Annotated in this window: 43 protein-coding genes, 1 tRNA gene and 2 pseudogenes (1 of these 46 running past the window's edge); 32 read left to right on the forward strand and 14 right to left on the reverse strand. The window is 56.7% G+C overall.

From position 1 onward, the window contains the following. Positions 1–75 precede the first annotated feature (75 nt). A tRNA-Met gene (locus GOX45_RS19995) sits at positions 76–152 on the forward strand. An 83-nt stretch (positions 153–235) separates the two neighbouring features. On the opposite strand, the gene GOX45_RS20000 is transcribed toward GOX45_RS19995, so the two are convergent. Then, positions 236–559: a hypothetical protein gene (locus GOX45_RS20000; RefSeq protein ID WP_171103418.1), complete on the reverse strand. Its 324-nt coding sequence runs from the start codon at positions 557–559 to the stop codon at positions 236–238. A 248-nt stretch (positions 560–807) separates the two neighbouring features. On the opposite strand from GOX45_RS20000, the gene GOX45_RS20005 reads away from it, so the two are divergent. The 8 genes from GOX45_RS20005 to GOX45_RS20040 all read left to right on the forward strand — a co-directional run bounded on the left by GOX45_RS20005 (position 808) and on the right by GOX45_RS20040 (position 9,596). Continuing rightward, on the forward strand, positions 808–1,566 hold the full coding sequence (locus GOX45_RS20005) for a DUF695 domain-containing protein (RefSeq protein WP_171103420.1): 759 nt from the start codon (positions 808–810) through the stop codon (positions 1,564–1,566). A gap of 563 nt (positions 1,567–2,129) precedes the next feature. Then, a complete protein-coding gene (locus GOX45_RS20010; protein ID WP_171103424.1) occupies positions 2,130–3,251 on the forward strand; it encodes an SRPBCC family protein in 1,122 nt (373 codons plus the stop codon). Continuing rightward, positions 3,248–4,783, forward strand: a complete 1,536-nt coding sequence (gene betC / locus GOX45_RS20015) for a choline-sulfatase (protein WP_171103425.1) — start codon at positions 3,248–3,250, stop codon at positions 4,781–4,783. Before GOX45_RS20010 ends, betC begins: the two co-directional genes overlap by 4 nt. Then, positions 4,780–5,571, forward strand: coding sequence for an SDR family NAD(P)-dependent oxidoreductase (locus tag GOX45_RS20020; protein WP_171103427.1), 792 nt, complete (start codon positions 4,780–4,782; stop codon positions 5,569–5,571). Before betC ends, GOX45_RS20020 begins: the two co-directional genes overlap by 4 nt. Next, positions 5,571–6,503 carry a 3-keto-5-aminohexanoate cleavage protein gene (locus tag GOX45_RS20025; protein WP_171103430.1) on the forward strand — a complete coding sequence of 311 codons (933 nt, stop codon included), beginning with the start codon at positions 5,571–5,573 and terminating at the stop codon, positions 6,501–6,503. The genes GOX45_RS20020 and GOX45_RS20025 overlap by 1 nt, the downstream gene beginning before the upstream one ends. An 11-nt stretch (positions 6,504–6,514) precedes the next feature. Continuing rightward, positions 6,515–7,933, forward strand: coding sequence for an aminobutyraldehyde dehydrogenase (locus GOX45_RS20030; RefSeq protein WP_171103431.1), 1,419 nt, complete (start codon positions 6,515–6,517; stop codon positions 7,931–7,933). Next, positions 7,933–8,664 carry an SDR family NAD(P)-dependent oxidoreductase gene (locus GOX45_RS20035; RefSeq protein WP_171103433.1) on the forward strand — a complete coding sequence of 244 codons (732 nt, stop codon included), beginning with the start codon at positions 7,933–7,935 and terminating at the stop codon, positions 8,662–8,664. The genes GOX45_RS20030 and GOX45_RS20035 overlap by 1 nt, the downstream gene beginning before the upstream one ends. Then, entirely contained in the window at positions 8,664–9,596 is a 933-nt protein-coding gene (locus tag GOX45_RS20040; protein ID WP_171103435.1) for a 3-hydroxyacyl-CoA dehydrogenase NAD-binding domain-containing protein, read from the forward strand. The genes GOX45_RS20035 and GOX45_RS20040 overlap by 1 nt, the downstream gene beginning before the upstream one ends. Here GOX45_RS20040 and GOX45_RS20045 read toward each other — a convergent pair. After that, positions 9,556–10,605 carry a GlxA family transcriptional regulator gene (locus tag GOX45_RS20045; RefSeq protein WP_254446114.1) on the reverse strand — a complete coding sequence of 350 codons (1,050 nt, stop codon included), beginning with the start codon at positions 10,603–10,605 and terminating at the stop codon, positions 9,556–9,558. The genes GOX45_RS20040 and GOX45_RS20045 overlap by 41 nt on opposite strands. A 398-nt stretch (positions 10,606–11,003) precedes the next feature. Here GOX45_RS20045 and GOX45_RS20050 point away from each other — a divergent pair. After that, positions 11,004–11,633: pseudogene (locus tag GOX45_RS20050) on the forward strand (tyrosine-type recombinase/integrase); the annotation flags it as partial. 120 nt (positions 11,634–11,753) lie between these two features. Here GOX45_RS20050 and GOX45_RS20055 read toward each other — a convergent pair. After that, entirely contained in the window at positions 11,754–12,803 is a 1,050-nt protein-coding gene (locus tag GOX45_RS20055) for a LacI family DNA-binding transcriptional regulator (protein WP_171103437.1), read from the reverse strand. Positions 12,804–13,226: 423 nt separating this feature from the next. Between GOX45_RS20055 and GOX45_RS20060 the strand changes: the two genes are divergently transcribed. The 9 genes from GOX45_RS20060 (at position 13,227) to GOX45_RS20100 (ending at position 22,385) form a co-directional block, all read left to right on the forward strand. After that, entirely contained in the window at positions 13,227–14,114 is an 888-nt protein-coding gene (locus tag GOX45_RS20060; RefSeq protein ID WP_171103438.1) for an NAD(P)-dependent oxidoreductase, read from the forward strand. A 6-nt stretch (positions 14,115–14,120) separates the two neighbouring features. Then, positions 14,121–14,996, forward strand: coding sequence for a sugar phosphate isomerase/epimerase (locus tag GOX45_RS20065; protein WP_254446115.1), 876 nt, complete (start codon positions 14,121–14,123; stop codon positions 14,994–14,996). An 8-nt stretch (positions 14,997–15,004) separates the two neighbouring features. Next, positions 15,005–16,153 (forward strand): Gfo/Idh/MocA family protein, encoded by a 1,149-nt coding sequence (locus tag GOX45_RS20070; RefSeq protein WP_171103440.1) that lies wholly within the window; start codon positions 15,005–15,007, stop codon positions 16,151–16,153. A gap of 3 nt (positions 16,154–16,156) precedes the next feature. Continuing rightward, positions 16,157–16,816 carry a hypothetical protein gene (locus GOX45_RS20075; protein ID WP_171103442.1) on the forward strand — a complete coding sequence of 220 codons (660 nt, stop codon included), beginning with the start codon at positions 16,157–16,159 and terminating at the stop codon, positions 16,814–16,816. 3 nt (positions 16,817–16,819) lie between these two features. After that, on the forward strand, positions 16,820–18,004 hold the full coding sequence (locus tag GOX45_RS20080; RefSeq protein WP_171103444.1) for a Gfo/Idh/MocA family protein: 1,185 nt from the start codon (positions 16,820–16,822) through the stop codon (positions 18,002–18,004). 52 nt (positions 18,005–18,056) lie between these two features. Next, positions 18,057–18,230, forward strand: coding sequence for a Gfo/Idh/MocA family oxidoreductase (locus GOX45_RS22365; RefSeq protein WP_171103446.1), 174 nt, complete (start codon positions 18,057–18,059; stop codon positions 18,228–18,230). Next, positions 18,227–19,429 (forward strand): fatty acid desaturase, encoded by a 1,203-nt coding sequence (locus tag GOX45_RS20090; RefSeq protein ID WP_217350593.1) that lies wholly within the window; start codon positions 18,227–18,229, stop codon positions 19,427–19,429. Before GOX45_RS22365 ends, GOX45_RS20090 begins: the two co-directional genes overlap by 4 nt. Positions 19,430–19,457: 28 nt before the next feature. Next, entirely contained in the window at positions 19,458–20,288 is an 831-nt protein-coding gene (locus GOX45_RS20095) for a 3-methyl-2-oxobutanoate hydroxymethyltransferase (RefSeq protein ID WP_171103448.1), read from the forward strand. Positions 20,289–21,149: 861 nt separating this feature from the next. Next, a complete protein-coding gene (locus GOX45_RS20100; protein WP_171103450.1) occupies positions 21,150–22,385 on the forward strand; it encodes an adenylate/guanylate cyclase domain-containing protein in 1,236 nt (411 codons plus the stop codon). Positions 22,386–22,473: 88 nt separating this feature from the next. On the opposite strand, the gene GOX45_RS20105 is transcribed toward GOX45_RS20100, so the two are convergent. Next, entirely contained in the window at positions 22,474–23,313 is an 840-nt protein-coding gene (locus tag GOX45_RS20105; protein WP_171103451.1) for an SDR family oxidoreductase, read from the reverse strand. A 67-nt stretch (positions 23,314–23,380) separates the two neighbouring features. Beyond that, positions 23,381–24,282: pseudogene (locus GOX45_RS22370) on the reverse strand (SDR family NAD(P)-dependent oxidoreductase). A gap of 502 nt (positions 24,283–24,784) precedes the next feature. Between GOX45_RS22370 and GOX45_RS20120 the strand changes: the two are divergent. After that, positions 24,785–26,812: an adenylate/guanylate cyclase domain-containing protein gene (locus tag GOX45_RS20120; protein WP_217350594.1), complete on the forward strand. Its 2,028-nt coding sequence runs from the start codon at positions 24,785–24,787 to the stop codon at positions 26,810–26,812. A 173-nt stretch (positions 26,813–26,985) separates the two neighbouring features. On the opposite strand, the gene GOX45_RS20125 is transcribed toward GOX45_RS20120, so the two are convergent. Then, positions 26,986–27,423 (reverse strand): hypothetical protein, encoded by a 438-nt coding sequence (locus tag GOX45_RS20125; RefSeq protein WP_171103456.1) that lies wholly within the window; start codon positions 27,421–27,423, stop codon positions 26,986–26,988. Positions 27,424–28,050: 627 nt separating this feature from the next. Between GOX45_RS20125 and GOX45_RS20130 the strand changes: the two genes are divergently transcribed. Together GOX45_RS20130 and GOX45_RS20135 are read left to right on the forward strand one after the other, a co-directional pair. Further along, positions 28,051–29,529, forward strand: a complete 1,479-nt coding sequence (locus GOX45_RS20130) for a DNA polymerase Y family protein (RefSeq protein ID WP_171103522.1) — start codon at positions 28,051–28,053, stop codon at positions 29,527–29,529. Continuing rightward, a complete protein-coding gene (locus tag GOX45_RS20135; protein ID WP_171103458.1) occupies positions 29,526–32,861 on the forward strand; it encodes an error-prone DNA polymerase in 3,336 nt (1,111 codons plus the stop codon). The genes GOX45_RS20130 and GOX45_RS20135 overlap by 4 nt, the downstream gene beginning before the upstream one ends. Before the next feature lie 28 nt (positions 32,862–32,889). Here the strand turns inward: GOX45_RS20135 and GOX45_RS20140 are convergent, their stop codons facing one another. The 3 genes from GOX45_RS20140 to GOX45_RS20150 are packed head-to-tail and all read right to left on the reverse strand — an operon-like array spanning position 32,890 to position 37,765. Further along, complete coding sequence (locus GOX45_RS20140; protein ID WP_171103460.1) at positions 32,890–34,161, reverse strand: aspartate aminotransferase family protein; 1,272 nt, start codon at positions 34,159–34,161, stop codon at positions 32,890–32,892. A gap of 3 nt (positions 34,162–34,164) precedes the next feature. Continuing rightward, positions 34,165–35,268 carry a mandelate racemase/muconate lactonizing enzyme family protein gene (locus tag GOX45_RS20145; RefSeq protein ID WP_171103462.1) on the reverse strand — a complete coding sequence of 368 codons (1,104 nt, stop codon included), beginning with the start codon at positions 35,266–35,268 and terminating at the stop codon, positions 34,165–34,167. Positions 35,269–35,308: 40 nt separating this feature from the next. Then, the gene (locus GOX45_RS20150) at positions 35,309–37,765 is read right to left on the reverse strand and encodes an FAD-dependent oxidoreductase (protein ID WP_171103464.1); all 2,457 of its coding nucleotides are present in this window, start codon (positions 37,763–37,765) and stop codon (positions 35,309–35,311) included. A gap of 68 nt (positions 37,766–37,833) precedes the next feature. Between GOX45_RS20150 and GOX45_RS20155 the strand changes: the two genes are divergently transcribed. The 7 genes from GOX45_RS20155 to GOX45_RS20185 all read left to right on the forward strand — a co-directional run bounded on the left by GOX45_RS20155 (position 37,834) and on the right by GOX45_RS20185 (position 46,761). Next, positions 37,834–38,721 (forward strand): MurR/RpiR family transcriptional regulator, encoded by an 888-nt coding sequence (locus GOX45_RS20155; protein ID WP_171103467.1) that lies wholly within the window; start codon positions 37,834–37,836, stop codon positions 38,719–38,721. Then, entirely contained in the window at positions 38,718–39,809 is a 1,092-nt protein-coding gene (locus tag GOX45_RS20160) for an aromatic ring-hydroxylating dioxygenase subunit alpha (protein WP_171103468.1), read from the forward strand. The genes GOX45_RS20155 and GOX45_RS20160 overlap by 4 nt, the downstream gene beginning before the upstream one ends. 40 nt (positions 39,810–39,849) lie before the next feature. Continuing rightward, positions 39,850–40,236 (forward strand): carboxymuconolactone decarboxylase family protein, encoded by a 387-nt coding sequence (locus tag GOX45_RS20165; RefSeq protein ID WP_171103470.1) that lies wholly within the window; start codon positions 39,850–39,852, stop codon positions 40,234–40,236. A gap of 219 nt (positions 40,237–40,455) precedes the next feature. Then, complete coding sequence (locus tag GOX45_RS20170) at positions 40,456–41,535, forward strand: PLP-dependent cysteine synthase family protein (protein ID WP_171103472.1); 1,080 nt, start codon at positions 40,456–40,458, stop codon at positions 41,533–41,535. Positions 41,536–41,612: 77 nt separating this feature from the next. Next, positions 41,613–42,398 (forward strand): phosphonoacetaldehyde hydrolase, encoded by a 786-nt coding sequence (phnX, locus tag GOX45_RS20175; RefSeq protein ID WP_171103474.1) that lies wholly within the window; start codon positions 41,613–41,615, stop codon positions 42,396–42,398. Between the two features lie 197 nt (positions 42,399–42,595). Continuing rightward, positions 42,596–45,709 (forward strand): AAA family ATPase, encoded by a 3,114-nt coding sequence (locus tag GOX45_RS20180; RefSeq protein ID WP_171103475.1) that lies wholly within the window; start codon positions 42,596–42,598, stop codon positions 45,707–45,709. A 104-nt stretch (positions 45,710–45,813) separates the two neighbouring features. Continuing rightward, positions 45,814–46,761 carry a hypothetical protein gene (locus tag GOX45_RS20185; RefSeq protein ID WP_171103477.1) on the forward strand — a complete coding sequence of 316 codons (948 nt, stop codon included), beginning with the start codon at positions 45,814–45,816 and terminating at the stop codon, positions 46,759–46,761. 28 nt (positions 46,762–46,789) lie between these two features. On the opposite strand, the gene GOX45_RS20190 is transcribed toward GOX45_RS20185, so the two are convergent. Then, the gene (locus GOX45_RS20190; RefSeq protein WP_254446116.1) at positions 46,790–48,193 is read right to left on the reverse strand and encodes an MATE family efflux transporter; all 1,404 of its coding nucleotides are present in this window, start codon (positions 48,191–48,193) and stop codon (positions 46,790–46,792) included. A gap of 181 nt (positions 48,194–48,374) precedes the next feature. Here GOX45_RS20190 and GOX45_RS20195 point away from each other — a divergent pair, with 181 nt between their 5' ends. After that, positions 48,375–50,810 (forward strand): FAD-dependent oxidoreductase, encoded by a 2,436-nt coding sequence (locus GOX45_RS20195; protein WP_171103479.1) that lies wholly within the window; start codon positions 48,375–48,377, stop codon positions 50,808–50,810. Positions 50,811–50,856: 46 nt separating this feature from the next. Here GOX45_RS20195 and GOX45_RS20200 read toward each other — a convergent pair whose 3' ends face one another. The 3 genes from GOX45_RS20200 to GOX45_RS20210 form a co-directional block, all read right to left on the reverse strand. Then, entirely contained in the window at positions 50,857–52,122 is a 1,266-nt protein-coding gene (locus tag GOX45_RS20200) for an ABC transporter permease (protein ID WP_171103480.1), read from the reverse strand. Next, positions 52,119–52,925: a taurine ABC transporter ATP-binding protein gene (locus GOX45_RS20205; RefSeq protein ID WP_171103482.1), complete on the reverse strand. Its 807-nt coding sequence runs from the start codon at positions 52,923–52,925 to the stop codon at positions 52,119–52,121. Before GOX45_RS20205 ends, GOX45_RS20200 begins: the two co-directional genes overlap by 4 nt. A gap of 76 nt (positions 52,926–53,001) precedes the next feature. Further along, a complete protein-coding gene (locus GOX45_RS20210; RefSeq protein WP_171103484.1) occupies positions 53,002–53,997 on the reverse strand; it encodes an ABC transporter substrate-binding protein in 996 nt (331 codons plus the stop codon). 175 nt (positions 53,998–54,172) lie between these two features. Between GOX45_RS20210 and GOX45_RS20215 the strand changes: the two genes are divergently transcribed. Together GOX45_RS20215 and GOX45_RS20220 are read left to right on the forward strand one after the other, a co-directional pair. After that, positions 54,173–55,147: a LysR family transcriptional regulator gene (locus GOX45_RS20215; RefSeq protein ID WP_171103485.1), complete on the forward strand. Its 975-nt coding sequence runs from the start codon at positions 54,173–54,175 to the stop codon at positions 55,145–55,147. A gap of 155 nt (positions 55,148–55,302) precedes the next feature. After that, a complete protein-coding gene (locus GOX45_RS20220) occupies positions 55,303–56,574 on the forward strand; it encodes a glycerate kinase (RefSeq protein ID WP_171103487.1) in 1,272 nt (423 codons plus the stop codon). A 36-nt stretch (positions 56,575–56,610) separates the two neighbouring features. On the opposite strand, the gene GOX45_RS20225 is transcribed toward GOX45_RS20220, so the two are convergent. Beyond that, positions 56,611–57,671, reverse strand: the 3' portion of a protein-coding gene (locus GOX45_RS20225; RefSeq protein WP_171103489.1) for a cryptochrome/photolyase family protein. 484 nt of this gene lie beyond the right edge of the window; only the last 1,061 of its 1,545 coding nucleotides appear in the window; its start codon lies beyond the right edge, outside the window — the gene reads right to left on this strand; it ends in the stop codon at positions 56,611–56,613.

The raw sequence follows: 57,671 nt of genomic DNA on the forward strand, positions 1-57,671 counted from the left end.
CCGGGAGAGTAGGTCACCGCCAAACCTAGTAAAAGCCCAAACCTCTCTAATACGAGTAAACAAATCTGACACTGACGCGGGATGGAGCAGCCCGGTAGCTCGTCAGGCTCATAACCTGAAGGTCGTAGGTTCAAATCCTACTCCCGCAACCAGCGTCGGAATATCTCAAAAGCAGCCCGTTCAGACCAAAATTGATCCCCCGGATCAATTGCTTAACGTCTTCACCTCGTCAGGCTCATAACCTGAAGGTCAGAGGCTCAAATCCTACGCCCGCGACCAGCATGGTCGAACAAGCCGCCGAAAGGCGGCTTTTGTCGTTCTGCGCCAACCCAATCATCACCGACAGGGCACCTACAAGTCCGATTTGCACTTTATCCAACTCATGCTGGATCATGACAGGTTCGATCAGGCCACGGATGGCCTCCAGTGCTCTTGTACGGATCGACGGATCCGACAAATCTGTGACCTCGGAACGATGGAGTTCGGACAGATTTGGGTTTCGTTGCAATGGTGAGGGCGCAGGTTCGGAGGGTTTTGCATCTAGATTTGCAATCTGCATTTCGAGATATTCAAGCCAGGCCTTAAGACTTGGGGTTCGAATGGCTTCTGTAATCGCGTTATGAAATCCATTCAGTTTGCGCGCGGCTTTGTCACGTTCGGATTGCAGGCAAGTCCGGGCTGCCTGCACTGCGCCTGCTTCTGCGTTAGCAGCTTGCCCTGTCTGACGTCAGGAATGGCTCAAGCTCGTTGAAAATTCCTCTCTGACACTTACCGTAACGACGCCATTAGAAAGGAGCGTCTGAGACAATGTCACCAGACAGATCGGCCGACCGCTGGGATTTCTACTCCTGCGAGATTGAGGGCAATCCGCATTCGACAATGGTCAATCTCTCATTGTTTGATATTGCACCAATGCCGAAACTTAACATTTTTCACTTCTTAGAAATCACGTTGAAGCACCCTAGTCCCGAACATGGAATGACGACAAACCAAGAGTTTCAAACCGTAAGCAAAATGGAGGATTTGATAGAACGTTGTGAAACTGGGGACTTAAAGTACATCGCTCGTCAAACTGGTGGCGGGAAGCGCAAATTCTACTTTTATGCATCCCCAGTATTTGATTTCGTCTCAATTGCCGATGTCCTTGGCCAAGCTTTTCCAGCCTACGAAATGACCACATTCAAATTTGAGGACACCGACTGGCAAACCTATTTTGAGGACTTGTATCCAAATGCGATTGCATTGAACGAGATTTCAAACCGATCAGTATTTCTTCAGCTTGAGGCAAATGGCGACAATTTGGACATTCCGCGCAGAATTGACCACACGATTATCTTTAAAAACCGCGATCCGGCGAAGGAGTTTTCAATGATTGCTGAAGGAAGAGGCTTCACGGTTGAAATCAAATCAAGTGGTATCTTTAGCAAGACTTATGATCTTCTTGTCCAAAGGGTAGATCCGCCGTCTAGACTCGATCCAATCACGTATGAACTGAAAGAACTGGCGGCGGGCCTTGGCGGATCATATGACGGTTGGGGGTGCTTGGTGCAGAAATCGAGTGATTGATAGCAGACATTACTTCCCAATCCGGCAATGGCAGGATTGCCCGCTGCGCTCGCACCATCTCGACTGATCGATCAAGGGCAGCTTTCGGCCGCTAAATCTCAATAACTTCCGCAATTACCAATGCATTCTATAGCTCAACACCAAGATACCGGAAAGTGCTGTCCATCTTGGTGCGCCCAAGCGATAGTTGAACTGCGGTAGGTCGCGAAGGTTCTCGGCCAATTTGTGTCGCACCCGTATCTCCGGACATGGTTTGGTTCCAGTGGCCGTTTCTGACCAAGGATACGTCTTTTTTCGAGGCTGGACGAAGCGCGCGAATGGCCGGTAAGCTTGGAGTTTGCATGACTGATCCTCCGATCCGCCACGCCCTTCCACGACGACAACCCGGCGCTGACACAAAGACATTTTCACATTGTGTTTCGTAGCTTCGCTCGCTGAAACCGAACCTTTGAAGAGAAGTATCCAATTAGAAGAAGGCTTCTGAAAATGTTAAAGAAGTGGCCAATTTAGTTAAGCCAACTTGACCTACATTCATACTATCTCTCCAACGATGGGAGGACAAAATGAAAGATGACGCTACCATCTCTGTTGGCTACAACGATGATCCGGCCCGTTCATTTTCACTTAAGGCCGAGGCTTATACCGACGCGAAATGGTTCGATACGGATCTCAAAGCTGTCATTGCAAAGACTTGGCAATGGGTGTGCCACGTCGAAAAAACGCGTGATCCGGGGGCCTTTGTGACCGTCAGTATCGCGGGCCATTCAATTGCGGTTGTGCGCGATAAAGAAGGCACGTTGAGAGCGTTCTATAATGTCTGCAAGCATCGCGCTCATGAGCTTTTGTCTGGAGACGGCAGCACGACGCGGATCATGTGTCCCTATCATGCTTGGGTCTACAAGTTAGATGGTCAATTGGCCCGTGCGCCGCACACGGAGAACCTGGTCGATTTCGACCCGGCTGAGATTTGCCTGGATGAAGTACTTGTCGAAGAGTTCTGCGGATTTGTGTTCGTGAACCTTGATCGGGCTGCACGGCCTTTGGCAGAACAGTCCGGCGATCTTGAAACCGAGATCCGTCACTGGGCCCCGGACGTCGAACAACTGACTTTTGGGCACCGCTTGACCTACGACATCAAGTCCAATTGGAAGAACGTCGTAGATAACTTTCTTGAATGCTACCATTGCCCCACAGCGCACAAGGATTTCTGTGACCTTGTGGACATGGACACTTATAAGGTGACCACATACGGCATTTATTCCAGTCATATGGCAGACGCAGGTCAAAACGCCAACAGCGCTTATGACGTGTCCAATGCGACCGTAAAGACCCACGCGGTTTGGTGGCTGTATCCCACGACGTGCCTGATGCGCTACCCCGGGCGCTCCAGCATGATCGTGCTGAATATCATTCCCGTGGGCCCTGACAGAACGTTGGAAACCTACGATTTTTTCCTGGAGACGCCAGAGCCTGATGCGATGGAGCTGGATGCAATTCGTTATCTCGACGAGGTCCTGCAAGTGGAGGACATCAACTTGGTCGAAAGCGTTCAGCGTGGCATGAACACGCCCGCGTTTACCCAAGGCCGTATCGTGCACGATCCAGACGGTTCAGGGAAATCGGAGCATGCTGTGCACCATTTTCACGGGCTTGTTCTGGATGCCTATACCAAAGGTGCAATGTGACGCGGCCCAATATCCTGGTGATCATGGCGGACCAACTGGCTCCGCATTTCACTGGAACATACGGGCACAAAACCGCCAAGACACCACATCTGGATGCGCTTGCCGCGCGAGGCATGCGGTTTGACGCGGCGTATTGCAATTCGCCGCTTTGCGCACCGTCACGGTATGCATTCATGTCGGGTCAATACATCAGCCGGATTGCCGCGTACGACAATGCGTCCGAATTCAAGGCGTCGGTGCCGACCTTCGCTCATTACCTGAAATCCTTGGGCTACCGTACCTGTCTCTCCGGCAAGATGCATTTCGTAGGTCCCGATCAGATGCACGGCTTCGAGGACCGCGTGACCACTGATATTTACCCTGCGGATTTCGCCTGGACGCCGGACTGGGAAGCACCGGACGAACGGATCGACAAGTGGTATCACAACATGCAGACCGTGAAGGAAAGCGGTTTGGCCCATGCGACCTTTCAAATCGACTACGACGATGAAGTCGCCTTCGCTGCCAAGCGTTGGCTCTTTGATGCTGCGCGAGACAAGGCACAGGGCCAAGGGGCGCCTTTTGCGATGGTGGCCAGCTTCATCCACCCGCATGATCCCTATGTGGCGCGGCCTGAATGGTGGAACCTCTATTCAGATGATGACATCGAAATGCCAGCCTTTTTGCCAGCGCTAGAGGAACAGGACCCGTTTTCGCGGCGCTTGATGGATGGGATCGAAGCGTCGTATGTGCCGCTAACAGACGAAGAAGTGCGCCGTGCGCGCCGCGCCTATCTGGCCAATGTAAGCTATTTTGACAGCAAGATTGGTGAGCTTGTTCAAACGCTCGAAGAAACGGGCGAGTTGGACAATACTGTCGTCATCGTCACCGCAGATCATGGCGATATGCTGGGCGAGCGAGGCCTGTGGTACAAGATGAACTTCTTTGAACACTCCGCTCGCGTGCCTCTGGTGGTCGCAGGTCCCGATGTCGCCATTGGCACAGTCCAGAATGCCGTATCTCTGGTCGATCTGTTGCCTACGTTTATTGATTTGGCGGGCGGTGATGCGTCGATGTTGGGCGAGCCGATTGATGGGCGCAGTCTTGTCCCACTGATGCGGGGGGAAGACGACCCAATTGACGAAGCGATCGGCGAATACTGCGCTGAGATGACAGGATATCCGGTCATTATGATCCGCAGAGGGTCGCTCAAATACATTCACTGCGACAGCGATCCGCCGCAGCTCTACGATCTGAGCAATGATCCTATGGAAACGCGCAATTTTGCTGCGGCTCCGGACTATGCCGATGCAGCGTCGGACTTCGCCGCAGAGATCGCCGCGCGATGGGATGGCGCAGCGCTGCGCACTCAGATCATCGCGACCCAGAGGTCGCGGCGTGCCTTGCATGCCGCGATGGAGGCCGGGGTGAGTGAGCCTTGGGATTATAACCCGCCGAGCGATGCCAGCCGGCAGTATGTCCGTAACCATATGGATTGGACTGTGGCCGCGAAGCGCTACCGCTATCCCCCTTTGAAGGACGAAGTAGGATGAAACTTGAAGGAAAGATCGCTCTGGTCACGGGCGCACGCGGCGGGATTGGGCGCGCGATCGTCGCGCGGTTCGTCAAGGAAGGGGCTACTGTTTACGCAGCAGATCTCACGCCCGAAGGATCGCTCGACGCGCATGTTGACGATGGCGTCTTCGTGAAACTCGACGTCACCCAAGAAGCTGACGCTATTGCCGTGATGGACCAGGTTCGCGAAGCGAATGGCAAGCTTGATATTTTGGTCAATGCTGCAGGGATCGAGATTGAGAAAACGGTTGAAGACACAACGCTTGAGGAATGGAACCAGAGTTTTGCCGTGAATTCGACGGGCACGTTCCTCACCTCGAAATACGCGCTGCCGTTGATGCGTGAGGCCGCAACGTCGGGCAGCAGCGCGAGCCTGATCAACTTCGGGTCCTATGACGGCTTTATCGCCGACCCCGGTCTGGCGGCCTATTGTGCAACCAAAGGCGCGGTGCATGCTTTGACGCGCGCGATGGCCTGCGATCACGGGCCTGAAGGCATCCGCGTCAATGCGATCTGCCCCGGCTATATCGACACGCCGATGCTGCAAAGCTTTTTTAACGGCGATGGCTCGGGTGGCGGCGGAGGCAGTATTGAAACGCTGCAGAAAGCTGTACGCGACGTCCACCCGATGCGCACCTATGGCACGCCGGAAGACATTGCCAACCTGGTGAACTGGCTTGCCTCGGATGAGGCACGCTATGCCTCGGGTCAGCTTTGGGTGCTTGATGGCGGGCTCTCTGCGCAAGTTCAACAGATGAAACTCTGATGCCGAAGCCCGTCATCATAACGTGCGCTCCAACGGGTGGAATTCACACGCCGTCCATGTCGCCCCATCTGCCGATCACACCTGCAGAGATCGCAACGGCCAGCATTGAGGCAGCAGCAGCTGGCGCCTCAATCATCCATTTGCATGCGCGTCACCCAGAGACAGGAAAGCCCGATCCGCGGCCCGAGCTGTTCGGTCAATTCTTGCCGGTCATCAAGCAATCAACCGATGCCGTCATCAATGTCTCCACCGGAGGCGGGCTCGGCATGTCGATGGACGAACGGTTGTTGGCTGCCACGTCTGCCAGTCCAGAGATGGCCAGTCTGAACATGGGCTCGATGAACTTTGGCATATTCCCGATGTTACAGAAGTACACGGAGTTCCAGTTCGATTGGGAACGTCCCTTCCTTGAAATGACCGAAGACTTCATCTTTCCCAACACCTTCAAGACGATCCGCTACGCGATTGAAAAATTGGGGGGGGATCATGGCACGAAGTTCGAATTCGAGTGCTACGATCTGGGCCATCTCTACAACGTGAAATGGTTCGTGGATCAAGGGATCATCAAGCCACCTTTCTTCATCCAGATGGTCTTTGGCATTTTGGGCGGCGTAGGCGCCGATCCAGATCACCTCGTCCATATGCACAACACCGCGAACAAACTCTTTGGGCCTGACAACTTTGAATGGTCTGTGCTCGCTGCAGGACGACACCAGATGCCCTTCGCGACCCAAAGCGCGATGCGAGGCGGCAACCTGCGTGTCGGACTGGAAGACAGCCTGTTCATCGGCAAGGGCGAGCTTGCCACGTCCAACGCGCAGCAAGTCCATCGCATCCGCAGCATAATTGAAAATCTGGGCCTGACTATTGCCACGCCTGAGGAGGCGCGTGCGCGTCTGGCACTGAAGGGCGGTGATCAGGTCGGGTTCTGAGGGAGAAACACATGCAAACGAAAATGCTGATCAACGGGGAAATGGTCGAAGGCACAGGCGAGGTGCTGGATGTGTTGAACCCGGCGACGGGCGCAGTGATCGGAGCTGTGGCAGAGGCAGGCTCTGAGCAGATCGAGGCGGCAACACGCAGCGCCGCAGAGGCATTTGACAGCTTTGCCCGCACATCACCTGCCGAACGCTCCGCGATGCTGTTACAGATCGCTGACGTAATAGAGGCACACAGCCAAGAGCTCGCTGAGTTGGAAAGCCTTGATGTCGGCAAGCCTTGGCCTTCAGCCCATGATGATGAGATGCCGCTGACAATCGATGTCTTCCGTTTCTTCGCGGGCGCGGCACGTACGATGATGGGGTCTGCGGCCGGGGAATATGTTGCTGGCCACACATCAATGATCCGCCGCGACCCAGTCGGACCTGTGGCAGCCATCGCGCCGTGGAACTATCCGCTCATGATGGCGTCATGGAAGCTGGCCGCGCCAATCGCCGCAGGATGCTCTGTGGTTCTAAAACCCTCTGAAATCACACCTTTGTCGACATTGCGTCTTGCAGAGCTGCTGCAGCATGTGTTGCCCAAAGGCGTGTTGAACGTGATCCACGGACGCGGGCCAAGCGTTGGCGATGCTCTGATCAACAACCCTCAGATGGAGGCGATTACCGTCACCGGCTCGCCCGCTACCGGGATGGCGGCGATGCGGGCGGCGTCAGAACAAATCCGCCACGTGCATTTGGAGCTGGGTGGCAAGGCCCCGGTGATCGTGTTTGAGGATGCCGATGTCGATGCTGTGGCCGAAACGATCCGCTATGGCAGTTACTTCAACGCAGGTCAGGATTGTGCGCAACCCTGCCGCGTGATGGCGGCGGATGGTGTTTATGATAGACTTGTGAGTGCCATTCAAGAACAAGTCGGTCAGATACAAATCGGCGCGCCAAAAGCTGAAGGAACCGAAATGGGCCCATTGGTGTCGGAGGCGCAACGCGATCGCGTTGCTGGTTTCGTAGACCGTGCTCGCAGCGCTGCCGAAATTGTCTCAGGCGGAGCGGCAGGCGACGGTGATGGGTTCTTCTACGAACCCACAGTCATCGCCAATGTCGACAATGATGCAGAGGTTGCCTGCAATGAGGTCTTTGGTCCCGTTGTCTCGATATCGCGGTTCTCTGACGCGGATGAAGCCTTGAGGATCGCAAATTCAGGCAGCTACGGCTTGGCCTCATCGGTATGGACCCGCGATGTCGGACGCGCCATGCAGATGACTTCTAAACTGCGTTATGGTTTCACTTGGGTGAACACCCACGGGGTTGCGACGCCTGAAATGCCCTGGGCCGCTATGAAGGGGTCTGGCACGGGCAGCGACATGTCAGTTTACGCGCTCGACGCCTATACCGCGATCCGCCATGTCATGGTTGCGCACTGATGCGGTTGGCAGGCAAAAAAGCGTTTGTCACGGGTGGTAGACAAGGCATCGGCCGGGGGATCGTTGATGCGTTTTTGAACGAAGGCGCGACAGTGACGACCTGCGGGCGCGGCGCTCGGCCAAAGGGATTGCCAACCGAGGTCACTTGGCTCGCCTTGGATGTGTCTGATCCATCGGCTGTGAATGCGGTCGCCACTCCAACGGATATTCTGGTCAACAACGCTGGTGTTCAGGTCGAAAAAACCGTAGCTGACAGCACGGATGCCGACTGGGATCAAGTGATGGGCACCAACGCGCGCGGTGTGTTCAACTGTTGCCGTGCCTTTATTCCCGTGATGCCAAAGGGCGGCTCGATCATCAATATCGGTTCGATCTCGGGCAATGTCGCCGACCCGTCGATGGCGCTTTACAATGCGTCCAAGGCATTTGTGCACGGGTTGACGCGCTCTATCGCCGTGGATCACGGACCGGACATTCGTTGCAACGCGATCTGCCCAGGATGGATTGAAACCGGCATGTTGGACGCAGGTTTTGAACTGGCCAAAGACCCCAAGAAAGCAAAGCAGGATGCGCTCGTGCGTCACCCGGTCAGGAGGTTTGGCAAACCCGCTGATATCGCTGCGATGGCTGTCTGGCTGGCATCAGAAGAAGCCGGATTTGCCACGGGACAACTCTTTACTGTCGATGGCGGTATGACCGCGGCATCGCCTCTAAATCCCGGTTTGTTCTGATGGGCCAAATTGAACATATAGCAGTCTTGGGCGCTGGCGTCATAGGCGCGAGTTGGACCGCTCTGTTTCTTGCGTCCGGGCGCAGTGTCGCCGTGTTCGACCCTGATAAAGGCGCCGAAGCCGCCGTGCGCAAATACGTCGAGACGGCATGGCCTGCGTTGGAAGAGCTTGGCTTGACCGAGCGGGCGAAACCCGATGCCTTACGCTTTGAGACCAGCGCGGGCCATGCGGTTGATGGTGCGCAGTTCGTGCAGGAAAACGTACCAGAGAGACTGCCAATCAAACATCAAACCTATCAGGAAATCGAACCCCGGTTGGAGGTGGAAACGATCGTGTCCAGTTCAACCTCTGGTCTGACGTTGGAAGCCCTGCAGGAGGGCTGGAAAGATCCAAGCCCATTCATCCTTGGACACCCCTTCAACCCACCGCACTTGATCCCATTGGTCGAACTTACGGCCAACGCTGCAACAGGGGCGAGCGTCTTAGATCGAACCGAAGCCTTCTACCAAGACATCGGCAAAGTGACGATCCGCATCAAAAAAGGCATGCCCGGACATGTCGCAAATCGGCTGCAAGCGGCCATCTGGCGTGAGGCTGTGCATATGGCTGTCGAGGGCGTCGCCAGCGTCGAAGATATCGACAAGGCAATGTGGGCCGGGCCCGGGTTGCGATGGGCGGCGATGGGTCCGACAACCTTGTTTCATCTCGGGGCGGGGGAAGGTGGCCTCCAAGCCTTTTGCGACCATTTCAAGGATACATTCAACGGCTGGTGGGATGACCTTGGCGACCCGCGACTGGACGACAATAGTATCAAGCTGTTGGTCGATGGCATGGCGGCCGCATCTGAAGGAAAAAGCCCGGCAGAGCTGTCCGCGCAGCGGGACAAAATGCTTACGGCGATGCAGATGGCGACGCGTCCGCTCCGCTCCTGAGATCTGGTTTGTACATTGGCCAAGCGCGGAACTCGAATGGCACGCGCCCGTCGATCCGATCTGCGCTTGGTGATAAGCCAAACCGTTGATGATAGGCGCGGCTGAAATGAACTTGGCTGTTAAACCCAGATGCCGCTGCGATTTCGCTGAACTTTAATTCAGTTTGCGTGACGAGCCCACGCGCTCGGTCCAAACGAATATCGCGGTAATAGGCGACAGGTGATTTGCGCACGTATTGATGGAACAATCGGCTGAGCTGACGTTGCGAGACTTCCACTCTTTCGGCAATTTTGGGTATTGAGAGCGTTGTTTCCAGATGCGCTTCCATCAAGTCAATGGCGGCGCGGACAACGCCAGATGTGACATAGCCCATCGGCTCGACCACCTTGGGATTTTGAGACCGACCTTCGCCGCGTACCTCATGATGAAAAAGATATCGCGCCGTCGCGTTTGCAACGCTTTCTCCGGCCTCAGAATGCACGAACCGCAGTCCGGCATCAGTCGACGCTGTGCCGCCGCAACAGGTGAAAACACCTTCGTCCTGCACGAACATGTTCTCGGACACGGTTGTATCCGGAGCAATTTCGATGAAAGCGTCGATATGTTCGTAGTGTACTGTCGCTGTTTTGTTCTTCAACAATCCCGCCTTCGCAAGAATAATCCCGCCTGTGTCCAATCCACCAATGATCGCACCAGACCGCTGCCACCTTTGAAGCGCAGTGCAAAGCGCGCGCGACGCATAGCGCTCGGGTGTCCAGCTCGAACTTACGAGAACGAGCCAAGGCTTGCGTTCATAGTCGTCTCGCCATTGGGCGGTTTCAATTAACATCCCACTGCTGGTCTCAACCCCGCCGCCATGTTCCGAGACGAACTTCCACGAAAACCTGTTCGTCCCGGACAAGTAGTTAGCCACACGAAACGGATCAATGAACGATGTCGTTGCAGAGACATTAAAATGCGGTGTTACAATGGCGAGTATTTCATGTTGGATTGGCATCGGAATAGACATGGCTGATTTTGTGAAATCGTGTCTAAATTTGTCAATTAAAATTCGCTTATTTTGCGATCGCAGCGAGCGCCGCTTTTTGGGCGATCCACATCGCAACGTGGATGGCAAACGCTGGATGTGAGCAATGGGCCGTCCTTGATACGGCCAAACGCTGTGTGCTCGTCAATGCCGTGCTTCCTCCAAGGCCTGCACTGAGCCATCTGCGTAAGTTCGACTTTCTCGCTGCGCGCTCGCAGCACAGATTCTGCCCAGTCCGCATCGTCTTGAGCACCGTATTGTGGCGAAAAATGAGGCCCTTCGCGCCGGACACAGCGAGACTTTGTGAGATATATATTCACCCAATAAGCTCTGATCGTTATCGCGTTGCTGATTTCTGGGCATGGAGGATCGGAGGGCATATCAAGCCAAGAGTACAACTTCCCGCAGTTGCAAAAAACGCAGAGATTGGAAAAAGGGTCGGATCACCGGTCAGAAAAGACTTCTACTTCCAAAGCAAGTCTGGGCGATCCGTACTCGACTCGAACTCGCAGGTAACTTGCGCGATTTGACACTGTTCAATGTCGCCATCGACAGTAAATTGCGAGGCTGCGATTTGGGAAAACTTTCTGTAACCAATCTGGTCAAGAAACAGCGCGTCCGCGAACGGGTTTCAGTGATCCAGCGCAAAACCAAGCGTCCAGTTTCGTTCGAGCTGACCGAGATTACGCCGGGTACCGTTTCCGGCTGGGTTTGTTCGCCCGAAATGATTGGCTGTCCATTTATGTTTACTAGCCGGTTTAAAGACCGACCTCATATTTCAACGCCAACATGGCCGACGAGTTGGGGAATGGCTGACTGCGATTGGTCAGGAGCCAAGCGGATACGGCACCCATTCAACCCGCCGAACTAAGGCTGCGGAGATCTAGCGAAAGGCTGGAAATCTCTGAGCAGTACAGATCTTTCTTGGACACAACAACGTCGATGGCACTGTGCGTTGCTGTGGCGTCGAATTGGAAGATGCGCTGAACCTTGCTGAAAAAATCGACATCCAAACGGTATTGGCGGACGGTCGATGTTGTTTGTCAATCTGGACCAACCCTACGACAACGCTGCAGAAGTTGACCGAGCAGAGCACAGGAGAACGGGATATTTTTCGCTGGGTCTGATCATCACGCGAAGGTCGCGCCGGTGATGTTCTCGCGAGTGATTACGCCGGTCAGGATCGGGCTGGGTTTGAAGTCGCGCTTCTCGAGATACGAGACCAGCGCCTCGACGGTTTGCTCGGCGACAATGCGAACGTTCAGATGGATCACAATATCCATCGTGCCGTCCAGAAGATATGATTTCGTGCGCGATGTCAGGTTATGGCCAATGAAGACGACTTCATCCGCGGCGTCTTCGTCTTTCAGAGCACGTGCGACACCCTGATGCCCGCCACCAACATTGTAGATGCCGATAATGTCGTCTCTTTGGCTGATGGCTTTCCGGACTCCCTGATAGTTACCCTCGGCATCGTCTTGCCCGTTAACGACGATGGCCTCGCCGATATGGGGAAAGTCCTGCCGCAGGCAGGCGCGAAACCCGATCTCGCGGTCCTCATGCACGCGGTAGAGTTCACCTCCGGTGACAACCAGAACAGACCCAGATTGCCGTGTGAGACGCCCCATCAGGTACCCGGCAGTGCGACCGGCGGCGCGATTGTTGATGCCGATATAGCCGATCAGGGCTGGGTGCTCCAAACCGGACATGATGGTGAGCGCTGGGATGTTGAGCCGCGCGAGAGATTCAACTGCGTCGTGCACACGCGGATCGTCAAGCGCCTGAAACGCAACCGCGTCAACGCCTTGTCCGGCGCAGGCGTGAAGCTTTCTTGCCAGTGAAGCCGGTTCCAGTTTCTTGGTGAAAACACATTCGATGGTTGCGTTACCGCGTGCGCCATAATCCTGAAGACAGTCGGCCAAAAGATCAGTCGATGGACCGGCCTCTCCGGGCAGGAATACTTTCAAGCGCCAGGGCCGGGGGCGCGACCCAATCGCTGTGCCCGCCTCTATTGCGCGTTTGGCCTGAATAACACGCTGCCGGGTGGATTCACCCACATGCGCGCGATTGTTGAGCACGCGGTCGACTGTGGCGGTGCCGACTCCCGCAAGTTTGGCGATCGCTGAAATCGTCGCCCTTCTTGGTACATGTATGTCACCTGAATCAGACAAGTTTTCCATCAAATCACATCAAATTCGGCCGATCTGGCGAGTTTAGTACCTCAATCAACATCAATTCATCGACTTGATGCAAGTTCTTGTTGCCAACGAGAACGCCCGGTTAGGATCATCCACCGCAATCAACAAGCCGTTCACTGGGCACAGGGAGGCACACAAGAATACTGGCGAGCACAGCGGAGGTTGCTGTCCCCGCCGGGGGCGCGATGGCCCAGGACCAACTCAGGTTTCAGATACACTTCAACGCTGAATCCACGCCGGGACAGCTGATCCTGAAATTCGTGGAACAGTTAAAACCATGAAGTAATGGCCGACCGATGAAAAATTGCCCGAATTGGTCGCTTTGGCCAGGGGTGTCTTCCGGACCGGCCAGCGCAGGGAACTTTGCATGAAACCCCAAAACCGTAGCAGAAAGGAAGTGTTGCAATGCGCGTGGGTGTCATAGGATTGGGGGATATGGGATCGGGTCTGGCAAAGAACCTGATCGCGAACGGGCATGAGGTGATCGGGCGGGATCTGAGCGCGGACCGGATGGAGGCTTTTGCACGCATGGGAGGCACGCCCGCTGCAAACGTCGCCGAAATTGGCGAATATGCGGACGCGGTCTTTGTCATGGTCATGGATGGTAATCAGGCGAAATCCGTCATCCTCGGCAAGGATGGCTTGATCGGTTACATGCCGAAGGGCAGCGCCGTGATCTTGACTGCAACCATCAAGCCAGCCGAAGCCGTGAACATCGGTTCAGCAATGGAAGGGTCAGGAATTCATCTCATCGACAGCCCGGTATCTGGTGGGTTCGCCGGTGCGCAGGGCGGGACGCTGACCATGATGGCTGCGGGTGAAGAGGCTGTTCTGGACCGGTTTGAGCCGGTCATGCAAGCCGTCTCGGGCACCATCCACCGGGTTGGAGACGCCCCGGGACATGGGCAGACGGTCAAGGCTTGCCTGCAAAGTCTAATCGGCTCGGTATTCGCCGCGACTTTCGAGGCGGCGGCGTTCTGTGCCAAGGCTGGCCTGTCCGCTGATTCAGTCTGGAACGTGTTCTCGACATCCGGCGTCGGCTGCAACGTCACCAAAAGTGCTTTGGAGAACATCGTCGACGGTAAGTTTGAAGGCACGGGCAGCTCGATTACGACCATGCACAAGGACCTGACAATTTCGCTTAACCTTGCGGAACAGATCGGGATGCCGCTGCATATGGCGTCTACCGCGATGCAGATCTTCCACGCGGGAAAGACCAAGTATCCGGACGGCGATAACTGGGTTTGCACCCGCGTGATCGAGGAAATTATCGGTGCCGAATTGCGCCGCTGAGAAGGAATGAGTGAACAAATGAAACTGGGTGTCATTTGCGACGGCATCAGCCGTGATCTTGCCCATGCCGTTGACGTCATGGACGAATTCGATCTGGAATATGCCGAACTTCAGTTCGTGGGCGAACATGAGGTTGGCGACCATTCGGCGAGCGAAATCGCCGAAATCGACAAGCTGCTGAGGGACAGGGGCAAGCCGGTCTCTTGCTTGTCGCGCCATATCTTTGCGGGCATGACAACCGCAAACCGCCCAGGCGACGCACTTCACATCAAACACATGGACGCTCTGAAGAGGGTGATCGAGATGGCGCATATCGTCGGCTCACCGCTGGTGCGGATTATGACCCAGAAGAAGGAACAGATACTCTGGGGCAAGGGCGGCGCCGAGAAGTGGAATGTGGCGCATGGCGCGTGGGACACGATGCCCCCGCTGATCGCGCCAGCCTGTGATCTGGCCCGCGCGGAAGGCGTGACGCTGGTCGTTGAAACCGGCAACGGCACGATGGTGAATTCAAACTACACCGCGCGCCGTCTGATAGACGAACTTGACGCCAAAGACGTACTCAAGGTGCTTTGGGATCCGGCCAATAATTGCTGGTGCCACGAACGCGCCTATCCGGACGGCTATGATGAGGTCCGTGATGGGTATCTCGGCCACGTTCACATCAAGGACGTGCAGGTCGACACGCCCCGGGCCACGCTCGAGGTGCGCGAATTGGGCAAGGGACAGCTTGCCGATCAGTTTCGCCTGATCGCAGAGGCCCTGCGTGCGGATGGATATGATGGCGTCATCAGCTTTGAAAGCGTCTACCACCCTGGCAATGGCAATTTCGAGGACGGGTTTCGGCAGTGTATCGGCCTGTTCAAAGAGATCTTCGGGTGAGTGACGGTATGAATAGTTTTCGTGTCGGTTTGATCGGCACCGGGCGGATCAGTGATGTTTATCTCAGGAACTGTGCCGTGTTTGACGGGCTGGAAATTGTTGCCTGTGGTTCGCTGAACATGGACGAAAGCCGCGCGAAGGCGGCAGAATTCGACGTGCCCTGCGCAAAGGAACCGGCCGCGATCATCGCCGATCCCGAGATCGACGCGATCCTCAACCTGACCATTCCAGCGGCTCATGCCGACATCAGTGTCGCCGCGCTCGAGGCGGGCAAACATGTCTATTCGGAGAAACCTTTCGTCACGGATCTTGCGAATGGACGTCGCGTATTGGAGTTGGCGCGAGACAAGGGCCTGACCGTCGGCAATGCGCCAGATACGTTCCTGGGTGGGCGCTGGCAGACGGTGCGCAAACTGCTCGACAAGGGCGTGATCGGCGCGCCGACCGGTGTCGCCGCCTTCGTGCCCACACACGGTGTCGAACGCCATCATCCAAACCCAGACTTCTACTACGCCAAAGGTGGCGGTCCGCTTCTTGATCTGGGTCCTTACTACCTGACGGCGATGGTGTTCCTTTTGGGTCCAATTCGAGAAGTAGCGGCGATGGGAAAGAAAACCTTTGCAGAGCGGATGATCGAGAATGGGCCGCGCAATGGCGAGATGATGCCGGTCGAGGAAGACACCCACAGCCTGAACCTCATCGCCTTCGAAAATGGCGTTCTGGGCGAAATGATGGTCAGCTTCGATGTCTGGGAAAGCGAAACGCCGCGGTTCGAGATCTATGGCGAGGACGGCACCATATGCATTCCCGATCCCGACCCCGGCGATGGGGCCAATATCTTTCAAGGGCCGGTCTGGTATCGTACGCGAGCCGAGGCGCGTTGGACCGAACGGCCCCGACCTGACGCGCCGGCGGAGTGGTGCGTGGCAGAGAACACCCATGGCTTCAACTACGATGCGCGTGGCGTTGGCTTGTTGGAAATGGCGGACGCCGTCGCCAATGGCCGCAGCCCGCGCGCCAGCGGCGCGCTGGCTTATCACGTGACCGAGGCGATGGAGGCCATGCTGACCTCTGCACGTGAGGCCCGGTTTGTCGATGTTGCCAGCACCTGCGCGCGCCCCGAACTTCTGCCCGAAACCTTCCCGAAAGACCGCTGAAACATGCCGATCGAGACACTCGACATCGCCGAACCTTTTTTCACCATCAGGCTGATCACGGATGAGCGATCCTACCGGGTTGATGACAAGGTCATCCTTCTGAACCTCTCTGAAAACCCAGTGCGCATCCGCAAGCAATCCCTGGGTGCGCTGCAATCGGCTGTGCTGGCCGATACGGTGGCCAAGGATGTGACCCACGCCGCTGTGATCGAACGTTTCGCGGATTATGATGACGAGGATGCGTTGATGGCGCGGGTGCGTGACACCTGGCCATCCGCCTTCGATGTCCGGCGAGAAGAGCGTCTGCGCGGCATCGGACATTACATGTCGCCAAAGACCTGGGTCGGGCAATTCGGCTTTACCCTATACCATTCCTCGACCGTGCCGTTGAATGTTGGCCTTCATCAAGAGCACGCCTTTTGTCCGGTGCCGGGCTTTCGCGAGGTGCACACGCAGATCATGGGCTTCGGCAAGATGCAGCAATGCCGTGAAAAGGATCTGGCCACGCTCTATCTGGAAGAACTTATGGCGCCAGGCACAACGCATCGCCCGATGTATGATGACGAGGGTAATTTTCCCTGGCATCAGTTTGAAACCATCACGCCCTCGATCTTCATGGCGGTCGAAATGCTGCCCGAAGGCGCCACCCCTCCGGAGCTTTGATCCATGCCTATCCTGCCAGAAAACATAGACTTTACAGGTCCTTTCCCCAAACAATCCCGCCGCTTGCGTCTTGGCGTGATAGGCGGCGGGCGGATTTCGCAGACGCAGGCCATGGCGGCGCGGCTGACGGACCGCTGGGAAGTCGTGGCCGGGGCGTTGTCTTCTGACCCCGCCCGTGCCAAGGCTGCCGCAGCAGATTGGCACCTGCCCAAGGAGCGCTGTTATACCTCGTTCACCGAGATGGCTGAGGCCGAAGCCGGACGTGCCGACGGCGTCGATGCGGTGATGATCACCACGCCCAACCACCTGCACCACGATGCAGCGATAGCCTTCCTTGAGGCCGGGATCGACGTCCTTTGCGACAAGCCGCTGACCAACGAAGTGTCAGAGGCCGACGCATTGGAGGATGCCACCGCCAGAACGGGATGCACTTTTGGCGTTTCCTATGTCATGTCCTGTTTCGCGATGATCCGGCAGGCACGCGAGATCGTAGCAGCAGGCGGCGTCGGAAAGATCAACCAGATCCATGTGGAATTCATGCAGGATTGGATGACGCCCGAAGACGTCGCCGAGGCGGCGCATGTCAAATGGCGGCTCGATCCCGCGAAGTCAGGTCGCACCTCTTGCGTCGGTGATATTGGCACTCACGCGGCGCATCTGGCACAGTTCGTCAGCCACTTGCCCCTGACCCATCTTCGCAGCGAATTCCATGTCTGCGGCGCGCCAAAGCCGCTGGAAGACACATTTTTTGCATGGGAACGCTACGCCGACGACGTACCCGGCACATTGATGGCTACGCGCCTTGCCCCAGGCAATCGCGGCGGATTGCGGCTCCGCATTTTCGGCTCAGAGGGTGGGCTGGAATGGGATCTGGAACAATCCGAGTATCTCAAACACGCCCGGTTCGGAGAGCCTGACCGCATTCTCAGCCGCGGCCATGGCCACGGCGTGTCACCCAGAACCGAACGTCTGATCCGCACGGGTCGTGGCTTCCCCGAAGGGCTGATCGAAGCCTGGGGAAATCTATATACAGAGTTCGCACTGGCCACCGCTGCCCGCCGTGACAAGATAAAGGTGCCGGACACCTGGCTGGACATGCCGCGCGTGGCCGATGGCGCCACTGGTGTCCGGTTCATCGACGCGACGGTTCGCTCGAATGAAAAGGGAGGCGCATGGGTGAAGGTTTAGTCACGTCCGGTCTGATTGCAGGAGCAATGGCAAATGGAAGAAAGTGCGTGAGATGAAATTCGCAATCGCAGGTGCAGGCGTGATCGGAGCAATTCACGCCCAGCCCATTCTCGATAACCCTCGTGCTGATCTCACCGCCGTGTGCGACGTTGATCCGGGCACTGCAAGGCGCCTTGCCGAAGCCTGCAAATGTTCTGTCAACGACAACCGACCCGTTTCACTATGATCCTCCGGGAATCCCATCCCAATGCATCGCCCACCAAGCAAGAAGGTGAAGACATGCCCTATCAGCCGCTCTCTGAAGTAAGAGATACACTGAACCCGCAATGGTATCGCTCCAAGATTCGGCCCGAGCGCTTCCGTGAATTGTCCAAGCGCGATGACAGGAAAGGCTGGGTGCAAGCCGGAGGGCACTTCGCCCTGTTCTGCCTTACGGGTACAGCGGTTTACCTAACATGGGCCCAAGGTTGGTGGCTTTTGTTTCTGATCGCGCTTTTCGCGCATGGCACGATTGCCTCGTTCTTTCGCGGAACTTCCGTGCACGAGCTAGGCCACAGAACGGTATTTCAAAGCAAGCGGCTAAACGATGTCTTCCTTTACCTTTTCAGCATGATCAGTTGGTGGAACCCGTTCGACTATGCCGCCAGCCACACCTATCACCACCGCTACACGCTGCATCCCGAAGGCGATCGAGAGGTGCTGCTGCCGATCCATCCAAATGTTGGCCGAACCTTCCTGTTGCAGATGTTCACACTGAATCTTTTGACCCAACCGGGACGCACTTTCGGCAAGGGTGGCGTTTTGTCGACCATCTGGATGACGATGCTGGATGCAGTTGGCAAGCTGCCTTCGATCGATGTTCCGGCGAACGAATGGCTTCATGCGCTGCATGAAGATCAACCCGACCAAGCCCGAAAATCCATGCGTTGGTCACGCATCCAGTTGGTGTTTCATGGCTTTGTTCTGGTGCTGGCGATTGCCACCGGCCAATGGGTCTTGCCGCTGATCCTGACACTTCCAAGTTATATCGCCAACTGGCTGAGTTACTTTCTCGGGCTGACTCAGCATTGCGGACTGACCGCAGCGACAACTGACTTCCGCAAGAACACTCGCTCCATCCGCCTGCCGAAATTCGTCGAGTTCCTCTACTGGCACATGAATTGGCACACCGAACATCACATGTACGCCGGTGTGCCCTGCTACAACCTGCCGCTCTTGGCCGAGGAGATCAAAGCCGACATGCCGGAACCGCGCACGCTGCGCGGGGCATGGCGCGAAATGCTCGACACTTGGAAGCGCCAGAAGACCGACCCCGACTATGCGTTCGACACGCCCCTTCCCGCGACGGCCAAGACAACGCGACGCCAGGCGGCAGGGGACGACGAAAAGTCCATAGGTGATCTGGCCCCAAAGGGGCTGGCATAGCGCAGGCAATTGAACAGGGGAAATGCGGATGAAACGGATCTACGACTGGGACGCGAAGTTTAGCTTGCGCAACTATACCGCCGCCGATCTGCGGGCGCTGAAGGGCATCCGGAAACTCACCCAAACCACCGCCAATACCGAGGAAGAGGCCGCCGCAGCCGCCGATGCCGGCGTCGACCTCGTCATGGGCAATGCGGTCAACGCCGAGGCCGTCCGTCGCGGCGCACCAAATCACTTCTACACCGCCGCGATCCCGATGCCGGATCACCCGACGGAGAAGGATGTGCTGAAGGCTGCCTTTCTAGCCATGAAACAGGGTGCAGATTCAGTCTATACCGCGCGCGGGCCGCATATTGTTGAGATGTTGGCACGCGAGCAGATCCCTGTCATGTGCCATCTCGGCCTTGTTCCGCGCCGATCGACCTGGAACGGCGGCCTGCGCGCCATTGGCAAGACAGCGGACGAGGCGATGGTGCTTTGGCAATCTTTTCGCGACATGGAAAACGCTGGCGCATTCTCTGTTGAGGCAGAGGTCATTTGCGACCGCGTGATGGCCGAGATCAGCAAGCGCACCACGTTGGTTACGTCGTCGCTGGGATCAGGCGCTGGTGCCGATATCATCTATCTGTTCCAGAATGACATCTGCGGTGAACAACCCGAAAGCCCGCGCCACGCCCGCGCGTTTGGTAACCTTCACCGGTTGCAAGAACAGATCCGAACCGAGCGTCGGGCGGCACTTACCGCGTTCCACCAAGCTGCCACATCCGGCGACTACCCTGCCTTCGCCGAAACTGCAGCGATCGCAGACGATGAATTTGACAAGTTCTCGACCATGTTAGGAAAGATTGACGGCACCTAGCCATCGTATGTGGAGGTGATGCCCGATTTCGCGGATCCAGCTCATGCCCAGTTTCCACATTTTCGCAGACCTCGCAGCGTGTGTGGCGATTTTGGGCAGCGATCAGGTTTAGTGGTCCAACAGAACCGCGTCGCAAGTACAGTTTCGATCCTGGCCAAATCCATATCCGTTAATAACCGGTCTTGTGACATCCGCCGCGAAGGTGCGATGTGGGCGCTGTAGATACGAGCGAATGCTGCATCAGCAATATCGGCGACTGCAGCTGTCCGCTTCGTCCTTGAGACGGACATAGCTTCAGTTTTAGCCACCATCTGCTCTCTGATTTAAGCAGCCTTTCGCGGCCGGAACTTCGAAAACACCTCCACAAACGTCGACCAACCGCACACCAGTCATCTGAAACAAACAGTCAATTAACCGAGTCGCCGACGACCGCATAGGTAACTCCTGTCGAAACAAAGTGCGTAGCGCTGCGTTGTGGTTAGAATGAAGAAGCCAAGCGCGCCACCGAGAACGGTGCGAACTGTTGGGTGGAAACCGTAGCAGGTACCATGTGTAACGGACAACAACCCAGTCGAACCCTAAATCAGGGACAATCCGACCGCAGCAGCTAAATAAACCAACCAGAGTTCGAATGTCATTTCTCTCTCCAAAATCTCATACGAAAACGCCATGCGCCGATACGAGTTCAAAAGCCTTTGCAGGAGTGAGACAAACCGAGTCGGTATGAGGATCACTCAAACGTCAGAGCACTCATAGCGACCGCTTTGGTTTACGAGAGCAGAGGGAGAATTGAATTTGATGTGTCGTTGAAGTGAACTAGACTGCCAAATATCAGTTCAGCTAGCTCACTAAGAGGACATCATGGCAGCTCCTTTAGTCCAAAACTGGGAACTGACCGCCGCCATACAGGACATAGCAGATTGGCTTGTTCAACAGGGCTTAGAGAATGCGCCGGTCGAGATCTGGCTGGAAGCATTCTGCAAGCGTCTTGTATCGGCAGGGATTCCGCTGCAAAGAGCTAACATTACCGTGCGCGCTCATCATCCCGAGATTGGGACGGTCGCTTTCCGCTGGCACAGGGATGGGGGAAATCAGCGAGAGGATTTTGCCCGAAGATCGGATGCACCTGAACAATATATCCAAAGCCCGATTTACTATCTTTTGGTAAACAACGTCGAAGAGATCAGACAAGATCTGACAGTCGAAGAACCCGAGCTTAACTTTCCAATCTTTGATGAACTTCGCGAGCGCGGCGCCACAGACTACTTCGCTGTCAAACGCTTTTTCCTGTTACAGGATAATGCTACGCCTGTTGACCCAATGCAGGCTGAGGAAGGGGCCATAATTTCACTGACGACTGACACGAGCGGGGGCTTCACAAGTCAACAACTTGACGGTTTGCGTCAACTCATATCTCCACTTTGCCTGACGCTGAAATGTGGTGCGAACAGGCTGATGGCTGAGGACATTACCGCCGCTTACCTGGGCAAGGACGCCAGTAGGCGTGTGCTTTCCGGGGACATCACCAGAGGTTCATCCGAAACGATTTCGGCGGTGATTTGGTACTTTGATCTACAAGGGTTTACCAAGTTGTCAGAGGCGCTTCCGGGGCATTCAATCATTGAATTGTTAAACGACTACTTCGCGGAAGCTGTTGACGTCGTTGAACGCCATGGCGGTAACGTTCTGAAGTTCATGGGAGATGGAATGCTTGCCATCTTCGATATCAATCAAGTTCCGGACGCGCGCCGCGTCGCAATTCACGCGGCAGCGGAGTTGCGAGATACCTTTGACGAACTCAACCAACAACGGCAAGCGGATGGGTTGCCAACGACCGGCTTCACTCTCTCGTTGCACGCAGGCGATGTTCTTTATGGCAATATTGGCGGTCGGTCTCGCCTGGATTTCACAGTGGTTGGCCCAGCAGTCAATACGACTTCCCGCATTCTTGGCATGTGCAGCGCGCTCGACCAGAACATTGTTGTTTCCGACAAAGTGGCCGGCGACTTGGTGGGCTCCATTCCAAGTCTTGTTTCCCTGGGGCAATACAGATTGCGCGGTGTTGCTGAAAGGCAGGAGCTGTTTACGATAGATTAAACGCGAATTGAAAGGTGCCGCCTAACCAGAAGGACCCTCGGACAGTTTTGAATATTTACTTGTCCGAGGTGGTGGATTGTTACGACGTTCAGTCAGCCTTCGCCATAAACGCCTCGAAAGCCTCCTTATAGTCTGGATGCCATCGGCTTAGTGCGGGGCGATTTTCGACGACGTCTCCGACACTCCAGGCAATGCGTTTCTCATCGATATCACGTGAGACATCATTGTCGGGGCAGAGGATGTAAAAGTCCCCTCGGTTCACGCTGTCGACAAAGAAGTCGACCGTCTGCTCTGCGGTCCAAGCGGAGGCAGGTTTTTCAGGCAGGGAGATCATACCAGTATAAACAAAACCAGGCACAAGGAGATGCGCGGTGATCTGATGGCCGGGACTGTTTCTCAGCTCATGTGATAGCGCCTCGGTGAATGCTTTCAGAGCCGCTTTGGAGACGTTGTATGCCGGGTTGCCCGGCGGTGTGGTGATACCTTGCTTGGACCCTGTATTGATTATTGCACCTGGTCTGTTTCGCGCGATCATATTTGGCGCGAATACCTGAGTGCCGTGGATCGGACCCCAAAGGTTCACGCCCAGCATCTTTTCCCACGCCGTGGGGTCCCCAATGGTCGATGATTTGCCTCCGACACCCGCGTTGTTCATTAGGATGTCTGTTCCGCCATAGCGGTCTGCTACCATCCGTTCCAACGCTTCTAACTGCGCGCGATCACTGACATCTGTCTCAGACGTCATCACATCGGCCGCACCGGCGGCTGACACCGTGTTTGCCGCGGTCACCAGTTTCTCAGTGTCTTGATCAACAATAGCAATGCGCATGCCCATCTGAGCGAACTTCACTGCGGCAGCGAGGCCGATGCCGGAGGCACCCCCGGTGATCACGGCCACAGAGTCTGAGGTAAATGCGGGGTGTGTCATCGGCTAGGCTCCTCCTATGCCCGTGTTGGATCGACAGGCCCGGAATACCCCAGACCCGCCATAGTTATTAGGCCGCGTTGGCAACGTTAGTCTTGAGCTTCATCATACCTTCCATACCATAGGCGGTGAAGAGCACCTCGGTAGCCTTTTCCGCTTGCCTGTTCATCAGAATGACGGGGTCTGCCATGCCGCTCTTGTCCACTTCATTTCGGAACCGCCGCTGTCCAGGCGTGGCATGGATCACCTCAAGCACCGCGTCTGACACGATCTGCGGAACCTGTAGCGGGTTGTTGGCCAGGGATTCCCCCATGCTTTGCAGCATGGCCTCGGGCGCGCCGGCAAATTCGCCATAGCTTGCATCCCGATCACGCGAAGACGGCTGAATGAGGTTGGTGAAGAAGTTCGTCGGCAAGCCACCGGGCTCGATGACGGCGACATCAACGCCAAACTGGCTCAACTCCCAGCGGTAATTTTCGCTGAGCCCCTCCACCGCCCATTTCGCCGCGTTGTAAGGAGCAAGGAAGGGGACCGTCACGCGACCAAGAAGGCTAGTGACGTTCAATACCAGCCCGGATTGCCGCGCTCGCATCTTGGGAAGAACGCGCGGGTCATTCGCTGCATTCCAAAGACATTGACGTCGAAAACACGCTGAAAATCGTCGCCAGAAAAGTTCTCTTGCAGACCGTGTGCGTCAGCCCCAGCGTTGTTGACCAACACGTCGATTTGCCCGAGCGTGGCTTCTACCACGACCACGCCCGCTTCGACAGAAGCATCGTCTGTCACATCGATATCGACAACCTCTACGCCGAGATTGCGCAAGGTCTGCGCGGCCTCTTTGTTGCGTCCTGCGGGATCGCGCACCGTCCCGGCAACGCGATGCCCGGCCTTGACCAAATCCGCCACCATCAGATTTCCAAATCCGCTGCTTACCCAAGCACGTCTCGCGCTCATATTCGGTTTATCTGACATTCCGCCCGGGCTCGCGGCGCATCGCTAGAGTGGACGCAGTCGCCTCGCTTGCGGAGGAACTTGTTCCGAAACTCCTTTCTGGCGGTTCGACTTAGGATCTTCGCCACAAAGAATCACGGACTCGTGGACGGACCTTTGCGCAACAACTTCCCACGAAGATTAGAACTGGCCTCCAAGATCAGGCAACACTGCATGTGACCTGCAATTGACTTGAAAGGTTTGAACGAGCGCTTGCAGCGAATGACAGCTATTCAGGCTGCGTTCGAAGCATTTTTTGCGGTTGGTGAAAGGCGGGAATAGGCCGGACCATCACCTTGGCGAAACATCCGAAACACCTCGAAAATCAGATACAGCAGATAATGACTAGGTCTCCGTTTCGACAAAATCCTCGGTTTGAACCTAACAGATACGTGAGAATACGGGGTTTGATCTATGAAAGCTTTGCTCTCCTGACAGTCTCAATTCAATATTGAAGCAATTTACTTTTCTATCGGAGACTTAATTGCGATTGAGCGTGGGCATAGCTGTGTCAATTCTGGTGGCCGTGTCCATCGGAGTATCGACGGTTATCGTGCATTCCTTGTGGTGGACAACAGCGCGCGACAACAGCCGTATGCTAGCGGCTGAGATCAATAGCCAGATTGCGAACACCGTCCGTATCGAGGTGGGCGTGACCCTCAGGTCGGCAGAAGCCGCCTGGGCAGCCGTTCGCACTATCTTTGTTCAGAACGTTATCGCGACACGGCAGGCCGACAAGCGAGAGTTTGTTTTTTTGTCACAATTGCAGGCGCAGCCGAATATCTCATGGATTTTCTTCGGCTGGCCCGATGGCAATTTTTTTGCGTCACATCGCTTAGGTGACGGTGGGCTTGAGATGATTGAAATCGATGAGGGTATCCGGGATCGAATGCTAAGGAAGGACCGATACATCTTCATTCCCGGTGACATCCAATTTGAAGAGCGGACCTTTACTGAAACATCCTATGATCCGCGCGAACATGCTTGGTTTGAAAACTTCATGGGGCTCAACTCTGCCGGGTGGATCGAAGCGAGAGATCTTCCAGAGAGCGAAAAAACCATCTACGCCTTTGCCGGTCCGATAGATGTTAACCGAACGCGGCAAGGGGTTTTGGCGGTGGCGATCGAAACGGACCGATTGTCACGCTTTCTCGCCACGCTTGCACCGGGTGAGTTTGGTGCGGCGTTTATTCTGAACGCCGACGGAAAAGTAATAGCGGTTCCTGATGCAGAAGCGGATGAAACTACACCGGCACGCATGGGCGAGGGTAAGCTTTATGAAGCCGCCATGATCTCAGGCGAGAGGCTATTGGCTGAACCCCAAACGAATACTCCGGGCACTTTGACGAAACGTATCGTCGTTGACGGGGTGCCTTATGCGGTAGCGCTGACGCCGCTAGGGTTTTACGGCTGGCGCGTTGCCACGGTCATTCCTGAAGCGGCCTTTCTTTCGGGTATCGATGAAACGCTTATCAACCTTGTTTACGTGCTGATCGTTGTAGTGGTCCTCGCAAGCGGGCTGGCCATCTGGTTGATCCGCAGGGTTGTGGCAAATCCGTTGGCGCGCATTGCTGAAGACCTTGGTAGCATCGAACGCTTTGATGTCGAACGGATCGAGCGTAGGCCTTCCAAACTGTCTGAGCTTGAAAATCTCTCGGCGGCGACCGCAAGCATGGCTGCAGGTCTTTCTGCATTCCGAAAGTATGTACCGACCGATTTGGTGCGCATGCTGGTTGCCGAAGGCATCAAGACGCAGCCTGGTGGGGACATAAAGCGAATATCGGTGCTGTTTTGCGATGTCGCTGGCTTCACGGGAATGTCAGAAAAACTCGGTCCTAATGTCGTCCAATTGATGGAACCTTTTTTCAGCGCAGCCGCTTCGGCCATTACTCACAACGGTGGGACAATTGATAAGTTCATTGGCGATGCAGTGATGGCATTTTGGGGCGCACCACGAAACGATTCCAACCACGCTGAACATGCCTGCCGCGCAGCGTTGGACCTTGTCGCTTCCGTGGACGCGTCCGGAATTGAAGATGAGGCGGGCAACCCGCTGCGCGTCAGGATAGGGCTGAACAGCGGTGAGGCTTTGGTCGGAAACATCGGTTCAGAACAGCGTCTGAATTACACTGCGATTGGTGATGTCGTGAACGTTGCCAGCCGATTGGAAGGGTCCAACAAAGACTATGGCACGCTGATCCTGATCGGGCCGGAGACGAGACGTCAGGCGGCCGACTCGATAGTGGTTCGCGAACTGGACACACTTAACTTGTCAGGGCGCACCGAAGAAATAGTCGTTTATGAACTGATCGCGATGCGAGATGCGCTTGATGGATCCATTGCTTGGATTAAGGCTTACGAGCAGGGGCTTGCACACTACCGGGCCGGGCAGTTGCAAAAGGCTATTGCTGCATTTGAGGCCGCAGACCAGGCCCGAAACGGGGATCCGGCCTCAGTCGCAATGAAAGCCCGCGCCCAAAGCCTATTGGACAGGTCACTGGCAGAGGACTGACGTGCCGTGACGAGATCCAAGAAAAAGTAACAGACTTCTTGAACCGCTCATTCGCATTTTGCAGCGCCCGCATCAGCGACAAGTGAGACCTGTGGATTTCGCCAAAATCTCGGCGTTCGCGGCTGCAAGCTTAAATACTGTATCGGCCCAAGGCCAAAATGTTCGACATACCTTTAGACGTTGGTCTTCTTACGCCTGATAAACTTACCCGCGTGTTTCCAAGGATATCTTATGACATGGGCGAGTTTTCTGCGATACATGTCGCGCTCTGCCAGCGCGATGTCCCGTTCGGCAAAAGCAGCGTTTCGCTGTGACAGTGCTACGTCTCGTTCACGAATGAACTTTTCCTTTTCCGATTTCAGTTTTTCAATAACCAAGTTGGAGCGTTCCTCAAGCAGCTGTGCCTCTTCCTGGAACTGCCAACTTGATCTAACCTCGAGCATCTGCAACGACTCTTTCTCGGATGGAGGTCGACCACGAAAGAAATCGTCAAGAAAAACGGGTGGTTTGGTTCGGACGTTGCTGCGGATATCTAACGGATGAGGCAATACTACCCCGAAACGGTCCTTTCTCTCGAAACGATCATTCCGAAGAAAGGTGAGTTCCAACAAGGGTGGTACGTAGATGTCCAGGTCAGGAATATGGAACGGCCTGAAGTAGTTGTTCGGATGGACGAGGACCGTTTGCCGGATTCTGGCAGATCTATCCCAAAGAAATTTGAACTATGTTCGTCTTGCATTGCCCGCGACTTATTGATTTCTGCCTTTTGTCACTACTATGGTGTGATTATTTTTGTGAGCTGTGAAAGTGCGCCGAGCGCTCGTTTGCTCCCAAAGTCACTGTGACCTATTTTTCTTGAAACTTTTGCGAGTTTAACGAAGCGTCGCTTTTTGCCTTTAGACATTTGGCCGCATGGATTTAAGGTCGCGCCGGGAGAATTGGTCTTCACGTTGTCAGCCGCTCAGGGCGAATTGGATCGCGACCATGTTCGAGATTGGTTCAAGGATCGCCGTGCATGATCGCGTTGGGTATCGCGTCCTGTCGGTGTCTGTTCTTGGGAATTCTTCAAGTCTTTCTAATCTGGGTTTGATCTTCGGGTTTGGGGTCGCACTTCGCCTCTCAATATTCCGCTGAAGACCGATAATAAGACCGCTTAGAATAAGAGAGTAACGTCAGGGACTCGACTCTTCGACGATGGAAATCTAAAAAGAACAAATAGCGAACAAATGGTACTTGGTATGATCGATGGCGAAGGGCGTCGTATTGTTTCTTTGTGGTTTTCTCGCTTGGCGAGTGACCGGGTTCTGCGCGCATGTCCTGTAGAGGGGCCGTTTGTTCTGACGGCGAAACTGCAAAACGCCAACAGGATTTATTGCTTGAACACAGCCGCGCTGAAAGAAGGGCTGCATCCGGGTATGTCTTATGCGGATGCGCGCGCGTTTTGTCCCGATCTGCAAAGCCGTGTGGCAGAGCCCGAGCAGGATCAGAGGTTTTTGCGCAGTCTGTGCCGTTGGGCCACGCGGTATTGCCCGTGGGTTGGGTTGGAAGGTGAGGACGGGCTGGTGATGGATATCACCGGGTCGGCTCATCTGTTTGGTGGCGAAGAGGCAATGCTGGCCGATATGCGCAGCCGTCTGATGCGGGTTGGCATCTCGGTGCAGATTGGTCTGGCTGATACGCGCGGCGCAGCCTGGGCGCTGGCGCATTACGGGGAAGGCATTGCACCGCGCGGTGATACGCTGAAGGCCTTGAGAGCTCTGCCCGTGGCCGGTTTGCGGTTGGAGGAGCAGATGTCTGTTGCCTTGCAGCGTTTGGGGTTGCGCTGCATCGGTGATCTGGCGCAGGCGGCACGCGGACCGCTGACGCGGCGGTTTGGTCCGGGTCTTTTGCTGCGGCTGGATCAGGCTTTGGGTGCACAGCCCGAAGAGATTTCACCGCAATCGGACCCGCCGCATTACGCCGTGCGCTTAACACTCCCCGAGCCGATTGGTCTGATTGACGATGTGATGGCAGGTACACGGAGGCTGTTGGAGCAGCTTTGCACCAAGCTGAACACGCAAAACATGGGCGCGCGCAGGTTATGTATGAGTTTGCGCCGGGTGGATCAGGGGCAACAACAGGTCGAACTGCGTCTGGCCCGCCCGCTGCGCGATCCCAAGCGTATCCTGCCTTTGTTCCAGCGTGGATTGTCTGAGATCGATGCGGGCTTTGGTATTGATATGTTGCGGCTTGAGGCCACACAGGTCGAGCCTCTGCCGGTCCAGCAAATGAACCATGTTTCGGATGGCGGGAAAGATAAGCTGGATGATCTGACGTCACGCCTTGGAACGCGGATTGGATTGGAAAATATCCAGCGTTTTCTGCCGGCGGACAGCCATATCCCCGAACGCAGTTTCATTATATCCCCTGCGGCTTATTCGGATCCTGCCGAGACTGGGTTTGGTGCGCAGCCGCGCCCGCTCAGCCTGTTTCCTCCTGAACCGATCGCGGGATCAGGCGCGCGTCCGCCTGCGCGCTTTCGGTGGCGGCGCATGGCCCTGACCACCCAGCGGGTAACCGGGCCTGAACGGATCGCGCCGGAATGGTGGCTTGAGGATGACAACTGGCGCTCGGGGATGCGCGATTACTGGCGGGTCGAAACGCGGCAAGGGCGCCGATTGTGGTTGTTTTATACGCCACAAAACCCCGGCTGGTTCGTACAGGGGGAATTTGCATGACCGACGTCAATCGCACGCGTGTGCAGGACTATGCCGAGCTATGCGTCACCACGAATTTCACCTTCCTGACTGGGGCGTCCCATCCAGAAGAACTGGTGCTGCGCGCCGCAGAGCTTGGCCTGTCGGCCCTTGCAATCACCGATCAAAACTCTTTGGCGGGGGTTGTGCGCGCCTGGAGTGCTTTGAAACAGCTCAAACAGGAAACGCAAGACGTTTTGAAAATCCGGTCTCACCAGCAGGTGGATTCATCCTCGCGCCAGGATGTCGGGCACCACAGGCCGCTGGAAAACCCCAAGGCGCAACGGCTGCCGAAATTGATCGTGGGGTGCCGTCTTGCCTTGCAAGACAGTTCGGTGGACTGGATCGCTTTGCCGCGTGATCGGGCGGCTTATAAACGGCTGACGCGCCTGCTGACACTGGGCAAGAAGCGGGCGGAAAAGGGCGAATGCCTGCTTTACACACAGGATATGGTGCCAGCCTGCAGGGGGATGATCCTGATTGCCGCGCCCGGGGCAAAGTTGAACGACGCGACCGCCGATATTCAAAAGCTGGCACGCCATTTTCCGGGGCACGTCTTTCTGGGGGCTGCTCCGCGTTATGATGGCAGTGACCAAGCCTATCTGGCGGCCTGCGCCCAATTGGCCCGGCGAAGCTCGGCCCCGATGGTGGCTTTGGGGGATGTGATCATGCACCGCGCCAGTCGCCGGCAGTTGGCGGATGTGCTGACCTGTATACGTGAACATATCACGATTGATCAGATCGGCACCCGCGCCTTGCCCAATGGCGAGCGCCGTCTGAAGGCGGGCTCTGATATGGCGCGGATCTTTCGCGCGCATCCGGCTGCCCTGCGCCGGACAGTAGAAATTGCAGATAGATGCAGCTTTGATCTGGGCGAGCTTTCCTATGAATACCCGCATGAAGAAACGGTAACGGAAACACCGCAAGAGCGTTTGGAACGGCTTGCACAGGAAGGGCTAAGGCGCCGCTATCCCAAAGGCCCGCCCCCCCGGGCGCTTGAGCTGATGGAAAAAGAGCTGGCCGTTGTCAAAGAGCTGAACTTTCCGGCCTATTTCCTGACCGTGCATGACATTGTGCAATTCGCAAGGTCCAAGGACATCCTGTGCCAGGGGCGGGGGTCTGCTGCCAATTCGATCCTCTGTTACCTTCTGGGGATCACCGATGTCAGCCCGGACATGATCGCCATGGTGTTTGAGCGTTTCGTCTCGAAATACCGAGGTGAGCCGCCGGATATCGATGTGGATTTCGAACATGAACGGCGTGAAGAGGTGATCCAGTGGATTTATGAGAAATACGGTCGCCACCGCGCCGGGCTGTGCGCCACCGTGATCCATTTCCGCACTCGTGCCGCCATTCGAGAGGTTGGCAAGGTGATGGGCTTGTCTCAGGATGTCACCGCCGGTCTGACCAGCCAAATCTGGGGGATGAGCAATGGCGGCGTGGATATGGACCGTATCCGCGAGCTTGGTTTGGATCCAAGTGACCGCCGCCTGATGCAGACCATTCGCCTGATCGGCGAGATCATCGGCTTCCCGCGTCACCTGTCGCAGCATGTGGGTGGTTTTGTCATCACCCAGGGGCGGTTGGACGAACTGGCCCCCATTGAAAACGCGGCGATGGAAGATCGCACCGTCATCTGCTGGGACAAGGATGACATTGATGCCTTGGGCATTCTCAAGGTGGATGTGCTGGGGCTGGGGATGCTCAACTGTATTCGCAAATCCTTTGCGTTGATGCAGCAGCACGAAAACATAACCCACAGCATCGCCACGGTCCCGCAAGGAGATCGTGCGACCTATGACATGCTCTGCCGGGCCGATGCGGTTGGGGTCTTTCAGGTGGAAAGCCGGGCACAGATGAATTTCCTGCCCCGGATGCGACCGCGTGAGTTCTATGATCTGGTGATCGAGGTCGCCATTGTCCGTCCGGGTCCGATCCAGGGTGATATGGTGCAGCCCTATATTCGCCGTCGCAACGGGTTGGAACAGGTTGAGCCCTTTGGTCCGGCGCTGGAAGAGGTGACCCGGCGCACTTTGGGCGTGCCGCTGTTTCAAGAGCAGGCCTTGCAAATCGCCGTGGTCGGTGCCGGGTTCTCCGCTGAAGAGGCGGATCATTTGCGTCGCTCGCTCGCGTCCTTCCGGCGCATGGGCACGATCGGGACACATCGTGACAAGTTCATCAAAGGTATGCTGGATAACGGCTATCCTCTGGAAGTGGCCGAGCGCTGTTTTGGTCAGATCGAAGGGTTCGCGGATTATGGTTTTCCCGAAAGCCACGCCGCCGCCTTTGCTATGCTGGCCTATGTGTCGGCCTGGTTGAAATGCCACCACCCGGCGATTTTTGCCTGTGCCTTGCTCAATTCCCAGCCGATGGGGTTTTACGCGCCTGCCCAGATTGTGCGGGATGTCCGCGAACATGGGGTCGAAACCCGTCCGATCTGCGTGAACCATTCCCAATGGGACAACACGCTGGAGCGCCGCCCCGATGGCGCCTTGGCCCTGCGGCTTGGATTTCGCCAAATTAAAGGATTCAAAGAAGAAGACGCCGAATGGATTGTGGCCGCGCGCGGCAATGGCTATCCCGACCCCGAGGCGCTTTGGCTGCGCGCCGGGGTACGCCCTGCGGTGCTGACACATCTGGCCGAGGCGGATGCGTTTGCAGATATGGGCCTAACACGTCGCGATGCGCTGTGGCAGGTGAAGGCGATTCAAAGCCCGGCGCCACTACCCTTGTTCAATGACCCCATTGATGGCGAGGCGATTCAGGAACCGGATGTGCAACTGCCCGCCATGCATCTGGGGGAAGAGGTGGTGGAAGACTATGTCTCGACCCGGCTAACATTGCGTGCCCACCCGATGGAACTGTTGCGCCCCGCGATCCCCGGCCTTGTGACACATGCATCCCTGCCCGAGATTGCCTTGGGGCGCCACAGTGTGTGTGGCCTGGTGATCACGCGACAACGGCCCGGCACTGCGTCGGGCGTGATTTTCCTGACCCTTGAGGATGAAACAGGGGTCAGCAATGTGGTGGTCTGGCAGCAGATCTATCAACGGTTCCGCCGGGCGGTGATGGGCGCGCGCCTGCTGCGCGTGACGGGGTATCTGCAACGCGAGGGGATCGTGACCCATCTGATCGCGCAAGATATCGAAGATCTCTCGCATAAGCTGTCAGAGCTGGGCCATCCGCAGCCCGAAGCGCTGACCACCGAAGGACCAAGGGCCGACGACACCCCCAAGACAGCGCGCTACCCCAGCCGCGCCATGCATCCGCGCGATCAGGCCAAACGATTGTTCCCCAGCCGTGATTTCCACTGACATCAAGGGTCAGGGGCAAGATGCTGCCTCAGCGGATTTTGGCAACGGCCTGTTCGACCGCTTGGCGGGTTTGGTCCAGATCGTCGCGCGATATCGCCAATGAAGGGTAAAGCTTGCCCGGCGATTTGAAGATGCCGCTGGCCCGCAAGCTGTCATTGTAGGTTTTGTTGCGTGCAGCGTCATCATGTCTGGCCTCTCGATAATCCCGGCAGGGCGATGTGGTGAAATAGACATCAAAAAGGGTCGCATCCCCGACAATGCGGTGCGGGATATCGGCCTGGGTCAGCGCTTGGCTCTGCATGTCTTGCAACGCGGTGCCGACTTCGCGCAGCCTGTCGTATTGTCCCGGGCGCTTAAGGATCTCCAGCGTTTTCAGACCGGCCGCGGCTGCAACCGGATTGCCCGAAAGCGTGCCCAGCTGCATCAGCCAGCGGTCATCGCCCACAATGGATTTGTCAAAATGCTTCATGATCTCGCCGCTGGCACCAAGGGCGGCCAAGGGGAACCCGCCGCCGATGACTTTGCCTAGGGTGCAAATGTCGGGTGTGACACCGTAACGTTCCTGCGCGCCGCCATAAGCAAGTCGAAACCCGGTGACGATTTCGTCGAAGATCAGCAGAACACCATGTTTGTCACAAAGCGCGCGCAGACCCTGAAGATAGCCCGGCTCGGGCGGGATGATCCGTTGCAGGGGTTCGGCAATGATTGCAGCAATGTCCTTATGCTCTGACAAAAGCGCGGCCACGGCCTCCAGATCGTTATAGGGCGCGACCAAAACCTCTTGGGCCACCGCGTCCGGGATGCCTGCGCTGTCGGGCACAGGTTGCGGAAAATTCACGCGTTTGGATGGCGCAAGGCTCATCTGCGCTTCGGCACTCATTCCATGGTAACCGCCTTCAAACTTCAGAACTTTCGAGCGCCCGGTATAAGCCCGCGCCAGGCGGATCGCGTACATGTCCGCCTCGCCTCCGGTGGCTACGAACCGAACCTGTTTGCAACAGGGCACGGCGTCGATGATGGTTTCGGCCAGTTCGATGCCTTTGGCGTTGTTGGCAAAAAACGTCATGCCCTCGGGCAGTTGTTCCAGAACAGCTTCCATAACCTCGGGGTGGCCGTGACCCAGCAGCATGGGCCCGGATCCGATCAGATAGTCGATATATTCATTGCCATCCTCATCCCAGACGCGGCTGCCGTCGCCGCGCGCAATGACGATGCCGGGGTCGAAATTGCCGAACCCGCCAGCGGGCAACACGGCCCGAGCGCGGGTGATCCATTCAGCTTGGGTGGTCAGTTTCTGCATGTCTCAGTCCAACTCCAATATCGGGGTCCCCAGAAGATCAAGATCGGGCGTTACGCCCAAGCCGGGACCTTCGGGTGGTGCGATGCGACCGTTCTTGCGTATAGGCGCGTCGGGGCAGAGGCGCGGTGCCACATAGGCCGACAGATCACACGTGTTCAGCAGCGATTTTTGCGGGGTTGAGGCCGCGAAATGCAATGAGGCGGCGGTTACGATATCCGACCCCCAGGTGCATTCGGCGCAAATCTCGGCCCCCAGATGCACCGTCAGATCACGGGCGCGCCGCATCGCGGAAAGGCCGCCGAATTTGGACAGTTTCAGGGCCACCGCGTCCAGACACCCCAATTCGTGCGCCCGCAGCAAGCTTGCCAGATCAAAAGCGTTTTCGTCGATCTTCATGGGTAAGCCTGTGGCCTGACGCACGGCGGCACAGTCCTCCAGCGTCTGGCAAGGTTGTTCCAGCATGATATCCAGATGCGCCACCGCACGTCCCGTGCGCGTTGCCTGCAAACGCGTGGCACCGCAGTTCCAATCACCGTAGACCAAAGGCCCGGGGCCAACGGTTTCGCGAACTTTGGCTAACCGCTCGGCATCTGCTTGCCAGTCATCATCCGCACCCAGTTTGACTTGAAACTGCCTGATCCCGCTTTGAAAAGCCACGCGCGCGATCTGCGCCATCTGATCCGGTGCGGTACATGTGATCGAATGGTAAAGCGGCATGTCTGCGCACCTTCGCCCGCCCAAAAGGGTATAGACAGGCAAGTTAATGGCTTTGCCGACCAGGTCCCACAAGGCGATGTCGATGATTGACTTGGCATAAGAATGACCGGGTAAAAATGCTTCCGATTCCGCCATCTTGGCCTCGACGCCCATTGGCGTTGCCCCCAGTAACAAGGGGGCCAACTCGGTCACCGCGCTTGGAACGCCCTTGGCATAGGCGGGCAGATAGTGCGGGATGGGACAGACCTCGCCCCATCCTTTCAGGCCTGTGTCCGTCTCAAGGCAAAGGACGTGAGTTTCAACGGTCGCGCAGGTTTTGCCATCAGCCATGTAATAGGTTTCATGGCTTTTCAAATCGATGGACCACAGTGACAAGCGGATGATCTTCATCGGCTCGCTCTTTGGAGAGGCTTCGAAGCGTTCCACTTACTCATCGTGCCGCCTCAAGCGCGCTGTCAGTGCGCGGCAACAGGCTGCCTGGATCATAAGCGGGCTCACCTAGCACCCGTGCGGCCCGTGGCATTCCGTGAATAACGACGCTCAGCTCGGTGCCCGGTGCGGCGGCCTCGGGTTTGACATAGGCAAAGGCCAGAATCTTGCCGGCCGTATGTCCATAGGCGACAGAAGCGGCCGAGCCGACAACGCACCCGTCCAGCATCACCGCCTCGCCGCCGTGCCCGTCAATCTCGCCATCCGGTTCGATCTCAAGATAGGCGCAGATCCACGGCAGATCGGTGTTGAGGGTCTTGTCCTTGCCCAAATAGTCCTTGTCGGTGCGCGCAAAGCGCTGCACATCAGCCTCGGCCAGCGTGACCTCGTTGGTCAGTTCACCAGCGCCTTTGAAACCTTTCTCCATTCGCATCACGTTCATGGCAAAGCTGCCATAGTCGGCGATGCCATGCGGCCCACCCGCCGCCCAGAGCGCGGTGTAGACATCCAGACAAGCGGCGTTGGGCATGTGCAGCTCCCAGCCCAGCTCACCGGCATAGGACATGCGGAAGGCCCAAACCTTGTGGCCCGCGATGGTGATCTCTTGCGCCGAAAGCCATCGGAACCCGGCATTGGTCAGATCAGCATCGGTGCAACGCGCCAGCACGTCGCGCGACCGGGGGCCGTTCAGTGACAGAGCCGACCAGTCGGCAGAGAGCGCGGTGATCTGCACAACCTCGTCGTTGCGCTGTTGGGTGAGGTGATCCAGCAGGCGCTGTTCAAAGAACGCAGCGCAGACCAGATAGAACCGGTCTTCGGCCATGCGCACGATCGTGGTCTCCAACTCGATCCGGCCCCGGCGGTTCAGCATGTGGGTCAGGGTGATTGAGCCCAGTTTTTGCGGCATCCGGTTTGCGGTCAGCCGGTCCAGCAGAGCATAGGCGTCCGGCCCCGAAACCTCGACCTTGGTAAAGGCGGAGACATCCATGATACCCACACGCTCGCGCACCGCCTTGACCTCGACCGCGACCATGTCATCGGCTTGCGTTCGGCGGAAGGAATAGTGATCGCGCTGTTCCACCCCGTCGCGGGCAAACCAGCGGGGGCGTTCAAAGCCAAAAACCTCCTCATGCACGGCGCCTTTGGATTTCAGCAGATCGTGCAGGGGTGAAGGTTTCACCGGGCGTCCGGCCAGTCGGTTGAAATGCGGGAAGGGGATTTCGTGGCGCAAGCAGTAATCTTCCTCGGCCTTGATCACCTGCCAGTCCTTGGTGGCATAGCTGCCGAACCGGCGCGGGTCGAATTCTCGCATCGAGATATCGGCGGCCCCATGCACCATCCAGCGCGCCAGTTCGCGGGTCAGGCCCGGCCCCCAGCCGATGCCGATCTGCGTACCGCAGCAACACCAATAGTTCCGAACGCCCGGTGCGGGCCCGATCAGCGGGTTGCCGTCCGGCGGGTGCGAGATCGCCCCGTGCACATCGCGCTGTATTCCAAGCTCGGCAAAAATCGGCATCCGGTTGAGGCTTTCCTCAAGCCACGGCATCACCCGGTCGTAATCGGCATCAAATAGCCAATTCTCATATTCCCACGGACAGTGATCATGCCAGACCGAATTCGGGTTCTCTTTCTCATAGATCCCGATCAGCCCGCGCTGCTGCTCCATACGGATATAGCCCGAGACCTTGCGGTCGTCGCGGATCACCGGCAGTTCGGTATCCAGGTTCTGAAATTCGGGCACAGGCTCGGTCACGAAATAATGGTGTGTCATCGAAGTCATCGGCAGTTGCAGCCCCGACCATTCACCCATCTGGCGAGCATAGGTGCCGCCCGCGTTCACCACATGCTCGCAGGTAATGGTGCCCATCTCAGACTCAACCACCCATTCGCCGGTCTTGGCCTGCGTGATGTTGTTGGCGCGACAGTTGCGGAAGATGCGCACGCCCTTTTGCCGCGCGCCCGCCGCCATCGCCATGGTCACGTTGGTTGGGTCCACATGGCCGTCATCGGGCGTATGCAGCGCACCTAAAACACCGTCGAGATTGTAGAACGGGTGCAGTTCAGCCACCCTCTCGGGCCTGACCAGTTCGATGCTGAAGCCCAGCGACCGGCCTACCGACAGGGTGTGGCGCAGCCAGTCCATCTCATCCTCGGTATAGGCCAGACGGAAAGAGCCGCAGCCATGCCATGTCACCGGTTGACCGGTTTCCGCCTCTAAAGCACCGGAATAGAGGCCGATGTTATAGTCCACGCATTTGCCCAGCCCAAAGCTTGAGGTCGAATGGGTGATCTGCCCTGCTGCGTGCCAGGTACTGCCGCTGGTCAGTTCTGCCTTTTCCAGCAGGATGGTGTCATCGCCCCAGCCTTCATGGGCCAGATGATAGGCCAAGCCGACCCCCATGACACCACCGCCTACGATCACAACGCGGGCATGAGTGGGCAGTTTCTTCTCGGACATGACATTTCCTCTTCCCGAGTCGCTTTTCTGCTCGACAGGCTAATTCCACATTTGTACCATCGTCAATCATGAATGACACAAATGTATCAATGACCGTCTTGACGCGCCTGACACAAGAGTGGGAGGCGCTGACCCCAGAGGCTCAGAAAGCCGCGCGTTATGTGTTGGAGAACCCCACGGATGTAGGGGTTTCAACCGTGCGCGAGATTGCCGAGGCCGCCAAGGTCAAGCCCAACACGTTTGTACGTATGGCCCGGCAGGTGGGTTTTGACGGCTATGAGGATTTTCGCGCACCCTTCCGCGATGCGATACGCAAGGGCAGCGTGTCCTTTCCGGATCGTGCCCGTTGGCTGCAGGATATCGGCAAGTCGGGTGAGCTGGGCGGGCTTTATGCCGATATGGTGGGCGCGGCGATCCGCAATATCGAAGACACGTTTGCAGGGATTGATGCTGCTGCGCTGAAGGCTGCGGCCGAAGCAATATGGAATAGCCGCCAGATCTTTACGCTGGGAGTTGGCGTCAACAATTCGAACGCGCGCAATTTCACCTATCTGGCCTCAACGGGCATGAAGCAGTTCCATGCGATTCCGCGGCCTGGGTCCACACCGGTTGACGATCTGGCTTGGGCGGACGACCAGGATGTGTTGATCGCCATCACTTGCCACCCGTACCGGACCGAAGTGATCGAGGCCGTAAAGCTGGCGCGCGACCAGGGCATGACGGTTATCGGGATTTCCGACAGCCCGGCCAGCCCGGTGATCCTGAATGCGCAGCACGGGTTTGTGGTGGCCGTAGATACGCCGCAATTCTTCCCGTCATCAGTGTCCACACTCGCCGTTTTGGAAACTCTTCTGTCCTTCGTTATCGCCGTTGCCAGCGATGAAATTGTCGAACGGGTTGAAAGGTTTCACCGTCGTCGCCACCAGCTTGGCCTTTACGTGGAGGAGCCCGAATGAATGCCCCCCTGATCCATTCGCTCGACGCGCGGTACTACACCGATCCTGAGCTGTTTGCGAAAGAAATGCAGGGACTGTTGGCGCGAACCTGGCAGTTCGCAGGCCATGTCGCGCAGGTGCGCGCGCCGGGCGATTATTTCGCGTTTGAAATTGCCGGGCAGAACCTCTTTTGCATCAAAGGGCGTGATGGCGAAATCCGCACGTTCTATAACGTGTGCCAACACCGCGCGCATGAAATGGTAAGTGGAGCAGGCAATACGCGCGTAGTGGTGTGCCCATATCATTCCTGGACCTACGAGTTGACAGGCCAATTGCGCGCGGGGCCAAATATCAAATCGGTTCCGGGCTTTGATCGCAGCACTATTTGCCTGACTTCGGTGCGCACCGAACTGTTCAACGGCTTCATCTTTGTCAACTTGGATGACGACGCGGCCCCGATGGATGAGTGGTTTCCGGGCGTGCGCGAAGAACTGCGCGCCTTTGTTCCGAATATCGACGCGCTTGAACCGCTGGAATGGGTCGAAATACCTGAGAACTGCAACTGGAAGGTCAGTATCGAGAACTACTCGGAATGCTATCACTGCCCGACCAATCACCCGACCTTCGCCGAAGGCGTGGTCAAGCCCGAGACCTATGACATTCAGCCCGACGCGAGCGGAGGCTTTGTGCTGCGTCACACCACCGAATGTCAAAGCCTTGAGAATATGACATATCCGATTGACCTTTCGGTGCCGCATGCCGGTGACTATCAGTCGTGGTTCCTGTGGCCCATGTTTTCGTTCCAATGCTATCCGGGCAATGTGCTCAACACCTATCACTGGCGCGCACACGATGCCGATCACTGCACCGTCTGGCGCGGCTGGTATACCGAAGGTGGATCTGAAAGCGCCGTGATCCGACAATTGGCTGTGCAAGACCGTGAAACCACGGTCGAGGAAGATATCCACCTCGTCGAAAGCGTCCATAGGGGGCTGAAATCGCGCGGCTATCGCCCGGGGCCACTGGTTCTGGATCCCCATTGCGGGGTATTGTCTGAGCATTCCATCGCGCGGCTTCAACAATGGATGCGCGACGCGGTGGACGAGTGAGCGCATACCAAACATTCAGTTATTCGAGCGGAGAGACAGCATGGCCGACATATTTGATGAAGACCTTTTTCTGAAAGGTCTGGAGCAGCGAAAAAGCACGCTGGGCGCGGAATATGTCGAGCGCAACCTCGAAGCTGCAGACGCGTTTACGCGCCCTTTTCAAGAGGCGATGACAGCTTGGTGCTGGGGCTTTGGCTGGGGTGACGATGTCATCGACGCCAAGACCCGGTCCATGATGAACCTGGCCATGATCGGTGCGCTGGGAAAGATGACGGAATGGGAAATTCATTGCAGGGGCGCCTTGCGCAACGGTGTCAGCCCGGATGAAATCCGCGCCATCATCCATGTCGTCGGCATCTATTGCGGCGTGCCTCAGGCCCTAGAGTGTTTTCGCGTCGCCAAAAAGGTGCTGTCAGAGGCGACCTGACCCCGTTGATCCGCCCCGAGGGATCGTTTCGCGGAATCCAGAATGTCTGTTACTGTGTCAATGTGATCCTAAGGCTTGGGAGGGTTCTGCCTTTATTTCATCGCGTTAAGTTGGGCCTTGTTTAACGGCCTGGCACGCATTTTCGCGGATGCCATGAATGTGCTGTGCCCTTATTGCGCTGACAAAAGACACAGAAAACATAAAGGGTGAGGGACAATAATGGCCGATCAGAAACTGCGCACAACCGATGGAAACGGACGCGTCTATGACAGCGTGCTGGACACGATCGGCAACACTCCGGCCATTCGGGTCAACAATCTGGGCCCTGAAGGGGTCGACATTTATGTGAAATTCGAAGCGTTCAATCCGGCAGGGTCGGTCAAGGACCGCTTGGCTGTGAACATCATCGAAGCAGCAGAACGCAGCGGAGCGCTGAAGCCCGGACAAACGGTTGTCGAAGCCACCAGTGGCAATACGGGGATTGGGCTGGCCATGGTCTGTGCGCAAAAAGGCTATCCGCTTGTGGTCACCATGGCTGACAGTTTCTCGGTCGAACGCCGCCGCCTGATGCGGATGCTGGGGGCCAAGGTGGTGCTGACTCCGCGTGCCGAGAAAGGTTTTGGCATGTATCGCAAAGCAGCAGAGCTGGCTGAGGCCCACGGTTGGTTGCTGGCGCGCCAGTTCGAAACGCAGGCCAATGCCGACATTCATGAGGCAACCACCGCACGAGAAATCATGTCGGATTTCGCGGGGCGTACTCTGGACTACTTTGTGACCGGGTACGGCACCGGCGGTACTCTGACCGGTGTGGCCCGTGTGCTGCGGAAAGAACGCCCCGAGACACGGATCATTCTGTCAGAACCTGCCAACGCGCAGCTGATCGGCAGCGGTATCGCAACCGAGCGTGGACCTGACGGTGATCCTTTGTCCGGCCACCCTGCGTTTGAACCTCATCCGATCCAGGGCTGGACACCCGATTTTATCCCTGCAGTTTTGCAGGAGAGCATCGACAATAAATACTATGACGAACTGATCCCTGTGCCCGGACCAACAGGAGTGGAGTGGGCCCGAAAACTTGCCAGTCAGGAAGGTATCCTGACCGGGATATCCGGCGGATCAACGTTCGCCATCGCAGTGGGCATCGCTGAAAAGGCCGCACCTGGTAGCACCATTCTGTGTATGCTGCCCGATACGGGTGAGCGCTATCTGAGCACGCCTCTTTTTGAGGGTATTGCCGAAGAGATGACCGAGGAAGAGATTGAGATCTCAAAGTCCACGCCAGGTTGCCAGATGCCCTGAAAGGTCATGAAACCGTTACAGTTTGTCAGTAGTGGCTGACATTCATCGGTAAGTTCTGACCCAAAGACGGAAGAAAAATGAGCAAGTTCAAAGCGGTTGTGTTCGACTGGGCTGGGACCGTCGTCGATTTTGGTTCATTTGCGCCGATGGGGGTTTTTGTCAAAGCTTTTGCTGAATTTGGGATCACGGCGACAATCGAACAGGCCCGTGGCCCGATGGGGGCTGCCAAATGGGACCACATCCAAACCATGATGGCGATGGATGACATTGCTGCCCAGTGGGAGGCAAAATTCGGTAACCCTCCCGGCGATGCGGATGTCGACAAGGTCTATGAAGTCTTTGTGCCCATGAACGAGAAGGTTGCCGCCGATTATGCGGATTTGGTGCCGGGTGCCAAAGAGGCCGTCGACGCGTTGCGCGAAATGGGGCTCAAGATCGGGTCGACCACCGGCTATACTAGATCGATCATGGAGAATGTGCTGCCGGTGGCCGCGCAGCAGGGCTATGTGCCCGATAATTTGGTCTGTTCTGACGATTTGCCCGAAGGGCGCCCAGGGCCATTAGGTATGTATAAATGCATGGTTGATCTGGTCGCTTATCCACCAGCGGCACTTATCAAAGTTGACGATACGGCCCCCGGTATCAAGGAAGGTGTCGCCGCCGGATGTCTGACCGTTGGTGTGGCCATGTCAGGCAACGCGGTGGGAAAGACACCGGATGAGCTGGCCGCGCTGGGCGAGGCTGAGGTTGACGCGTTGCGCCAACATGCGACGCAGATCCTGAAAGACGCAGGTGCGGACTATGTGGTCGACACTGTGGCAGACTTGCCTGAACTGCTGCGCCAGTTGGACAGTGCAGCCTGACCTTGGCGTAAGCTTAACTTGGCAACACGCCACCAAATGGCTATCATTCTGGAAATTGAAGCGATCCGAGAATTCGGAGCCAGGTAATTTTTCTACCGACGGCCCGGCACCGGTCACACAAGGAATACCAGTTTATTGTGCCGTCCTTACGGCTTTTGAAATATTTGTTTTTAATTGGTACCAGGGACTGCGGCACAATGGACGTCAAAACCTGGTTGGAAAGCAACGCGTTGGGAAAATACGTAGATGCTTTTCTGGCCAACGCGATTGATCTGGATATCGTCGCATCGCTGAGCGAGGCGGATTTGGTTGAGCTTGGCCTGTCGCTGGGTGACCGCAAGCGTGCAATGCGCGCGATTCAAGAGCTTCCAAAATATGGTGCTGTCGCGGAATGGCCCGATCTGCAACAGACCGGGCACCTGGCGCATCATGCGATCCCAGAGAGGCGGCATCTGTCCGTCATTTTTGTGGATCTGATTGGATCAACGCAACTGTCCAATCAGATGAACCTTGAGGATTATCGCGGTACGCTACATCGCTATCAGAACCTGTGTCTGGATGTCATCCGCGCGCATAACGGACATGTGGCGCAGTTTCTCGGCGACGGAGTTGTCGGATATTTCGGCTACCCTCGGGTTGAAGAAAACGATGCCGAACGCGCGGTTACCGCCGGGTTAGAGCTCTGCGAAGCAATGGGCAAATTGCGGCGAACAGACGGGCGCCCTTTGGCGGTTCGGGTGGGCATCTCTTCGGGTGAGGCGGTCGTCGACGAGCATTCGACCTTTGGCGGTCTGGTATTTGGCAATGTTCCTAACCTGGCAGCGCGCATACAAGCCCATGCCGACCCAAGTTCGGTGGTCATAAGCGACCGGACCAAGGATCTGATCGGCAAAAACTTTGTCTGCGACTGGAAGGGCAAACATGCGCTCAAGGGGTTTGATGACCCGGTTGGCGTTTGGCAACTGGTGCGGGCAGAGAAATCGACCTTGCGCTTTAGAAACAGGCCGCGTGCGCGCGAAGATACATTTGTCGACCGCGAAGATGAGCGCAGGGTGCTGGAAGATTGCTGGCGCCTGACACGGGGTGGCAAAGGGCAAACCGTGATGATCTCGGGCCAGGCGGGGATTGGGAAATCCTGTCTGATCGAAGTGGTCAGTCAGTCCATAGCATCGGGTGGGCGGATGCAGCTGGATTTTCAATGTGCCCCCAATCATGAGGCCAGCGCCTATTTCCCGATCAAGACCTGCATCGAAACTCTGGCGGGCATCCGCATTTCAGACGACAACGCACAAAAGCTTAAGAAACTTGAAAAGCTTCTGGATGACAACGACGGCAAGACCGACAGCACACTCGCACTTTTTGCCAGCCTGATCTCTGTGTCGCTGCCGGGGCAGCAAGAGGCACCCGATCTTGCCTCTAGCCAGTCCAGCGACCAGATACAGGCCGCCTTGGTCAAGATTGTCGGCTCAATGGCTGCGCGCCAACCGGTTTTGATGCTGTTTGAAGATCTGCAGTGGGTGGACCCGTCGACAGAGCAGTTGATTGATCTGCTATCAAAGCAATTGCGGTCGGTCCCGGTAATGATCGTCTGCACCTACCGACCGGGCTATCACCCTCCTTGGGCGGGGCGCGACGGCGTTAACACCATCGAACTGCGGCGGTTGGGGCAGGGGGATGTGCTTGAGATGCTCAACAACCTGCTCAAGACCATTCCCGTCTCGCCGGATGTGAAACAAAGGATCGCCACCCGCACGGGTGGTGTTCCGTTGTTCACCGAAGAAATGGCCCGGATGGTCGAGGATCGGTTTTCCGATACCGATCCCAAACGTTCCGAGGATGAGGCGCTTTTCCTACCGTCCACATTAAAAGAACTCTTCTGGTCGATGATCGACAGGCTGAATGAGGCGCGCGCGCTGGTGCCGATCTGCGCCGCCATCGGTCAGAATATCCGACCTGCCATGGTCAAGATGGTCAGTGAAAGCACGGACGCGGAAACGCAATCTGCGCTGAACGAGCTGGTCGAGGCTCAGATCCTTGTTCCGCGTGGCGACGATGCGGACCGGCTTTACGCGTTCCGGCACGGGCTTATTCAGGAAGCCGCGTACGAGCTGATGCTTCCCAGCCGAGCACGCGCCGTACACAAACGCATCGCCGCCGTGATGCGTGAAGACTTCAAGACCCTGTCCGATCAACATCCCGAACTGTTGGCCTATCACTTCTCACGCGCCGAGATGTTTTCCCAAGCGCGCGATGCCTGGTGTCAAGCGGCCGCAGTGGCGGCAAGCCGGTCGGCCAACGAAGAAACCATCCGGCATCTGAGATCGGCGCTGAGCGAAAACGAGAAAACCGAAGCATCAGCGACGCGTGACCGTGAAGAGATCGCTGTTCGAAAAATGCTGAACCTTGCGCTGAGCAAGCGGGCCTTCGGCTCGGCCGAAGTGATGGAAAATTTCCGGCGCTACCGTGACCTTCTGGAGCGCACAAGCGGAGATGGCGCGGATACGTTTCTGGCCGTTCACGTGCAGTTTGGCGCGCAATTGATGCAGAGCGACGCGCCGGGAGCTTTGGTGCTGTGCGACTATCTTCAGGAAATTGCTGACCGCACCGGGGATCCGACAATGCAGGCTCTGACGGCGCATAACCTCGGCATGAGCAATTTCATGCTGGGCCGTCTGGACGCGGCGATTTCTGCTTTCGATCAGGCCCTATACTTGCGCAAGCAAACTTCGCGGGCAGATGTGCTAACCTATCACGAGTCGGATATCCAACTTGTTGATGCGGTCATGCGGTGTTGGGCTCATGCGCTGAAGCCGGACAATCAAGCCACTGCGCAGCAGTTGATTTCCGAAGCGCAGGAATTGGTGCGAGCCGATCAACACGACTTCACCCGCTGCTATGCGCTGAACGTCCTGGCGACGGCTTACCAAAACCTTGGGGATGTTCCGCGCCTGCGTCGTCTTGTTGATGAGGCGATGGAGATCAGTGGCAAGCGCGAGTTCCGTTATTGGTACGCTTGGGGTGAAATTCTGCTGGGGTGGGCCCATACAACCCAAGGCGAATATGAACGCGGGATCGAAGAACTACGAAAAGGCATTCAAGATTACCAGGCGACGGGCTCGACGCAGATCTTGCTTTATGCCCGCACATTGCTCGCTGATGCCTATCTTGAGGCCGCCCGATACGAGGAAGGTCTGGAAGAAATCCAGAGGATCCGCGAAGACGAAAAACGCCTGACTGTTCGCTATCAAATGCCACTGACAGACCGTGTGGAAAATACGCTGAGATTGACCCTGGGTGCGACCGTGTTGTGACGATGATTGTTGCGCTTTTCGCGTTATGTTTGAAATTTTTGGAAAAAATCGTTAATATGAATATGCATTAAAGCTTCTTAAAACCTTAGTTTCAGGAGAGAATAATGTTCACCAGCAAGACATTCAGAAGATTTTGCCTCGGGGCATTGACGTCTGTTGCGGTCCCGCTTGCGGCCATCGCCAGCGAGGTTGAGGCCCAAGATGGTGAGGTCAAGATCGAGGGGGAACGCGGCGATTATTCTGGTGGACAGTACCAGTTTCGGTTCCATTATCACCCCGAAGCAGACAGCCGCGCGTTGTTGGAGGAGGGTTTGCCGTTTGACACCTCGGGCGGTGCGGTCGAAATCAATTCGGTCGACCTGTTCCAAAAGTACCGGGGTGAGGAGTTGATTGAGGCCCCCGAGTTTCAGGCCCTGCAGCGCCAATCCGCAAGGGGTGGCGTTGCTGCGGCGTTCTCGGACATGGTTTTGTTTGAACTTGCGGTTTTACAGAAGAATTGCGTGGCGAATGGCGAGCCGATCGCAAATTCGGCGATCACGCCTGTCTATAGCAACATCCGATTGCACACCAACCCGATCCGCGGCAATGCGGTATTCAATGTGTTTTCCTACAAAGAGATCACCTGCACGGAAAACGGCAATCTCCTGACCATACCTTTGAAGAGGCGTTGGGTAATCTCGGCCTTGCGCGGCCTGGAGCAGCGCGACATTACCAAGACCATTACCTTCGTCGACGCAAGCGGCAATACGGTCCAGACCGATATGACTTATATGATGTCGGCGGGAGGCAAGGATTTGCGGTTAATGGCCTATTATTCGAACCTGACACTCAGCGGGGACCGCTACGAGCAAGATATGAAGCTGGTTTCAGCTTTTGATGAGTTTGGCAACGTCGATCCGCGCAACAAATACTATCGCCCGCACGAAGACAGCTGTCTGGACATCGTGTTCAAGAACAAGCCAACCAATGACCATAAGATCTGGTCCAGCCCGACCTCGATGCTGTTCTGCGCGCGCGGCTGTATACCGGGAGATGTCAGCGCAACCAAATAAAGCGTGCATTTGCGTGACCCCTCTGGGGTCACCAACCGCGTCGTCCGAACAGGGCGTGAATGCGGTTCTGGGTGGCAAACGGATCCGTTTCGGTGGGCTTTGAGAGGCGTGTCGTGACACGGCTGACCAACACCCATCCGATGGCCGCAAATATCACACCACCAAAAGCCTGCCCGAGCAGCACCCCGGGGGCACCGGCCAATTGCGATCCGATCATCACAAAAATCCAAGTTCCGATCGAGTGCCGCCCCCAATTTATCCATGTGGAATAGATGGGGTGGCCCAGATTGTTGAAACTGGCATTGGTGACAAAGATGACGCCGTTGAAGAACGAAGCCAGCGCCAGCGGCCCGCAGAACAGGTAGATCAGCGTGCGAGTTTCACCTTGAGCGTCGAAAAGACCGGCGATCGGGGCTCGGAGCAAGAACAAGATAGTTGCCATAATCAGGACGTAGATGGCGGTGAATTTGACCCCTGCCAGAAAGGCGGCACGGACCCTGTCAAAGCGGCCTGCTCCGAAATTCTGCCCAATGATGGGCCCGATCGCACCGGACAGCGCAAAGATGACAGAAAACGCGACAGGCATCAGACGGCCTATGATTGCCATGCCTGCCACCGCCTCGGTGCCATAGCTGGCAATCTCGCGCACCACGATGGCGTTGCCAATCGGTGTGGCGACGTTGGTCAATACGGCAGGCACTGCGATAAGCCGGACGGCCGAGAAATCCCGGATCACCTGAGCGGGTGATGGGCGCGCAAACCCGTTATGCACACGGATCGCGGGCAAAAGCGCAGCGATCAACATCGTGATCCGCGCCAGTACGGACGCGATGGCAGCGCCGTCCAGGCCCAGACCGACCCCAAAGATCAGGATCGGGTCAAGCACTGCATTCACGATGCCGCCGTAGATTGTCGCCATCATCGAACGGCGGGCATCCCCGCGTGCACGCAGGACGGCCATTGCGGTCATGGCAAAGGACATTACCCACATGGTGGGCAGGATGATCGTCATATACCGCGCGGCCAGACGCAGCACCTCGCCTTCTGCGCCAAGCAGAGACAGCAGGCTATCAAGGTTGAGCAAGACGATAATTGAGATCAAAATCGCGCTGCACACGCCCAAGGCGGCGACGCTTGCAGCATAGGTCCGGGCCTGATCAGATCGACCAGCGCCCAGCTCGCGCGCGACCAACGCTCCGGCTGCGATGGACAGGCCGATATTGACCGCATTGGTGAAGAACAACAGCGTGCCAGCATAGCCGACTGCTGCGGCCAGAGCGTCATTGCCCAGCATCGAAATGAAAACCATGTCGACAAAATCGACCGCGAAGATCGCCATCAGGCCAATACTGGTGGTCAGGGACATGCGCACGACGTGCCGCATCAGGCTGCCGGTCAGAAACACCGCTTTGGTTTCGGAAGCCTCTGCCATACCGTACTGATTCCCCGCTGTGTCAGGCCACACTGCCTTTTATTTCAGCCTGCCGACAAGGGCCGTCTTCATCTCGCGTTTTTCAAAACTCCGGTTTTCGTTTTCTACGATGCTGACGTGTTTCAGTTGCTCGAGGTGCCGTCACGGCGGTGTAATTTGGAAAGGCATTGGGAGGTGTTGAATGAAATCGCGCACAAAAGTTGTGGTCATCGGCGGTGGTATCGCCGGATGTTCGACCTTGTACCATCTGACGCAAGAGGGTTGGAGCGATGTCGTTCTGGTCGAACGCAATGAGCTGACCAGCGGAACCACATGGCACTCTGCCGCGCAGGTGACGAACTTTGGCATGAACCAAACCATGGTTGGGTTAAAGACCCATTCGATCAACCTGTACAAAGAGCTGTCCGAAGATCCTGAGTATCCCATCAACTATCACCATGGAGATGGTGGCATCCGTTTGGCCAATACAGAGGCGCAGATGCAGGGCTATCGTCACTTCGCCTCGATGGCGCGCGGTATGAACGTGCATTTCGAGGTGATTGATGCGGCAGAGTGCGCGCGCCGTCATCCGTTGATTTCGACCGACAACTTGATTGGCGGGCTATGGGACCCGCTTGACGGCGATATCGACCCTGCGCAGTTGTGTCAGGCCTTGGCGCGGCGCGCACGAAAGGCGGGTGCGGAAGTTTACCGCAACACGCCCGTCACAGGTCTGATCCAGCACCAGGATGACACTTGGACCGTGCAGACTGACAAGGGAGACATCGACTGTGACATCGTGGTCAATGCCTGCGGATATCGGGTGAACGAGGTTGGTGCAATGATGGGGGTTCATCACCCCGTGGCCTCGATGGAGCATCAGTATTTCCTGACAGAAGAAATCCCGGCGATCAAAGACGCCCGTCACCGGATGCCCCTGATCCGCTGTCCGATCAGCGACTATTATTGCCGCCAGGAAAAACATGGCCTGTTGGTCGGGTTTTACGAACAGGATTGCAAAACCTGGGGCATGGACGGGATTGACCACAACTTTGTCAATGCGTTGTGCCCGGATGATCTGGACCGTGTGACCGATGTTCTGGAAGGGGCCTTTGCCCGGATGCCTGCCTTGATGGAGGTGGGGATTCACACCATCGTCAACGGGCCGATCACCTATACCATCGACGGTGCTCCTTTGGTGGGGCCGATCCCTGGCAAGCGCAACGCATTTTGCATCATTGGACTGCGCGCTGGGCTGGGCGAGGGTGGCGGGCATGGCTGGCTTCTGGCACAGCAGATCGTTCATGGTGAGGCGTGTTATGACACGTGGTGCCTGGACCCGCGCCGCTTTACCGGGCACGCGAATGTCGAACTGACGGCGCTGAAGGCGATTGAGGATTATCAAAACGAGTTTCGGTTTCACTTCCCCCACGAACATCGCCCTGCCGGACGCCCAGCCAAGACAACGCCGCTGACGCCCTTGCTGGCAGCGGAAGGCGCTGACTTTACAGTGGTGAACGGATGGGAAAGGGCGGATTACTTCAAGCCAGATCCGGAGTTCCGTCACACGCCAAGCTTTCACTTTGACGAAGCGTTTGACGTTGTGGGTGCCGAAGTGCGCGCGGTGCAACAGGCCGTGGGCCTATGCGAGGTGAACGGGTTCAACCGGCTTGAGATCACCGGCGCAGATCGCCAACGCTTTCTGGACCGCTTGGTCTGCGGCGCGGTGACCAAACGCGATGGGCGCGTCGGGCTGGGGTATTTGCTGAACCATCACGGCAGGATCAAAGCTGAGGCTACCATCGCCAATCTGCCCGCAAGTGATCGCGGGCCTCACCGGGTTTGGTACGGGTCAGCAGCTGCAAGTGAATTTCACGATATGGATTGGTTGCAACAGCATATCCAGCAAGGCGAGCACGTGCAGATACGGTCCTTGACCAATGACCAGACCATATTGGTTCTTGCCGGACCCAAGGCGCGTGATGTGCTGGCCACTTGCGCGCGCGGCGACTGGTCGAATGAGGGTTTTCCCTGGCTCAGCCTGCGCGAATGTTTCGTTGGTTTTGCACCGGCAACGGTCATGCGAGTCAGTTTCTCGGGCGAGCTGGCCTATGAAATCCATGTGCCGAACGCCTCGCTCTATGCGGCTTACCTGGCTTTGCGCCAAGCGGGCGAGGCGCATGGGCTAAAGCTGTTTGGCGCGCGCGCTGTCGAGTCGATGCGGATGGAGAAGGGGTTTCTGCATTGGAAAGCCGATCTGATCACCGAATTCGATCCATATGAGACTGGGTTGAGCAGGTTCGTGAAGCTGGAAAAAGGCGACTTCGTTGGCAAAGATGCTCTGATCGCGAGAAAAGCCAAGGGCCCGCAGCGCAGGCTGGTCACGTTACAGCTTGATTGCGATCACGCGCCTGCGCATGCAGGTGCTTCTGTCATGCTTGGGGATCGTGTCGTGGGTACGGTAACGTCTGGCGCCTGGGGGTATCGCGTCGGCATGAACCTGGCTTATGCCTTTGTTGCGCCGGAGTTGGCAGAGAACGGCAACCAGATGCAAATGGATCTGTGCGGTGACATAGTGCAGGCGCGTGTGATCCCACCATCTCCCTATGATCCGGGTTTCGAAATCATCAAATCGTAAAAAAAACCCCGGGTGGTAGCCCGGGGTTCTCTGTTTCTTTGAAAGATCAGCTGCGACCTTTCCAGGGCACCAACCAGTTTTCAGCCATGCGCATCAGGATGTCGATGCCGTACCCGATGATACCGATCAGGACGATACCCATGATGACGATATCGGTCAGCTGGAACTTGGATGCGGCGATGATCATCATCCCGGCACCTTTCTGGGCGGCAACCAGTTCGGCCGCAACCACGGTGCCCCAGCAGACGCCCATCGCAACACGCGCGCCCGTAAAGATCTCGGGCAGCGAGTTGGGAACAATGACATGGCGCATGATCTGCCATTTCGAGGCCCCCAGCGAATAGGCCGCGTGGATCTTCGAGATATTGACCCCGGACACACCAGCCCGCGCCGCGATGGTCATGATCCACAAGGCCGCCAGGAATAGCAGGACGATCTTACCCGTCTCCCAGATGCCGAACCAGATGATGACCAGCGGGATCAAGGCAAGCGGTGGAACCGGGCGCATGAATTCGACGATCGGATCGAACCAACCGCGGAACCAGCCCGACAGGCCCATGGCATAGCCCAGTGGAATGCCGATAAGCGCGCCGGTGACAAAGCCTGCAAAAACACGGAACAGGGACCAGCCCAGATGCTCCCACAGCGAGAAGTTCTGATAGCCTTCGGTCGCGATTTCAAAGAAGCGGGCAACAACGGTTTCAGGCGCAGGCAGCCAGATCGGGTTCATCTGCAATCCCTGAGCAGGCGTAAAGGTAATTGCGCCTTTATCCGTCAGAGAAACGGTACCATCCCCCACGTCAACGCGGGCGTCTGGTCCGATTGGAGTGCCATTGATCGCGACGATCTTGGCGCCATCCTTGCGGCTTGTTTCGTCGTTCTTGTCGAAGATGAAGGTCGAGGACCGACCGCTTGGAGCTCCGAACCCGTCATCTTTCGCAAACCCATCACCGGGATCAACGTCAAACGCCTCGGCATCTTCACCGAACGGGGGGACGCGGACAAAGACTGTCGCTTCGTCGGTCGATCCGTCAGGGTGTTCCAACGTATAGGTGAACTGCGTGTCACCGACAAAAGGCCCCGGAACATGGATCGGAAGCAGTTTCGATCCGGTGAACGCGCCCCAGATCACAAAGATCACCAGAACCGAGATGAACGAGGCCACTCGGTCCGCACGCACGGCGCTTTCGTCGCCGAAGGTAACGGTCTTTAGGCTGGTAAAGTCCTGACGGCTTTCCAGACCTTTGCGCAGCAGGTTGACGATCAGAAACGCGCCGCCAAACAGGCCGACATAAAACAGAAGAACGATCATGATGCTTGCTCCGTGCGGCCCATGATTTCTTCTTCCATTTCCCAAATCATGGTCAGGATTTCGTCTCGGGTTTCGGCAAAACCCTCGGATTTTTTCACGTCGCGCAGGTCCGCATTCACGCCGCGTTCCGCAAAGGGCAGGTTATATTGCTTGTGAATGCGTCCCGGACGTGGGGCCATCACGATCAGGCGTTCGCCCAGCAACAAAGCCTCCTCCACCGAGTGGGTAATCAGGATGATGGTCTTGCCGGTCTCTTTCCAAAGCCTCAGAACCAGACCCTGCATCTTTTCGCGGGTCAGCGCGTCCAAGGCCCCCAGAGGTTCGTCCATCAAAATGACATCAGGCTCGTTGGCCAGGCACCGTGCAAGCGCCACACGCTGCTGCATCCCGCCGGACAGTTCGTAAACCGCTTTGTCTTTGAAGTCTTGTAGGCCAACAACTTCAAGGAGATGGTCTGAGATCTTGTTTCGTTCGGCCAGGGGCATTCCCTTCATCCGCGGGCCGAAATCAACGTTTTCGCGGACGTTCATCCACTCAAAAAGCGCGCCTTTCTGAAACACCATGCCGCGTTCGGCGTCGGGGCCTTTGACCACATGGCCGTTAAGCTCGACCCGGCCCGAAGTTGGCGCCAGAAACCCGGCTACGATATTGAGCAAAGTTGTCTTGCCGCAACCCGACGGCCCCAGAACCGAGACCAATTCGCCTTCCTTCAAACTGAGCGATACGTCCTGAAGCGCCTGCACAGAAGTGCCATTGGGCAAGTCAAAACGCATGGACAGATCGATAATGTCCAATTCGGGCATTCTGTTTCCTTCCTGCTGTTATAACTGGGGGCTGGCCTGGCAACAGGACCAGCCCCCAGAACTTTGCTTGGTTGTCTTAGTTGGACGCTGCGGCCAACGGCGCCGCGTTCACAGCACCTTCATATGTGTCCAAGGCTGAATCGATGCTACCAGCCGAGACAAAGACGTTTGCCACGCCTTTCATGAAGTCCTGAGCGCCACCACCCAGCCATTTTTCCGACAGCTGTTCTTCGGCAGACGGGAACGAGAATGTTGCGATCGTTGCTTTTGCATCGGCAAGATCCATACCGGCATCCTTGGCGATGACCTCCAGCATGGCATCCTGGTTGTCACCCGCATTCCATTCCGCGTTCGCGGCTGCAGTGATCTCAAGGAACTTGGCCAGCAGTTCAGGCTCTTCCTCTACAAAGGACGAAGGCGCGCTCGTTACGTCAAAGACGAGGATACCCAGTTCTTCTTTTTCAGCACCGGTCAGCAGAACGTTACCGTGTTCGGTCATGCGGCGCAGCGCTCCACCCCAACCGCAGACCATGTCCAGGTTGCCCTGAGCAAAGGCAGCTGCACCATCTGCAGGAGCCATGTCAACGATTTCCAGCGAGCTGAGATCAACACCGAAGTGTTCCATCTGAGACAGGAAACCATAGTGAGCGGCGGTTCCGATCGGTACACCGACCTTCTTGCCGTTCAGTTCACCCGCGTTGGTTTTGTCGATTTCCAGAGCTTCGGCAACAACGCAGTTGTCGTTTTCCGAATAGCTTACGGCAACGTCAACGGCTTGCAGATCCTGACCGGCAGAGGTGGCGACAACAAAAGGCGGTACGCCCTGGCTCACGGCGATTTGGACATCGCCCGAAGCCATTGCAGCCGACATCGCGGTGCCGGTGTCAAAGGATACCCAGTTGATCTTGACGCCCATTTCTTCTTCGTAGGTGCCATTGGCTTTGGCATACTGGAAGGGCATTGGCCATTCCAAGAAGTAGGCAACAGTGATTTCATCCGCCGCTGAAGCCTGAGAAGCAGACACCGCAGCCGCCGCGGCACATACCGTCGAAAGCAGATATTTCTTGAACATTTTGATTGTGTTCTCCCTGTAGATTATAGCTGTTCGCTTTTTGCGACCCCAGGATTTCGGGTCATTGAAAAAGCATAGACGCGGCTACCGCAAACAGGGAACTAATTTTTTCATTGCGGGAAATGCGAAACTCTGTTTCGGTTTTCTCGTATTGATGTGGCCAGGGATAGGGCAGATGACCAGAAAAGCTCTCAGTTTGAGATGGCTCGAGATTTTCAGTCTAATTTCGAAACTCGGTTCTGTCCAAAAGGTTTCCGAAGAGGCGGGTCTTTCGGTTAGCACGGTCTCGAACCATTTGCGCAGTCTTGAGGATGCGTTGGAGGTTGAACTCGTCGATCACAGCCGCAGACCGATGGGGTTGACGCCAGCGGGAACCGTGTTTGCACGCCATGTCAATGAAGGTCTCACAGCCCTAAGACGGGGCGAGGTTGAGATCCGCTCGGGCAGTTGGCAGCATGCTACCGACCTGCGCCTTGGGCTGATCGACGATTTTGACAACTCGGTGACACCAGAGCTGTTCCGATACCTTTCCTCTGCCCTGCCGCGCTGCAATTTTCGCCATTTCACGCGCCCCAGCCATGAGATCATCGAAAAACTGCAGGCACAGAAACTGGATGTGGGTGTCGCGACGCGACCAGCTGGGAATGTCAAAGGCCTTATCGAATACCCGTTGATGCGTGACCCTTTTGTGATTGTATTGCCCTCTCAGTTTCAGGGTAGCTTTGACGATTTGCGCAGCGCTGATACAACGCTTCCTTTCTTGCGCTATTCCCGAGATCTGACGATCGGGCAGCTGATCGAGATTCAGTTGTCGCGCAGCAAGATAAATTTGCCGAACCGGTTCGAGTTGGAGTGCAACCCTGCGATCATCGGTCTGGTGGCCGAAGGCAGTGGCTGGACCATCACGACGGTTGGCAGCTACCTGAGGGCGAAAGAGTTCCACGGGCAAACCAGGGTCGCCCCGTTGCCTGGCAAGGGGTTTATCCGCACCGTTTCTTTGTTCACGACCGACGTCTATCCCGCCTCAACGTCGCGCCTGATCCACAAGACTCTGCAAGCCCTGATAACTCAGTATTTTGTTGAACCCATGCAAACGCAGTACCCGTGGCTGAGCGATCAGTTCGTGACTTTGCCTCGTTCTGCGGCATGAGTGTTGACCTAAGGTTGGGCAGACCGCTATCTGCTGTCCACAGTTGACCTAGTTTTGTGCTGTGTTTCCAATCGCTCACAAGATGCGCGTATCCGGCGGAGACGTTGATGGCGATTGGTGATCGGTCAGTTGCGACCAGAGTTAAGGAGGCTGATATGGCCGAACCGGAATCGCTTTTGCGATCGATGTTTTCCACTGCTGTCGCGACAGCGGATCCGATGCAGGTTATCCCGGCACAACTGCCCGAAAAACCGCCTGGGCGCGTGGTCGTCATAGGCGCAGGGAAGGCGTCGGCACGTATGGCCGAAGCGGTTGAGCATGTTTGGGGCCCCTGTGAGGGATTGATCATTACGCGGTACGGGTATGCCCGACCCACCCAGGGCGTTCAGGTCATCGAAGCAAGCCACCCGGTGGCAGATGAGGCCGGTCAGGATGCCACAGCACAGTTGCTGGCCCTGGTTGCGTCACTTGGTGAAGACGATTTTGTTCTGGCGCTGATGTCCGGCGGCGCATCGGCGCTGCTTTGCGCCCCGGCGGGGGATCTGACGCTGTCGGACAAGCAAGAGGTGCACCGCGCGTTGTTGTCTTCCGGTGCGCCCATCGCGGCAATGAACACCGTTCGCAAGCATCTGTCTCATGTCAAAGGCGGGCAGCTTGCGGCGGCAGCTTATCCTGCGACGCTCCTCAGCCTTGCCGTTTCCGACGTCCCGGGGGACGATCCGGCCGAGATCGGGTCGGGGGCCACGGTTGGTGAGGCCTCCTCGGTTCAGGATGTCTGGGACATTGTGGAGCGCCACTCGATTGATTTGCCGCCTGCGGCACGGGCGCATTTGCAGCGCAACAGCAGCACAACTGTCGCACCCGTTGACACACGGCTCAGCAAAACCACAAACATCGTCGTCGCGGCCCCGTCACAGTCGCTGGCGGCAGCCGGGCAAGAGGTGACACAGCTGGGATTTGATCTACGAATTCTGGGGGATGCGCTTGAGGGTGAAGCGCGTGAGTTGGGTGCAGAACATGCGCAGCTGGCGCTATCGCTGCAAGCCGGGCTTGGCCCCCAAGACGCGCCAATTGCGCTTTTGTCCGGCGGCGAATGCACGGTAAGCGGCAATCAGGGGGGCATTGGCGGACCCAACGCGGAATACGCACTAGCTGCGGCGATCGCGCTTAAGGGCCAACCGGGCATTTGGGGTCTGGCCTGTGACACTGACGGTGTGGACGGAGCGGCAGAGGTGGCCGGTGCGGTCTTTGGCCCCGATACGCTGGACGCGGCGGCGGGCGCCGGGGTTGATCCCGGCGATGCCTTGGCCCGCAACGACGCGCATAGTTTTTTCGAGGCCGTGGGCTCTCAGGTCGTGACCGGCCCCACATTGACCAATGTGAACGATTTTCGCGCGATCCTGATCTATCCGCACTCAGAAGAGTGATGTAGTGCTGTACACCCATCCCGTCGTTAGAACGGGCTAGAGACCCTCAAGTATCTGCTTTGCGCTGTCGCGATAGTCGGCCTGCTTTTCAGGCGTCATCTTATCCCATGTGCGATATGCATGCCCCAGCCGAGGGTTCCCGCGCAGCTTTTCGGCGTTGCGATCAAGAAAATCCCAATAAAGCGGGTTGAAAGGGCAGGCTCCGGGCCCGGTCTTCTGCTTTACGTCATAGGGGCAACGGCTGCAGTGATCGGACATCTTATTGATATAGTTGCCACTGGCCGCATAAGGCTTGGACCCAAGCAGCCCGCCATCGGCAAACTGGCTCATGCCGATCACATTCGGGGCCTCGACCCATTCATAGGCATCTGCGTAAACCGCCAGATACCATTCATGCACCTGTTGCGGGTCAATGCCTGCAAGCATGGCGAAATTGCCGGTGACCATCAGGCGTTGGATGTGATGTGCGTAGGCCTCTTGCCGGGTTTGGGTGATCGCGGCGGCCATGCAGGCCATATCCGTCTGGCCCGTCCAATAGAAATCCGGCAGGACGCGGTGGGCACCCAGAACATTCATTTGCGTATAGCCCGGCATCTTCAGCCAATAGATCCCGCGCACGAATTCACGCCACCCGATGATCTGCCGAATATATCCTTCGACCGCATTCAGCGGTGCTTGCCCTTCGTAGTAGGCGCGTTCGACCCGTTGACAGATCTCCAACGGCCTAAGAAGCCCGGCATTTAGGTATTGAGACAGGACCGAGTGGTAGAGAAAGCTTTCGCCTTCTAGCATCGCATCCTGATAATCGCCGAAATGGGGCAGGGCGCTCTCTACGAAACAGTCCAGCGCTTCTAGCGCTCCGGTTCGGGTCACGGTGAACCAAAACGGATAGAGCTCGCCGAAGTTTGTGCCAAACCGAGCCTCTACTAGCTCCAGCACCTCTGTGGTGATCTTGTCGGGTTGGGTTTGAGGCGGGCGCGGCATGAACAAATTCGCGGATGCGGGTTTCCGGTTTTCAGAGTCGAAATTCCACTTGCCACCTTCTGGCTGAGCACCATCCATCAAAAGACCCGTCTTGCGCCGCATTTCGCGATAGA

Origin of the sequence: Ruegeria sp. HKCCD7255, from assembly GCF_013031565.1 — a bacterium.
Lineage (GTDB): Bacteria > Pseudomonadota > Alphaproteobacteria > Rhodobacterales > Rhodobacteraceae > Ruegeria.

Excerpts from the sequence above, each read along its gene's own strand:
- GOX45_RS20000 (WP_171103418.1), bottom strand. The coding sequence starts at position 559 with ATGCAGATTGCAAATCTAGATGCAAAACCCTCCGAACCTGCGCCCTCA.
- GOX45_RS20005 (WP_171103420.1), top strand. The coding sequence starts at position 808 with ATGTCACCAGACAGATCGGCCGACCGCTGGGATTTCTACTCCTGCGAG.
- GOX45_RS20010 (WP_171103424.1), top strand. The coding sequence starts at position 2,130 with ATGAAAGATGACGCTACCATCTCTGTTGGCTACAACGATGATCCGGCC.
- GOX45_RS20020 (WP_171103427.1), top strand. The coding sequence starts at position 4,780 with ATGAAACTTGAAGGAAAGATCGCTCTGGTCACGGGCGCACGCGGCGGG.
- GOX45_RS20025 (WP_171103430.1), top strand. The coding sequence starts at position 5,571 with ATGCCGAAGCCCGTCATCATAACGTGCGCTCCAACGGGTGGAATTCAC.
- GOX45_RS20030 (WP_171103431.1), top strand. The coding sequence starts at position 6,515 with ATGCAAACGAAAATGCTGATCAACGGGGAAATGGTCGAAGGCACAGGC.
- GOX45_RS20035 (WP_171103433.1), top strand. The coding sequence starts at position 7,933 with ATGCGGTTGGCAGGCAAAAAAGCGTTTGTCACGGGTGGTAGACAAGGC.
- GOX45_RS20040 (WP_171103435.1), top strand. The coding sequence starts at position 8,664 with ATGGGCCAAATTGAACATATAGCAGTCTTGGGCGCTGGCGTCATAGGC.
- GOX45_RS20045 (WP_254446114.1), bottom strand. The coding sequence starts at position 10,605 with ATGTCTATTCCGATGCCAATCCAACATGAAATACTCGCCATTGTAACA.
- GOX45_RS20055 (WP_171103437.1), bottom strand. The coding sequence starts at position 12,803 with ATGGAAAACTTGTCTGATTCAGGTGACATACATGTACCAAGAAGGGCG.
- GOX45_RS20060 (WP_171103438.1), top strand. The coding sequence starts at position 13,227 with ATGCGCGTGGGTGTCATAGGATTGGGGGATATGGGATCGGGTCTGGCA.
- GOX45_RS20065 (WP_254446115.1), top strand. The coding sequence starts at position 14,121 with ATGAGTGAACAAATGAAACTGGGTGTCATTTGCGACGGCATCAGCCGT.
- GOX45_RS20070 (WP_171103440.1), top strand. The coding sequence starts at position 15,005 with ATGAATAGTTTTCGTGTCGGTTTGATCGGCACCGGGCGGATCAGTGAT.
- GOX45_RS20075 (WP_171103442.1), top strand. The coding sequence starts at position 16,157 with ATGCCGATCGAGACACTCGACATCGCCGAACCTTTTTTCACCATCAGG.
- GOX45_RS20080 (WP_171103444.1), top strand. The coding sequence starts at position 16,820 with ATGCCTATCCTGCCAGAAAACATAGACTTTACAGGTCCTTTCCCCAAA.
- GOX45_RS22365 (WP_171103446.1), top strand. The coding sequence starts at position 18,057 with ATGAAATTCGCAATCGCAGGTGCAGGCGTGATCGGAGCAATTCACGCC.
- GOX45_RS20090 (WP_217350593.1), top strand. The coding sequence starts at position 18,227 with ATGATCCTCCGGGAATCCCATCCCAATGCATCGCCCACCAAGCAAGAA.
- GOX45_RS20095 (WP_171103448.1), top strand. The coding sequence starts at position 19,458 with ATGAAACGGATCTACGACTGGGACGCGAAGTTTAGCTTGCGCAACTAT.
- GOX45_RS20100 (WP_171103450.1), top strand. The coding sequence starts at position 21,150 with ATGGCAGCTCCTTTAGTCCAAAACTGGGAACTGACCGCCGCCATACAG.
- GOX45_RS20105 (WP_171103451.1), bottom strand. The coding sequence starts at position 23,313 with ATGACACACCCCGCATTTACCTCAGACTCTGTGGCCGTGATCACCGGG.
- GOX45_RS20130 (WP_171103522.1), top strand. The coding sequence starts at position 28,051 with ATGATCGATGGCGAAGGGCGTCGTATTGTTTCTTTGTGGTTTTCTCGC.
- GOX45_RS20135 (WP_171103458.1), top strand. The coding sequence starts at position 29,526 with ATGACCGACGTCAATCGCACGCGTGTGCAGGACTATGCCGAGCTATGC.
- GOX45_RS20140 (WP_171103460.1), bottom strand. The coding sequence starts at position 34,161 with ATGCAGAAACTGACCACCCAAGCTGAATGGATCACCCGCGCTCGGGCC.
- GOX45_RS20145 (WP_171103462.1), bottom strand. The coding sequence starts at position 35,268 with ATGAAGATCATCCGCTTGTCACTGTGGTCCATCGATTTGAAAAGCCAT.
- GOX45_RS20150 (WP_171103464.1), bottom strand. The coding sequence starts at position 37,765 with ATGTCCGAGAAGAAACTGCCCACTCATGCCCGCGTTGTGATCGTAGGC.
- GOX45_RS20155 (WP_171103467.1), top strand. The coding sequence starts at position 37,834 with ATGAATGACACAAATGTATCAATGACCGTCTTGACGCGCCTGACACAA.
- GOX45_RS20160 (WP_171103468.1), top strand. The coding sequence starts at position 38,718 with ATGAATGCCCCCCTGATCCATTCGCTCGACGCGCGGTACTACACCGAT.
- GOX45_RS20165 (WP_171103470.1), top strand. The coding sequence starts at position 39,850 with ATGGCCGACATATTTGATGAAGACCTTTTTCTGAAAGGTCTGGAGCAG.
- GOX45_RS20170 (WP_171103472.1), top strand. The coding sequence starts at position 40,456 with ATGGCCGATCAGAAACTGCGCACAACCGATGGAAACGGACGCGTCTAT.
- phnX (WP_171103474.1), top strand. The coding sequence starts at position 41,613 with ATGAGCAAGTTCAAAGCGGTTGTGTTCGACTGGGCTGGGACCGTCGTC.
- GOX45_RS20180 (WP_171103475.1), top strand. The coding sequence starts at position 42,596 with ATGGACGTCAAAACCTGGTTGGAAAGCAACGCGTTGGGAAAATACGTA.
- GOX45_RS20185 (WP_171103477.1), top strand. The coding sequence starts at position 45,814 with ATGTTCACCAGCAAGACATTCAGAAGATTTTGCCTCGGGGCATTGACG.
- GOX45_RS20190 (WP_254446116.1), bottom strand. The coding sequence starts at position 48,193 with ATGGCAGAGGCTTCCGAAACCAAAGCGGTGTTTCTGACCGGCAGCCTG.
- GOX45_RS20195 (WP_171103479.1), top strand. The coding sequence starts at position 48,375 with ATGAAATCGCGCACAAAAGTTGTGGTCATCGGCGGTGGTATCGCCGGA.
- GOX45_RS20200 (WP_171103480.1), bottom strand. The coding sequence starts at position 52,122 with ATGATCGTTCTTCTGTTTTATGTCGGCCTGTTTGGCGGCGCGTTTCTG.
- GOX45_RS20205 (WP_171103482.1), bottom strand. The coding sequence starts at position 52,925 with ATGCCCGAATTGGACATTATCGATCTGTCCATGCGTTTTGACTTGCCC.
- GOX45_RS20210 (WP_171103484.1), bottom strand. The coding sequence starts at position 53,997 with ATGTTCAAGAAATATCTGCTTTCGACGGTATGTGCCGCGGCGGCTGCG.
- GOX45_RS20215 (WP_171103485.1), top strand. The coding sequence starts at position 54,173 with ATGACCAGAAAAGCTCTCAGTTTGAGATGGCTCGAGATTTTCAGTCTA.
- GOX45_RS20220 (WP_171103487.1), top strand. The coding sequence starts at position 55,303 with ATGGCCGAACCGGAATCGCTTTTGCGATCGATGTTTTCCACTGCTGTC.